Here is a 57,671-nt window from a genome sequence, read left to right on the forward strand (position 1 = left end):
TTTCTCATCCGCTTTAGGATAAGTGCGGTTCACAGCAGATATGACAGTATCCATAAGTGGAAGTTTTTTCTTATTAATCTGAATCAGTCCAGTTTCCATCTTGGATATTTCAAGAAGCGACTGCAATAATGTCTCCAGTCCATCCAGAGCACTCCGACAACGGATACAAAACTCCTCCTGTTCTGTGGCACTTAAGTCATTCTGCATCAGCACACTAAAACATGTATCCAAAGCTGCAACCGGTGTCTTTAACTGGTGAGAAATATCAGAAACCATTTCTTTCGTGTTCTCCTTTTCTGCCCTTGCTTCTTCCTTTATCAACTGAATATGATGTCCGATTGCTTCAAGCTGGTCATTCAATTTTTCCAGTTCTGCATGATTTTCCGTTTTCAGTAAATCATCAAATTTATTTTCACGGAATCTGATCAGAATTTCTCCCAACTGGTCTAAAATTTTCTGATGACACGCATCTTCTTTTTTCTTCCAATAAAGTAAAAAAGTCAAAAGAAGCACGCATATCACAGTGCTTACAGCACCGGTCACCATAACCTGATGCCGGAATTGCGAATAAAATGCATTCCCTTTATTCCCCCAGTATCCATATTGCTCCAATAATCGCCTTCCCTGTTCGTTAGTTTCAATATCCTTATCCTTAAGCAATTCCGAAACAGCATCCAGCCCGGAAAATTCTTCCTTTGCAGCAATCTCTGTCATAAGATTCATTTTATATTTATAATCTTCATAAAACACATACGTGGTAAAGCAATTTAATATTGCAAACACTAATATGACCGGCAATACCAAAGACAAGGCTGATGTGAGTTTCCTGTGATATCTCTTTGTCACTGCCTTACCTCCTGATTCCATATATACCCAAGACCTCTGATATTCTTTATATAGACCGGTGCAGCCGGATTGTCTTCGATTTTCTCACGGAGTCTTCTGATATTGACAGCGATTGTATTTTCATCCACAAAATCCCCTTCCAGATCAAACACATTTTCCAATATTTGTGTTTTTGAAAGAATCTGTTTTGGATTCTGAAGAAAAAAAGTCAACATTTTCAACTCCGTTTTTGTCAGACTGATTTCACGACTCTTTATCAGGACTTTCATTTCTCCTGCGATAAATACGATATCCCCCGAAATCATCTTTCCGGCTTCCGTTTTCTCCTGTCTGCGGCGGAAATGTGCTTCTATTTTCAAAAGAAGTACCGAAAGACTAAACGGCTTTGTAATATAATCATCTGCCCCTGCTTCATATCCCATGACCTGATCCATCTCCTGATCTAGTGCTGTAAGACAAATAATGTATGTATTATAATTGCATCTCATCCACCTTACAAATTCCAGTCCATTCCCATCCGGAAGATTCACATCACAAATGGTAACATCCACATTATTATCACTTGCAATTCTTTTCGCTTTTTTCACTGATTCTGCTGAAAAAACCTCATATCCGGATTTTTTCAGTGAAAATGTAATTCCACAATTTAAATTTTCATCATCTTCAACCACGAGTATACCTGGCATAGCATATGCACCTCTCTTTATCCAGAATATCAATTTTTCCCTTTTCTTCCAAGCCCAGTGTTTCTTTTTCTACTGCCATAATTATAGCATACCATTTTCCACTTTTATGTCGAAGCACCGCAGAATCAGGATCTTTTTTCCATAAATATTCTGGTTCCGTTCCATATTGTTCTTTTACATATTGAAAAATTTCTTCACGTTTCAACTTTAGCCCTCACTTACGATTTCTGGCTTTGATTATACGCTATCATTCTTGCATTCTCAACCACTTCTTACCGTTCTGTTTGTGTTTTATATTCTTTGCCATGATAGGCAGTTTCTTTACTCACTGCCTAAGTTTCCATTAAACCGATATCCTACGCCCCGCACCGTTTGTATATATAATGGTTTTCCAGGATCATCTTCTATCTTTTCTCTAATGTTACAGATATGTCGCATAACCACATTATAATCACCAGAATATGGTTCATTCCAAACCAGATCATAAAGCATTTCTTTTCCAAATATTCTACCCGGACTTTTTGCCAATAATAATAAAATATCTTATTCATATTTCGTAAGATGAATATCCTTATCATTTTTTCTGACAATTCGTTTTTGACAATATATTTTTAAACTACCCAAATCTATTATTTCTGGTAAAAAATAATTTTTATGATTCCAACTGGTTAATATATTTTCACTTACGCTCCCATTTGCATCTGTAATTCTCTCAATAATTTCTATTTTCTTCACATGCATTACCTTATTTTATAATCACTTCCTCTTTTATTTATATTCTCCATATCTATTCTCCGATTGCAAATATCAAGTGCAGCCCTGCGATGCGTCACAATTAAACAAGTTTTATCTTTTAAGCAATGTATATTTTTCAATAATTCTGCTTCTGTTCTTTCATCTAAAGCACTTGTACTCTCATCTAACAATAAGACAGGTGCATCGCTCAATAATGCCCTTGCAACCGCAATTCGCTGAGCCTGTCCTTCCGATAAGCCCATTCCACGCTCTCCGATTAGTGTATCCAGTCCTTCCTTCAGATTCAGAATAAACTCATCTATACAGGCAATCTGTGCAACTTTCATAATTTCTTCATCTGTTGCCTTTTCCGTAAACATACAAAAATTCTCTCGTAATGTTCCGGAAAATAAAGTATTTCCTTGCGGCACATATGCAAATAGTTTTCTCGTATTTCCTGTGGCATTTTCCGTTCTTATTTCACCACTTTTAAGAGAACACATGGAAAAAAGTATCTCTCTGCTTGACCAATTTAACCTGCTTCATATAAATGACAGCATACCTCAGATTGCCAATTATGCAATGTTCCTGACAGAACAGCAGGAACCCGAAAGAGGAATCTCCGAATTGCAAAAATTATCCGGCATCATCAAGGAATACCATTCCGATCACTGTCTGGATTATGCCAAAGTACAGGAAACCCTTGGAACCATTTATCTAATGACTGCCAATCTTCCGCAAGCCAAAACACATTTTAAAAGAGCTTTCAAAATATATGAAAAGATCTGGACTGATGAACCAGAAATGATTGAAGCAAAATATCAGGAAATCCAGGAGTTATATCCACAGGTTGGTTTCTTTCTTGGACAACAGCTATCAGACTTTTTAACAAAACAGACATAATTTTACGGCGGACATAATTGTTCGCCGTAAAATTTCTTTTTCCCACTTTTGGGAGAAAGTACTTATTTCAGTTTTCCATATATCTCATCCGTTACTATTTCACACCATTCGGATGATGTTTTTTCTCCCGGTACTTCAATTGCCAGATGTGAAAACCATTCATCTGGTGCTGCTCCATGCCAGTGTTTTACTTCTGCCAGAATATTGACACAATCTCCGGGTTTCATTTCTACTGCTTCTTTTCCTTCTTCCTGATAGTATCCACGTCCTGCAATGCAGATAAGAATCTGTCCGCCTCCGCTTTTTGCATGATGAATATGCCAGTTATTTCTGCAACCAGGTTCAAAAGTCACATTGAAAATTCCAACCTGTGACGTAGACACAGGAGCCAAAAAACTTTTCCCTGTAAAATATTGTGCAAATTTATCATTTGGCTCTCCAATCGGGAATATCATCTTTTTAGCATGAGCTCTCATTGCTTCATCTTCATATGAAAGATCACCTTCGTCTATACTCCAGACATCTTTTGCAAGATTGAATGCCGCCCATCCTTTTGGCCACCCTGCATAAAATGCTATATGGGTAATCACGGCTGCAATTTCTTTCTGAGTCACTCCATGAGCTTTTGCATTTTCAAAATGATGTACTAAAGATGTATTAATCATTCCTGAAGCGATAAGTGCTGTGACTGTTATAATACATCTTGTCTTTACATCAATATCCTGATTATTCCAGTTTTCTCCAAACAAAACATCATCATTAAAATGTGCAAACTGTGGTGCAAATTCATTCAGTGCGTTTCTTCCTGCTGTCTGTACAATTTTTTTCACTTTAATCACCTGTCCTTATTTTAACTTTGCTCCATCCTTAAAAGCATTTCCCACACGTTCTCCAAGTCTGTAATATCCGTGATGTACCGGATCATATGTAATTGGTGTAAACTTACTAAGATCAATTTCTCCGTCATCACCGAGATATTTCTCATCTGCACTTACATTTTTAATTTCCGCAAGATACTTGCTGCCATCAATGACTTTTACAAGTTCACACTCAAGAGTCAATGGAAGTTCATTGATGATTGGTGCATTTACAAATTCACCTTTCGTTGTAGTAAAGCCTGCTTTTTTCATCTTATCTGCTTCTTTATTTGCAGAAACAATTCCCACATAATCGCAGGCAACCAGATGTTCAAGATCTGCCACCCCTACTGTAAAAGCCTTATTTTTTATAATATTGTCTGTTGTCTTATGGGCAGACAAATCTACAATAATCTCATTTGCACCTACAATTCCGCCCCATGCAGCGTTCATTGCATTTGCCTTTCCATTTTCATCATAGGTTCCCAGAATCATAACCGGCTGTGGATATAAAAATGGCTTTGCTCCAAAATTTTTTCTCATTGTTTTATCTCTCCTTATGGTTATTTGTTTATATCAGTATTTATCTGCCCAATCCATTCTGTAATCACCTCTTCTGAAGTTTCCAGATGATCTTTTCCTTTGGAATCAAACTGAATCTGCATTTCATGTGCAAAGGCAGCTCCTTTGCAATTTTCCTCCATATCTTTTATAACATGCCCCGGCCATCCACCATTTGTCGTAAATGGAATCACTGTCTTTCCTGTAAAATCATTTGTTGTCAAAAATGTAAGCACTGCAGGTGCCATCGTATACCACCACGTTGGAGTTCCGATAGCAATCACATCATAATCAGCAAGATTTACAGATATCGGATTGATCTGAGGCATAAAGCCTGCCTCTACCTCTCTTTTTCCCTGTTCAACCACATCTTCATGACTGCCGCTGTATGGCTCTGTTGTTTCGATTCTCGCAATATCTGCACCTGTCCCATTAGTCAGCTGCTCTGCAATTCTTTTCGTGTTTCCATTTGACCAGGAATAATATACAATTAACATTTTCTTCATTATCTCTATTCTCCTTTACTTATTTTAACCCCTGTAAACAGATAGATATAACCCACCATGACTACCGCTAAGAAAGCCACTATTACCCCGATGGTTATCTTTTTCCTTGTTTTCATTGCTCACCTCTTTTATTTCTTCTGTATTTTTGAACCTCCAAACACCTGCGACATCGGCATATGGGCAAGCATCTCATCAATAGATTTTACTTCATCCTGAGTCAGCTTTATATCTGCTGATTCCATATTTTCTTCCAGTCTATTTACTTTTCTTGTTCCCGGAATTGGTACGATATATGGTTTCTTTGCAAGCATCCATGCAAGAGAAATCTGTGCAGGCGTGGCATTTTTTTCTTCTGCAATCACTTTCATCCAGGACATAAATTCATTATTTTCCTTTAATCCTTCTTCTGTAAACTGTGGCATTGCGCTTCGATAATCTCCCGGCTTTTCAAATTCCCCATGGGAATGATATGCTGCTGTCAGTAATCCATTTGCAAGCGGCGAAAATGCAACAAATCCTATTTTCAATTCTTCAAGCACCGGGAATAATTTCTCATAATCCCTGTACATCATGGAATATCTGTTCTGAATCGCTGTAACCGGGCATACTTTATGTGCACGTCGAATAATCTCTTCACTGGCTTCTGATAACCCCCAGTGTGTGATTTTTCCCTGCTCCATTAACTCCTTCATAGCTCCTGCCGTCTCTTCAATCGGTACAGTCATGTCAATACGATGAATATAATATAAATCAAGATGGTCTGTGTTAAGTCTCATTAAAGATCCCTCAATCGATGCTTTAATCGTCTCCGGTCGTCCATCAGGAATCAAAGGTTTATTTACAGTTGTTGCAGTTTCATCAAAACGTATCCCACACTTTGATGCAAGGACAATTTTGTTTCTATATGGCCTTAACACTTTCCCAAGCAGTTTTTCATTGTGATGAGGGTCTTCTGTTGTTCCGTATATCTCTGCCGTATCAAAAAATGTGCAGCCTTCATCGATCGCTTTTTCAATCAATTCTTCTGCTTCTTTCTGTGTTGAAACAGTTCCATATGCATGACTCATTCCCATACATCCAAATCCGATTTCTGATACTTCTAAGTCTCTTCCTAAAATTCTTATCTCCATCTTTATCTTCCTTTTCTATATTTCAAACTTTACTGTAAGTATAAGAAAAAGAGACTCCGGACAGAAGTCTCTCTTTGTTAGGCAGTTTAAACCTAAAGGTTATGTCTTACTTATAAGATTCCTGATAAATTGTAACGCAATCTTCATTCGTAAGCTTGTACATATCGTTTTCAAAATTGATACCAAGTGTAGCTCTTGCATTCTCTGCCATTTTAGGAAATTCTTCCGGTGTGATTCTGTAATCAGACATTTTCAGTTCTGCCACATTACAATCTTCCTGTAATTTTACAAGCATAGTAATAAAGTCTTCTGGCTTACTTGCATCTTCCATTCCCATCAGTTTTGCCATTTCAATGAAACGATCATCGCAGACATGTTTATTGATAAAAAAGCTATAAAATGCTTTTGAGATCATAATCAGACCGGCACCATGCGGAAGTTTCTCATGATACGCAGAAAGCGCATGCTCAAGAGGATGTTCGCTGACACATGTTCCAACTGTCATCTGAATACCTGACAGATAGCTTCCAAATGCTACATTACTCATTGCCTCAATATTTTCAGGTTCACGGATTGATGTAACAAGATTACGGCTTACATTCTTAATTGCCTCTGCTGCAACCATTTTGCTGAATTCATTTCTATTTGCGGAAATATATCCTTCTGTAGAGTGGAATAAAGCATCAAATCCCTGATAAGCCTTGAATGCTGACGGAACACTTGTCATTAATTCTGGATCAACAATTGCAAGAACCGGCATCGTACCTGTACCGAATACTCCTGTTTTCTCCTGAGTCTCCGGATTGGTAATCACACCGCCTCCATCAGTTTCTGATCCTGTTCCGGCAGTTGTAGTGATAGCAACAATCGGAAGGGATGGCATTGGCGGCCACTGTTTCTTTCCTGTTCCAAACATTACATAGTCCCACAGATCATCGCTCTCATTGGTTGCCATAATACCGATTGCTTTTGATGCATCCATAACACTTCCACCACCTAAAGCAACGATAAAATCGCACCCATTTTCTTTTGCAAATCTGCCGCCCTCTTCTACAACTGGTTTTGTCGGATTGGAGCCAACTTTATCAAAAATCACATACTCTACATTGCTTTGCTTTAATTCATTTTCAAGCCTGTCTAAATATCCATTTGTACGAGTAGATTTACCATTGGAAATAACAACTAATGCCTTTCTGCCATGTACTGCTCCCATTGGTGTATTAATCTGTGTATGTAATTCTCCAAGTTTCCCTGCTCCGAATAATGCATTTGTTGGTACTGAAAAATTAAAACTCACTACGATTCCTCCAAATATTTTTATATTCTTTTATAATCCAAGACTGTCTATCCATGAACTGATATCTGATTCAGACGCTCCACCATGGAATCGTTCCCCTTCTTTCCAGTCACCTGTTCCTGTCATCTCTTCCAGAAGATTACCGCTGTCACCGATTCCCGAGGTCGCTGCTGTACAGAATGGGATGACTGTTTTTCCTGTAAAGTCATTCTCTTTTACAAAGTTATCTACTGGCCATGCTGCAATTCCCCACCAGATAGGATAGCCAATGTATACCGTATCATATGAATCCCAGTTATCAACTGTTGTAGATACCAGTTCCACATCTCTTAAGCTCTCATCATCATGTTCTCTTGACACCCGGCTGTCATCATCTGTCCAGTCAAGGTCATCATCTGTATATGGCTCCACAGGCTCTATTTCAAACAGATCTGCCTCTGTAATTTTTGCTATCTTTTCAGCAACATCTTTTGTATTTCCTGAAGCTGAATAATATACAACCAATGTTTTTCCATTTCCTGTTGATGTATTTTCTGTTGTATCTGTAGTGTTTTCGGAATTTGTATCCGCTTCTTCATTTCCAGACTGGTTTGTACTTGTAGACTGGCTGTCATTATTAGAAACAGACTGGTTGGTATTGCTTGCTCCACATCCTGCCATCAAACCAATTGCCGCAATGCATGTTAAGAGTACTGCTGCTATTTTCTTTGTTTTCATTCTAAGGTCACCTCCTGTCGTATAAAATGTTTGTCACGCTAATTTCTATCGGATGAAATTGGTAAATACAAAATCCGGTGCCTTTGGCATTTCAATTCCCATTTTTGTCGCAACATTTTTACAGTTAATGAAATATGCCATATTGTTTCCAAGGATCTGCATAACCTGCATTCCTTCGAGATCCTGTTTTACTTCATCCGGATTCGTCCCATGTACCATATTCCAATATCTCGATGTGATAATCGGCATCTGCATCAGACCAAAATATTTATTTACCTGATCCCATGTGGCCGTTGTTCCGGCCCTTCTTGCTGAAATTACCACAGCGGCAGGTTTCAGGCGGAATCTGTCGCCGCCACCGTTTAAATCGGCATAAAAGACTCTGTCCATAAAGGATGTGATTGCACCGCCTGCACCACCCCAGTGTACCGGAGTTCCAAATACGAATCCGTCATAATCCCCTGCTATTTCCAGAAATTCATTCACGATATCATCCAGGATGCATTTATTTTTTTCCTGACATTTTCTGCAGGCAATACATCCTGAAATCGGCTTGTTTCCAATCCAAAAAATATCTGTACTTATGCCATTTTCATTTAATGCACTGGATACTTCACAAAGAGCTGTATAAGTACAGCCATTTTTGTGTGGACTGCCATTGACAAGTAATACTTTCATTGATTTTTCCTCTTATGCTTACCAGTTCTTTTTTTCTTTTGAACTGTCATTATTCTTTTTTCTTTCCTCAACCATCTTCACGAACCATTCCACCATATTCGGATCCTGATGCGAGAAGAAGGAGCTTGTCTTCTTGTCCAGTTCTGCAATAGTCTTCATATCTTCATCAGAAAGTGTGAAATCAAAAACATTAAAGTTTTCTTCCATTCTCTCAATGTGTGTTGATTTCGGAATAACCACTACCCCTCTCTGAATATGCCAGCGAAGCATAACCTGTGCCGGAGTCTTCTGATATTTTTCTGCAATCTCTGCGATGACAGGATTCTCAAAGGTGCCTCCTCTGCCCTCACCGAATGGTGCCCATGCTTCTAACCGGATATCATATTTGTCTGCCCATTCCTTCATCTCTTTCTGCTGATTGAAGATGTGGGTTTCCACCTGATTTACCATAGGTTTAATGCGGTTGAAGGATGCAAAATCAACCATTCTGTCTACATAAAAGTTGGAAATTCCGATTGCTCTGATTTTTCCCTCATCGTACAGATCTTCCAATGCATGGTAAGCACCGTAAGCATCTGAAAATGGCTGGTGAAGCAATACCAGATCCAGATAATCTGTCTTTAACTTTTTCATGGATTCAAGAACTGATTTCTTTGCTTCTTCATATCCATAATGTTCAACCCACACCTTTGTTGTAAGGAAGATTTCTTCTCTTGGAATGCCTGACTTTTGGATTGCATTCCCAACCTCTTCCTCATTAAAATAACTCTGTGCTGTATCAATCGCCCGGTATCCAACTTTTAAAGCATCAAGCACACATCTTTCACATTCCTCTTTTGTTACCTGATATACGCCATATCCCAGTATTGGCATTTTTACACCATTATTTAATGAAATATATTCCATTGTCGTATCCTCCTTGTTTTCTTTCATTCATCTTACATTCATACTATAATACTGATAGATTCCTTTGAGAAGTTTCGATAAGTTTTTCAGTCTTAACCTTTCGGTTTATTCTGGTTCTTACTGATCGAACAGCCATCCCATAATTTCTTTGTCACGACAAAACAGATAGCCACCGCCATGCTGATAAGTGACCGGTGTTCCTTCAAAGTAATCTTTATCTTTTACATCCAGTACCACCAGTTTATCAATCTCTGATTCCGATAATCCCTGTTCTTTGTAAAGCTCATGTATCTGCTGGTATGCCTCTTTAAAAGGTTCTGATCCATAGTATTCGTCGCTTTCGCCAATCACAAAATATACCGGCGTTTTCATCTCCCCAACCGGCTCATATGCACTATCCCACTGAGAGCTGCACATAAGTGCCGCTGTATATAATTCCGGCTGCTTTGCCAATACCAGTGACAGGGTTTCTCCTCCTCCGGAATAACCATTAATATATACTTTCGATGGATTAATAATATAATGCGTCAGAAAATACTGTGTCAGTTCAATTGTCAGATCTGCTGATGTCTGTCCCCAGTCATTTAACTGTGGAGCTACAATAATCATATCGGTAATATACTTCTGTGCTTCAAATCCAAAATCTTCTGTCCGGATATTTTCTCCCACGCCCTGAAAATATAATCCCTGATATCCGGGTAATGTTACATATAGTGCATATTCCTTTGTCCCGTCGTATGCATCCGGAATATATACATTGTAATGAATGTCCCCTTCATTTGGAGAATGAAGAACATTATCCAGGAGGAAGCCCCGGTATTCTTCGCTTCCCGGCGTAACATTTTCCAATTCATCTCCGGATGTATTTTTTTCTGTATTTTCTTTTTTCTCATCTGTCTTCTGCTGTACGGTCTGTACCTGGTTTATTGTTTGTTGATTCTTCTTTTCATCCCTGCCAGGTTTTGAAAAGTAGATATATACCATGATTACCATTGCTAAAATAACAACTCCAATAATTGTAAATACTAATTTTCGCTTTTCCATAAATACACCGCCTTCTTTCAGTATGAACCTTTTCGTTTTTTCTTACCTGTTTTCTTTAAAAACAATCCACCATAATATCCAATAAATGCAATCAATATCATTACTGCCAGATAATCCAGCAGAAAAGGAAAGATCCCCTTTTCATAATCATAAAATACAAAATGCATCCTCATAATCAGATAATCTCCTATCTGTCTCCTGTAAAATGCATATAAACCATAACCTGCAATTGTGGTTGCGACAGATCTTGCTGCCCATGTTCTGATGACGGATAAATGTTCCCATAATCGTCCTACCATTGCTACCGCTATATTCCAATGAAATCCGAGATGTAATGACATCACCACCAGTCCCCAGTATGCACAAAACATATGTATCTGTCTGGCTGTCACATATGTTCCAGAAATCTTTATCCATTTGAATATATAATTAGATAACAATATTCCACTTATCATAGAACCCATCATCAGAATAAACATGATGATAACCAGTACGGTCTGAATAACTCTGAATGCGTTATATTTTCCTTTTCCTATAGATAACAGCCATTTACGATTCAGCATGTGATGTGCGATAAAAAGCATAATCATCGCCATACCAATCCACTCATGTGCAGTCTCGCTGAGGAGACTATATGGCATAAGAAGAAGCAAACATATCGTCATTCCTATATCTATCAATATTTTTACTGTAAATCGTTTATTTTTCATATTCTACCTCTCATCTGAAGCGTTCATATTGTCTTCCCAGAAAGATATCGCATGATCAATCCAACCTTCTGCTACAGTCCTCTCTCCCAATCCAAATCCATGAGAAAGGCCTTTAAATACTTCTATTTTTGTATTTGGGCCATTTTGTTGTATCTGGGAAATATAATTTTCCATACTTCTGTATGATGCAATTCCGTCACTTGTTCCGACACAGGCATAGGTTGGCGTGAACATGATAACAGTCATGATGATTCCTCCAAGAGCTATCCTCTTTATCTGCATATAGTATCCTCCATTTTCACTTCAGCTAAAGTATAACAAAACGAGACTCCATTAGAAGTCTCGTTTTGTTATTCAGTATTAACCTTTAGGTTTCTACTCGCATGTATTCAATTTTTATTTTACCTTGTTAATAGCATTTATCAGCCGCTTAACCTTAATGGACGGTTTTTTCGAATGAAGAATTCCAAACGGCATAGTATAATCCCACTCTACTGGAATGATTCTGATCAGTGGATGAACACTTTCCCAGCTCTTGAATGCCAGTAATACCTCATTATTGTTTTCGCATCGGTTAAATGCTTCTACATTGTACAGATTAAAGTCTACAATATTGATTTCAGGATGATTTTTCATCATATCATCCCTTAGCATATCGCCATAATAACTCCATCCTCTTCGCATGAGCATAAGATTTTCTCCAGCCAGATCATCAAGTGTAATTTTTTCTTTTTTTGCCAGCCTGTGATGAATTGATACCGCCACACAAAATGGTTCTCTTGAAATCTCAGTACCATCACAGCCTCTGAGTTCAAGCATTGTTTCATCAAAGATTCCAGCTATCACATCAATATTCTTTCCCATATTAGCCAGTATCTCTCTTGCATTCTCTGGTGTATTTTCAAATGTAATCAATTTAAACTTCATCTCCGGATATATTTTCTGTATCTTAGGCCAAAGTTCCACAAAAACTTCCGGTGGCGTCATCGGAGATATTCCAACACGAATGATTTCTTCATTATGATTCATTGCTTCCTGCGCCCGTATCAACGATTCTTTTGAATATTGAATCAGATATTTTGCATCCTGATAGAGCGATTTACCAGCTTCCGTAATAATAATACCTCTGTGTGTTCTTTCAAATAATTGCAAATTTAAGCTGTTTTCCAAAGAATTTATCTGTTTAATAACCGCAGGTGCACTTATATATAATTCTTCTGCCGCTTTACTAAAACTTCCAGCTTCGACAACGCAGATAAATGTATCAAGTTGTGGATTATACATCATGTAATTCATTCCTTTGTTCTTATATACACGTTAGTAATAACGTTTTTTATTTCTATTGGCTTAACACTTGATATTATACTTCAACTCAAAAAATATTGCATCTTTTTCTCAATTCCAGCTCAATTTCCCCTCAATGCCTTTTTCCTCCGATTTTCGTATGCTTATCTCACAGCAAAGCAGTACCACACCGGTACGACCTGCTGAATCAATCAATACGAAAAAAGGAGGGGATAAACCATGCAGAACAATATCCGCAACACAAACCTGCGCTTTAATCTGAACAAAGAACAGCAGCGAAGAGCCTGGGAATATTTACAGACGATGGACAGGCAGGATTTTAAATCTTACAGTCAGGTAATCTCTCTTGCACTGGTGGATTATTTTGACCGCTACTACCGCACACAGACTGATCCTTATCTGGAAACAAGAGAACGGGAAGAACTTTTTGTGAAACAGATTGTAGATGCAGTGGAAAACAGTCTGAAACAGGCATTGCCACTTTTTCTTTCCGGACTGACTGCAGGCATGGTGCAAAGGGAGCCCCAAATCAGGGCGTCCTTTCCAGCACCTGAAAATTCACTGCCAGATAGTGATGTAGACTGGGATTTTCTTGGCGAATAACTGATTGGAGGTGAACACATGACGGACTTTCTGACAGCAGACACTAACCTGCCATCTTATATGATGTTTCCCCGTTTTCTTCTGGACATGGAAATAAACGGAACTGCCAAAATGCTTTATATTATCCTGCTCGACCGGGCAAGGCTTTCCCAGAAAAATGAGGGCTGGTCAGATATCAATGGTCATGTGTTCATTTACTTTACAATTGAAGCACTGGCAGAAGTTCTCCATAAAAGCCAGATGACGGTTAAAACTGCTCTGGCAGTACTGGAAAAACAGGAGCTTATCTTCCGAAAACGGCAGGGACCCGGACAGCCCAATCGGATTTATGTAAAACTCCCAAAAGAAACCATCCACTATACAGACAGATTTCTTTCCCTAAGACAGACAGAAAACTGTCCTATTGACAGACAGGATTCTTTCCCTGATACAGACAGAAAACTGTCTGGTAATAAGAAAGAGATAAAAAAGAACAATTTAGAAAAAAGAGGGAGTAAGGAGCCACTCTCACCCTATGGAAAATTTCAAAATGTTTTTCTGTCAGAAAAAGAGCTTGAAGATATCCGGCAGACAATCCCTGACTGGAAGGATTATATTGAACGCTTATCCGGTTATATGGCTTCTACCGGAAAGCAATATCAGAACCATGCAGCTACCATCATCAGTTGGGCAAGACAGGATCATCCTGCTTCCCGGCAAAGAAATTACGAAAGTGAGGAATACGAAACACTATGACAAGATTTACAGAAATTACTATAATTTTTATCAATGCTAAATATGTTGTCATTATTAAATACGCGTAAATCATCTCCAATTAAAGCTGTATACAACAGACTACAAGCATTTTCCAATGATTTTTGAAGAGCAAAAATCATCAATGTTTCAGCCAGTAATATTTCTTCTATTTTTTCAAATTTTGTTACCAAACATTTTTCTAGTGGTTTAATACTTTCTGGCACTACATCTAAAGGACACGCCACTATCTCCTTCTCGAAAACCATAAACATAGTATGTATGTCCTCAGGTTTAAGTTCTTCCACGAGAGCATTAATCGATGAATTAATCAGTTTTTTGTATAGTTTAGATTCTCGAAATGCTTCCGCAGCTTTTTCATATTCCTTTTCAGCTAAGAATGGTACTCCTGCTGGTGCAGTTATAGGTCTATATTTACTATATGGGTCCAATGCCTTCGCAATCTTAGGATTTGAAATCTCTAACTCCTTAACACATTCTTTTATAAGAGCGTAAATAGTGGCATGTGCTCTTGCAAATATCTGTATGTCCTTATCAGGTAATGGTGTAATCCCTTGTAATACCGTCTTATAATCATCCGTATGTTCATTAGCATACTTCCATGTTATTTACAGTAAGAAGAATAATCGCTACCTGACTATTTTTCCTGATTTCTCTTACAAAATTAATGCATTTTCATCCGGCAAGTCCACATTTAATAAAATCAATATGATATCTTCCCTTTTCAAGATTTCTCTAGCCTTCTGCAATGATAAAAGAAATAAGCATCTTTCTTTAAAGCCAGACATATTCCATCATTTAATTTTTGTCATCTTCAACAATCAATTCACTCTGCTTTCTTTCAAATTATATTAATTGTATCATTGCCAGTTTTATAAATCAAACCGTTAAATCACAATCTCCAACGGAAATTATCTTATAAGCAGCAAAAAGCTCCCGAAGGAGCTTTCCACGCTTTAAATATACACTAATTCTTTCAACACAATCTCTTCTGCTGCATTTCGGATATTATTCACCGCCCTGACCCATTCCATATGGTCATAGGCTTTCAATTCTTCCGTAATAGCTTGTTTTTCCATCATCTGACTCACCAGAATATCCATTCTCTCCTGTGCTTCATCGTCCACAGTATTCAGATGTTCTGTCAGTCTGTCTTCCAGCATATACAGTGAATACATTGCCGGACGATGCTCTTTCAGATATGTTTTCCGCATCATTCCATATTTCCCATAATGCGGTTCTTCATCTGTACTGACAAGATTCGGATAATAAATTCCGTCTGCGCCAAGTGTGTAGGTTCCACCCATTTTTTCAAATGTGCTTTTCATGTGTTATTCCTCCTTGAAATCAGCGATGTCCTTAGATCATCGCATAATATTTCAGGGCAGCCTTGATAGCATCTTCTTTCTCTTTCGGGCATTGTGGAACTCTTGCATTTTCTGATTTTGGAAGATTATAGTTTTCTCCCACTTCAATTCCACATTTGCGTTTTACCTGAGAAATATATAAACTTGAAACCTTCAAGCCAAATTCTTTCAGCACATAATCTTTGATTTCCTGATAGGTTGCCTTCAACTCGGCACTGGTAGCATCCAGCTCGTCCAGGTCTAAGTCGATCTCTATCGTGTCATCTGGTTTTTGTTGGGACAAAAGAACAACCGTTTCCACATCTCCGACACATAGGGGACATAGATATCCGGGGCAATAGTAAAGAGGGAAGGCGCCGCCGCTTTCCACACCCAGAGCATATCCTCCACCGGGCCTCCCGACGGATAAGAACCAGCATACCAGGGGAACTGTTTCAGCCACACATTGGCGTAGCAGGGCAGAGGATACTCTTTTTTTCCGACTGATGCAATCCTCTCCAGAGCGGAGGCAAAAAACCATGCGGAAAAAATCTCCCCTGCGTCTTCTCCGAATACGACAGTCCAGTCTGCCTTTTCAGGCCATCCTGTTTCCCTGGCACGGATTTTTCCTGATTTTACAGCTGCATCCATCAGTTTATCCGGCACATTTCCTGTAAACGCCTCCTCTGCCTGACGGCAGTAATCACGCTCTGTTCCAAGCAGTCCCACTTCATTTTCTACCTGGACCATGATGACCGATGAGTTTTTATCAACCTCCCGCAGATGTCCCATCAGACGGGAAAATGCAGCGGCATCTCTCTCCACCGCCTCCCAGCACAGAGGAGAAATCGTATTTAACCTTTCTCCACCATACATTTCCGCACGGAAAAATGTTTCACTGTCCTGCTTCATCCATGCCGGCACATAAGCCGACTCTGCATTCTTCCATAGACCGAACCAGAGCAGGATCAGCTTTTTCTTAAATCTGACAGCCTGCTCAAGAAGTGAATCCACAAGCGAAAAATCATAGCTGCCTTCTTCCGGCTCCAGCGTCTCCCAGTACACCGGTACAATCAGTGTATTCAGATGACTCTGATCCATCTTCATCCATATCTCTGCCTCCATCCTGTCCGGGGGCATAGGCGGCTGAGTTGTGCACCTCCCCTGCAAACGCCCAAAAAGGCTGCCCGTCCACATACAGAGTCGGGATTCCTCTTTCTATTTTTACTTCTGTAATTTTATTCATCTTGAATCCTTCCTTTTGAATTTTCTTCGACAATATCTTTTTTACTATCGTTTCTAAACAGCAGTCCTATAAGCGAAGATGTAAAAACTAATGTTCCATAAAATGGTATTCGCAAAAGACAATTCTGGCCAAAACTCAAGTCAGAAGATATATATGTAACCAAAAAGTTTCCAAGAATAACCACTATAACAACAAATATGACGGCAAAAATACTTACAATTAGTTTTTCCCTTTTATATTTTTTCATCTGGCAGTCCCCTTAAAAAAGCAGCTTTCTCCGAGTAATCAGAAGCCGTATCCCGCTCACCAGAGCAGACACTCCCACAGCAATCGCAAGGGCTCCGGCCACAACATTCATGACGCCTGAATTTTCAACTGTTTTGTAGATTTTTCTCCCATACTTCTATTTCTCCTTTCCATGAATCCTGCGGATCATGCACAGAAGATGTCCTGCCGCTGTTTCCATTTCTTCTCTGGTCACTCTTCCTTCTTCATATCCTTTCAGGATCTGACGAATCACCGGCGGTCCGCCCGGCATGACGATATCATTTCCCGCAGCCACGGCGTCTGCTCCGTCTACCACAATATCCATATCGCCCCAGTCTGTCACCACAGCGCCGTCAAATCCCCATTCTTCCCGAAGGATACGGGTGCACAGATCCTTACTGCCCCCGGCGAAAACGCCGTTTATCTTGTTAAAAGACGTCATAATGCAGGCAATATGTGCTTCTCTCACCAGCATTTCAAAAGGCTTCAGGTATAGTTCCCTGGCCGAGCGCTCTGTCAGTATAGAGTCAACAGCGTCTACCTTTTTCCCTGCATTTCCGCGCCGGAATGTCTCCTGCTCATTTGCCGCGAAGTGTTTCGGGCACACGATAACCGGCCGGCCATTCTGTACGCCTTTTGTGATCTCGCAGGCACAGACTCCTGTCAGGTACGGATCTTCAGAAAAATATTCAAAATTTCTGCCGCACAGCGGATTTCTGTGGAGATTCACAGCAGGAGCAAGCCAGACATTCACCTGCTGATCTTCACATTCTTTCCCTACTGCATCTCCAAACATCTGCCACAGTTTCCTGTCGAACGAGCAGGCTATGAGCATTTCCGTCGGCCAGGCAATACCGCCGATCCCGGCCGGGCCGTCTTTATAGAAAATGGACTTGATCCCTTTTTCCTCAATTGCCGGAGAAACATATCCCGGATATCCTGTCGGGTGGTTGTTTGTTGTAATCGGTTTTCCTTCACCATCGAAAATCGCAGACGGGTCACTGCGGTCCCCCACAGCCGCAAAGGGAGTGCCCGGCCCATAGCCCACACAGAGAGAAGCGAGTTCTTCGATGGAGAGCTCCGGCAGATTTTGCTGCGTTTCTTTTTCAGCCTGTCTGCTCTCCCCTCCTGCAAGAATATCCTCTTCCGTTACAGAAATTACCGCCATCCCGGTCACGCCTCCATCAGGTTTCTTCTCACATCTGTCTTCCAGATGGCACCCTGCGTAGTCTTTCTGTGTCAGGAACGAAAGCTTATCTCTGTTGCATTCTAAGATTATCATACGGTTCGCGCACTGTTCTGTAAGGACTGTATCCCCTAGGCGTACCATTCCCACCAGGGAGGTGTCTCTTGATGAATTTCCCATCTTCAGGAGATAATCGCCCGACTCTATGACCCACGCAGCTCTTCCTTCGTCATAAACCGCCAGTTCTCTCCATGGAATCCAGATCTTAACCTTCTCTTTTTCTCCCGGAGCAAGGTCCGCGGTTTTCTCAAATCCCTTCAATTCCTGATAAGGACGTTCCACACCCTCTGCCGGGTTTACCTTGGACAGATAAACCTGGATTACCTCTTTCCCTGATATTTCCCCAATATTTTTCACATTGGCTGTCACCATAATACCGCCGTTTTGCTTCTCGGCCGAGGCATCGCTGATTGCAAATTCAGTGTAAGAAAGCCCATAACCAAAGGGGTAAAGCACCGGTTTCCCGAATGTATCAAAATATCGGTAACCGGTATAGATATCCTCCCAGTACACACTCACCGGGCTTTTAGAAAAACCTGTACTTCCGTTTTCTTCTGAGGAAAGGCCGTAGCTCTCATAGTCAAGAACATTCTCCAGATGCTCCTTATCCCATGAGAAATGGTCTGCCGACGGGTAATCTTCATAATGTTCCGCTATGGTCACCGCCAGTTTCCCGGAGGGATTGGTCTCCCCCGTTAAAATGCCAGCTAGCGCAGAAGCCCCTTCTTCCCCTGGGATTCCAATAAACAGAAGGCTTTTTATATTTGCATACTTTCTCACCCAGGACAGATCGATCAGCCCGTTAACATTCAAGACTACTACTACATTTGTAAAATGACTGCAGACTTCCTTCAGCAGACTTTCTTCTGAATTAGTCAGGTAATAATCCTCTGAAAGGTGACGGTCACACTCCTCACCGCCAGAATTTCTGCCAATTACAATAAGTGCTGTGTCAGTTTTTTCTGCCGCCTGGTCAATAAGTGTGCCGGGCACTTCGTACTCATCAAGCGGAGCGCGGTATTTGCCGAATATTTCATACATAATTCCACTGTTTACCATCTCACTGACTTTAGTCCAGTCAAACTCATCCTCTTCCGTGACCCGTTCCTCATTTATCTTATATTCATAAAAGCCCTTTAAAAGTGGCTCAGGTCTGATTCCGCAATTTTCACATTCTTCCAGAATCGTGCCGCATCCGGCCACATTTGCACCGCCGGATCCGTTTCCGGAATATAAAGTGCCAATCTGCGTCCTCCCGAAAAACGCGATCTCTTTCTTTTCTTTTAAAGGAAGCATATGATCTTCGTTTTTCAACAATACAATGGATTCTTCTGCAATCCTTCTGGCAAGTAACTTCCTATCCATCTGTTTTCCTCCTGTCCTGCCGGATATCTTACCCGACCCGCTGTAAGTGTATGCCTAAGCTATACTTTGTCTTTCTGTACTTTCGCATAAAATGCTCTTTTTGCGCCGTCTATCCATCTATCCTCTGTGATCCGGTATGTTCCTTTTAACCGTATATCCTCAGAAGAACTTCCAATTTCTACATCTATCTCTCCTTTTTCCACCTTCCAGCGCATCTGCCTGTCAAGAAATGCTGACTGATCCGCCTGTACTGTAAATGTTACCCGTACTTTCTCTCCCGGTTCCATATGGATTCGCTTAAATCCGGCAAGCTCTTTCACCGGGCGTGTCATACTTGCAAATCTATCCCTGAGATAAAGTTGTACCACTTCATCCCCGGCACAGTTTCCCGCATTCTTTACCACACAGCTGATCTGTACCGATTCTTCTGCTCCAATCTCTGCCGTCGATATATGAATGTCTGAATACTCAAACTGTGTATAAGACAATCCATGTCCAAAGCAATATCTCGGTGTATGGGGAACATCCACATAATTGACGAATCCGATACTCTCCTGCTGATGCCATGCGGAACCGTTTGGGTGATTATAGTAGATTGGAATCTGTCCGGCGTGATATGCCACGGATACTGGCAGTTTGCCGCCCGGATTATATGCTCCCAGCAGGACATCTGCCACAGCCTGCGCTCCCGTTTCCGCCGGGCTCCAGGCTTCTATGACGGCATCCAGATATTGGTCTGCCGTGTCACTGGAGATCGGCCTGCCATCAAAATGGATGCCGATTAAGGGCTTTCCATACACCGATGCTGCTTTAATAAATGCGTCCTGACATTCCGGCAAATTGATGTCGGCAGCGTTCACACCTTCTCCCATGGTCGCCATAGAGCATGTACCGTGCTTTCCTCCCAGAGTGAGGATCACAACATCAGCTTCCCTGACTGCCTGCAGTGCCTCCTCAAATCTGCTCTGATCCTTTCCGGCAACCGGGTATCCATACACATACAGAATCTCCGTATCTGTCATACGCTCCTTTAGTTCTTCTAACAGGCTTCTGCATCCCGGCTTCTGTAAGCGCAGGATGTCGTTAAAGAGTTCTGCTTCATCTGACTGGATCTTTGTACCCGGGACATAATTCACCGGTTCGCCGTCTGGCAGCATTGCCCCGCCGATCTGTCCGGACTCCGGGCTGCCCTCTACCCCTGCGATAGAACTTGCGGCCGCGTAGACCGACTCCATCATGCACAGATGAGTATATCCGCCGAAGAACTTACGGGCACAGTCTGCATGAGGCCCGATCAGGGCCAGCTTCTTGATCTTGCCTGACAAAGGAAGTACCCCGTTGTTTTTCAAAAGCACCATGGATTCCCTTGCCGACCGAAGGGACAGCTCCGCCCCCTCTTTCTCTTCAAAAATCTTTTTGCAGGACTCACCGTCCATTGCGAAAGGTTGTTCAAACAGGCCCATGCGGAATTTCGCTTCCAACACCCTCAGAACTGTCCGGTTCAGCAATTCTGTATCCGCCTGTCCGCTTCGGAACATTTCTTTGAGTTTTTCGCCATAACCGATCGCTTTCGGCATCTCCATGTCCATCCCTGCTTCCATGGCAAGAAATCCTGTTTCTCCAATAGTCTCTCCGATCCGCTGGACTTCGTGGGCATTGCTGATGCCGCCGTAATCACTGATACACAGTCCGTCAAATCCCATTCTCTCCCGAAGAAGTTCTGTCAGTAATCTGTGGGAAACCGAGGCCGGTTCTCCGTCAATGGAATTATAGCATGGCATTGACTCCTTTGATGATTACATCACACAAATTGAAATACCGATTAAAACTTAATATTAGTCAGTATAATTCTGTATATGACATCCCTCAAAAATCGACAGCCTAATGGTATCAATAATTCTTATAGCAGTGTTTCTATAATATATTAAAAGCCTCTTTGTCCGCTTAAGAGTTTAATCTTACAAAGAAAATGCTAAATCATAAGCCTCCCAGATTGCTGTTTTCAAATTTCCAACCTTTTTAACATCGCCGACTATATGAATATTCGTTTTCCCCTGTTGTGTTCCACCGTCAACAAGCCTCGTGTCTGGCACATAACCACAGCTCATTATCACGTCATCGCATTCCAACTGTATTGTCTTTTCCGCTGTCTCAATAACAATTCCATTTTCAATGATTTCTAAGAGCTTTGCGTTTTTATAAATAGGAACTTCATAATACCGCAATAAGTCTCTCATACAACTGGAGTTTGCCATGCAGAGTCCCTTGGTCTTTAAAATATCGTCTGCCATTTCCACAATAACCGGTCGTTTTCCTTTCAGCACAAGGTCATAGGCAATCTCGCAGCCCGTCAAACCTCCGCCGATTACAGCGACGTCCTTTCCTACTTTTCTCCCCAGCAGATATTCCGTTGCTTCAATAGCTTTTTCCTGTCCCGGAACATCTAGCTTTCTAGGTTTTGCGCCCGTAGCAATGATAATTTCATCTTCTGTCAGCTCAGCCAGAGTTGTAATTTCACAGTTGTATTCCACTTTAATCGGCAGGCTTTCTATTTCTTGTTGAATCCATCTTATAAATTCTTTATCTTTTTCTTTGAATTCAGGTGCTGCTGCAGCATTAAACACACCACAGAGCCGGTCACTCTTTTCATAAATAGTTACCTCATGACCTCGTATTGCCGCAATTCGGGCTACAGTCATCCCAGCGATACCCCCGCCGATGACCGCAATACTTTTCGTTACAGCTGCTTTTTTCTCAAAATCATATTTCTGCTCACAGAATGTCCTAGGGTTCAACGCACAATGCCCTTGTGTTTTTCCATCCTCTTCATCGATTTCACAGCCAACGCCTTCATAATGATAAATCGGAAGACATGCATTATGACATGCAATGCAAGGAAGAATGTCACTAAATTTCTCCTGTTCCAGTTTTACAATGTATTCCGGATCCGCCAGGAACTGACGTCCGATTCCCATAGCATCCAGTTTTCCTTCTGATATAGATGCTGAAGCTTCATCCGGCTGCATTCTTCCTGCACATACCACAGGAATTTCTACCACTTCTTTTAATCGTGTCACCTCCGCCATGTTACAGTTTAAAGGCATATATACAGGCGGATGCGCCCAGTACCATGAATCGTAAGTCCCATTGTCCGCATTAAGCATATCATATCCTGCATCCTGAAGATATTTTGCGGCTTTCAGCCCTTCCTCAAGATCTCTGCCGGCTTCTGTAAATTTCTCACCATAAACTGCCCCGATACCAAAGCCGATTGTCTTACTGGTTACGGAATACCGAAGGGATACAGGGAATGTGTCACCGCACTGTCGCTTAATCTCCTCTACAACTTCTTTCGCAAACCTGTAGCGGTTATCAAAAGTCCCCCCATACTGATCTGTTCTCCGATTCGTATACTTCGTTGTAAACTGATCCAGCAGATAGCCTTCATGCACGGCATGCACTTCCACACCGTCAAACCCTGTCTCCATACAAAGTTTGGCTGTCTTACCATAGGCATCCACATACTCAAGAATTTCTCCTTCCGTCAGTGGTCTATGTATAATTTCTGGAAGCCAACGATTAGGCAGTTCACTAGGGGCTACAAGAAGATTATCCCAGTCAAACATGGACTTTTGTCCGGTTTCCTTCTCTTTTTCATAAAGTTCCTTTAATGCCAGCGGCATGGTAAATGTTCGTCCCCATCCTGCACCAATCTGCAAAAACACTTTTGCACCGTAACTATGAATTTCTGCTAAAAGCGGCTTTAGTCCTTCGAATATTTCTTTCTGCTCATAAAGCCACTGTTTCCCCACCATACTACGCAGAGTAACCATTCCGGGAATAATTAAACCTACATGATTCTTTGCACGCTCCACATAATAATCATGGATATCCTCACCAATTTTAAAAATAGGTAAGCAGTCTATCATGTTTGTACCTTCCATTGGTTCCAGAACAAAACGGTTTTTAATCATTACCGTTCCAATTTTAAATGGTTCAAATAAAATTTCGTGTTCTTTTTTCATTTTTTGAACATCCTTCCTCAATTATCCTATTGTGCAAGTAAGCAATTCAACTGACCGATCAGCTGTTCCACCTGTTCTCCCGGCATCTGTCCCAGCAGAAATTTCAGCGGCATTTCCCGGATAACTTGCTCTCCCAGCTTCTTGTATTCGTCACTCATACCTTCTGCTGATGCGGCTGCTGCTGCCAATGGAGCCAGCAGTTCCGTAATAACGGGAGCGGTTTTCGTATGATCCAATAATTCTCCGAACGTTGTTGTGAAATCTACGCAAAGGGGCAGTTCTTTCTGTGTTTCAAATATAATATCAGCATGTAATCGGACGTCATCAGAAGCATGGCCGATCAGGATCCGATATGTTCCGGATGGCGCATACCAGTCCCCGAGACGTTCTTCATAATAGGAAAGATCCCTCGCCGAAATTTCCATCGACACCGTTTTTTCCTCTCCTGGCAGGAGATGAACTTTGGCAAATCCTTTCAATTCCTTGACCGGTCTCTCCGATATGCCGCACAGGTCAGCCACGTACAGCTGTACGACTTCTTTTCCTTCTGTCTTTCCTGTATTTTTCACCTTGAAGGAGACCGTCAGGATATCCTCATCCGTCATTTGAGCCGATGACAAATTCAAGTCCCCATAAGCAAATTCCGTGTAAGACAGCCCATGTCCGAATGCATACCGCACCGGAACCTTCTTTGTATCATAATAGCGGTACCCGACAAAGATATCCTCACCATATAACACCCGCTTTCCATTTCCTGGGAAATGAAGGTAGCTCGGATTATCTTCCAGCCGGTACGGGAATGTCTCCGCCAGCCTGCCGGACGGATTCGCTTCTCCGTATAACAGCCGGTCACAGGCTTCGCCAACGCCCTGACCTCCGAGATACATTTCAAGGATCGCGCTTACTTTATCAGCCCAGGGCAGTTCTACCGGGCTTCCATTGTGGAGTACAACTACAACATTAGGCTGTACTTTCAACACTTCTTCGATCAGACGGTCCTGGCATTGGGGCAACTTCATAGATGTTCTGTCATACCCTTCCGACTCAAATATCTCAGGCAGACCGGCAAAGATCACCGCGACGTCTGCTTCTGCAGCAGTCCGAAGCGCTTTTTCTAGCTCTTGTTCCGTCATCGCGTCATTTTCCATAGAAAATCCTTTTGCATAAGTCACGCTACGCCCTTTTTCTCCGGCAGCATCTAATGCCGAAACAACCATGAACGGATTGATATGGCTGGAGCCGCCGCCCTGATACCGCGGCTTTTCGGCAAATTCCCCTATATAGGCAACCTTTCTGTCTGTATTCAACGGAAGTATACCGTTATTTTCTAGCAGGACCGCACATTCCGTCTCAATATCCGCTGCTTTTTTATGATCTGTTTCCTTATCAGATATAATTTCCGGACAATGCTGCTCTTCACCGGCAAATACAACATTCAATACCCGCTCCACCGCTTCATCCAGCACAGCTTCGTCCAGTCTTCCCTCCTGTACTGCTTTCACAATCTGTCTGTCATTGTATCCTCCGGAATAAGGCATCTCCAGATCCAGTCCGGCCTGCAGTCCTTTCACACGGTTATTTACAGCGCCCCAGTCACTGACGACGCAGCCTTTGTATCCCCATTCTTTTCTCAGGATATCTGTCAGAAGATATCTGTTTTCCGAAGCATATTCTCCATTTATTTTGTTGTAGCTACACATGACGGTTCTTGGAGCTGATTCTTTCACCGCTTCCTCAAACGCAGGCAGATAGATTTCCCTGAGCGCACGTTCTGACACCTCGGAAGATATCGTCATACGGAGTGTTTCCTGGTTATTCAGTGCGAAGTGCTTAATGCTTGTCCCCACGCCCTGACTCTGTACTCCGCGGATATATGCCGATGCCATCCTACCTGCCAGATATGGATCCTCCGACAGATACTCAAAGTTCCGCCCGCATAACGGGCTCCTTTTAATATTCACCGCCGGGCCAAGCAGCATGCTTACATTCTCGGCCTGACACTCCGCTCCCAGCGTCTCTCCCATCCGTTCCATCAGGTCAACATCGAAGCTGGAGGCTGTTGCACAGGCTGCTGGGAAACAAACGGCCTTCACACTTTCATTCAATCCCAGATGATCCGTTTCCCCTTCCTGCTTTCTCAGTCCGTGAGGGCCGTCCACCATCATAACTGACGGAATGTTCAGTCGTTTGATTTCTTTCGTATGCCAGTTATCAGCGCCCGAGCAGAGACTTGCCTTCTCTTCCAGCGTCATTTTTGAAATCAGTTCCTTTATTCTGTCCATCGCAAAAGTCCTCCATTCTTTTCTTAATACTGATTGATCATCTGTGACTCTGCCTCTTCACGGCTAATCTCACCATTGTTGCATTTTGCCATCAGCTGGACATCATGGTCATTAAGCTTGTAAAGGCGAAGCATAAGCAGAGTGCAAATACCCCCGATAATGCTGCCAAGACAGCTGAATGTCCATAATTTATCGGCAAATCCTGCCGCCTGAACAACGCCTTCTCCTTCCCGGAAGCCGATTAAAGTTAACGCAAACACACTGACTGCTGTTGCGATCGCTCCATTTAATTTTGTAAAAAATGTCTGCGCTGCAAACGTTACACCACGCATTTTTAATCCTGTCTTGTACTGTCCATACTCGTAGCAGTCCGGCGTAAACTGATACTGCAGTATAACTGCTATTCCCAGCGGAATTCCTCCTAAGGCATTTAAAGTCACATACACCGTCATATTCTCATACCCGGCCATGAATCTTACAATTCCCAGAAGTAAAGCGAAAACATATGAAATATAGAAGACTTTAAATTTGTCATATTTCTTGCATAATTCTACTGCCATAACCGCACCGATTAAGGTCGGAATAATCACCGTCATCGAAACATATGAGGCAGCTTCTTCACCGCCAAGGCAGTACCGGGCAACATATAAGCCCCAATTTGCACCAACATTAAGCAGGCTGCTGATGAGCGGAGCCGCAAAGAAAATCAATAAATATTTGTTCTTTCGCAGACATTCTGCCATATCGCGCAACGTATAACTATCTTCTGCCCCTTCGTCCAGTGCTCTTTCTTTTTCAATTACTCTCTCCTTTGCGAACAGACAGATTGGAATCATCATAACAACTGACAAAAGAGATAACACAATTACTGTTGTCGCCCAGCCGCCTAACCGCTGCCGTACCAACGGCAGGACAATTCCTGTAACAATACCTGAAAAAATAACAAACATCCTTCCTATACTGTTTAGTGAAATACGTTCCTTCTGGTCCGTTGTCATCGTGGTGACAATACCAAAAATCGGCACATCACAAAGGGTATAGGCTGTATCCCATAACATATAAGCAAGTGTTGCCCATATGATTTTAGCCATCATGGGAATCCCGGTAGGTATTGTAAAAAGAAGAATGGTCGCCACCGGAATCGCTATGACAGATATTTGAAGCCACGGCAGGAATTTCCCTTTCTTAAAATTTACCTTATCCATGATCATACCGAAGATCGGATCGTTGATGGCATCCCACACTTTCGTGATCAGCGCCACGATTGCAACCAATGCTGCCGTTATGCCGATATCTGTAAAATATGTAGTCATATATCCTATCAGTCCATAGAATACATTCTGTCCCATAAAATACAAACCATAACTGATTTTTTCTCTTTTTGTAACTGCATTTTCCATTTCGTTATCCGTCCTTTCATTGTTTGATTCAATTATAAATAATCCCAAAGGGCAAATCACCAACGATATATAAGCGGTTTACCGACGAAACTTAATATAATAATCATCTTTCTAAAAATTGATATAAGTATTCTTCCATCTTAGGCGTCCACCATTCCAGATATCCTGCCTGCGTCGGATGAACCGGATCTGCCATATAAACTTCATATTCTTTTTCAGAAACGTCATTCATCTCCTCGTCATTCCAAAGGTCGATCACGCCTATTCCATATTTATCCTGAAGCTCAAATAATACATCTACCATCTGCTGATACTGTTTACTGTCATATTTTGTTCCAGTATAAAAGATCACGGGACAATTCCATGTCTGCTTTGCATATACAGTGATATATTCCATTGCTCCTGTTATCGTCTGTGTATCAAAATCTTCCAAATTTTCTGAACGGCTGAGTTCTCCTATCGGCATTTCCTTCGACGCGTCATTCGTGGAAAGCTGGCAGACAAATGCATCGAATTTCTCATCTGTACCGATATTATTTTTCATCCTCTGGATATAAGACGTCTTTCCGTTATCTACTAAAGTAGTGCCGCTGACGGCTTCTTTTACATACTCACAGCCATTTCTGTAAGAGATATAATCTGCAAAAGAAACATCCATTGAGTACAGACCTAATGTTACAGATGATCCAAGGTAGCAGATGCGCTTCCCTCCAAGAGGGCTGTTTTCTAACGGTTCTATATTTTCCAGACTGTATTTTTCTGCGTTTCCTGGCATTTTTTTCAGTTTGTTCTTCCAAACAAAATCAAACGGTCCACCACCGCCTGCCGCCCCTACTAAATATGCCAGACCTAGACCCACAGCCAGAATCAAAATTAAAACGACACTTAAGGTAATCTTCAATATTTTCTTTTTCATAATCCTAAACTCCTCGTATTATTTTCAACTTTCGTATTAAGAAAAACTGACCGTCTGCTTTTGCCGGTCAGTTCTCACAAATACTGTCATTTTATTTTCTTTGATACTTTTATTCAAACTGATATATTCCGCTCCCCACCTCATACAATCTGCCATCCGGCAGTTTTACAGTGGCAGTTGTGTTACAGGGAATCTCCACTTTCAATTTAAATTTCCCCTCTTCCATACTCCACTCTGCCCCTACTTTACCGTACTCACTCATATAGGTCCGTTTTGCACTTGTAAACGCATTATTCGTCTCCGGCGCAATCACAATCTTCTTAAATCCGGAAGCAGCCATATCAATGCCGCTTATCTTCCGGAACATCCAGTCGTCCACGCATCCAAAGGCATAATGGTTCAGGCTTGTCATAACCGGAGACCCGTCCTCCTTGTAAGAAATGTAATTTTCCCAGATTGTTGTCGCTCCCTGCTTCACCTCATAAAGCCATGACGGGCACTTTGTCTGGAGCAGGATTTTATATGCCTTGTCCATCCTGCCGATCTTACAGAGTGCATCCAGCAGATACGGTGTCGTCAGGAATCCTGTATCCAGACAATCCCCGTTTTCTTCTATCTTGCGGATCAAATGTCCAGCGATACTTTTTTTCTTCCTTTCAGGAGCAAGATCAAATGCGATTGCCAGCACATAACTGCCCATAAAATCAAGAGGCATCTTCCCATCATCATCGATCAGTCCTTTTTGAATGGCAGATTTCATTCTGGACGCAATGTCATCATAGTATAATTCGTCTGATGTATGCCCGAGGAGTGCTGCTGTATCTGCCATGATCCGACAGGAATTCCATCCAAAGATTGGCGCGCAGTATACAGAAGTATTGATAGGTTTTGCAGCGCTTTGGTCTGCTCCGTCTACTGTCTGGCTCGGTATGAGCCACTCCCCGTACTGATGTCCTGTATTCCACAGATACTGGTCAATTTCTTTTGGATGTTTCATCTTGCCTCTACGCTTCTTTGCAGTGTTGATGATATAGTCGCACCACTTTTTCATTGTGTCATACTGCTCTCTCAGTATCCTGATATTTCCTGTAAGCTGATACATGCTCCACGGTACGATACAAGCGGCATCTCCCCATCCCGCTTCTCCCACCGGTTCAAAATTGCGGTATACGATCCGATTCAGTTTCTCCAGTAATTCATAGATTCCGGTAAGGGGGATCACATTGGGAATCGCTCCGTTTTTCTGCTGGCTGCAGGTCATATTACGCAGCCATCTTGTCAGAAAAGGGGTTACATTTTCGTTGAGCATGGCTGTTCTTGCATAAATCTGGATATCTCCGGTCCATCCGCCTTTTTCTCTCTGCGGACAGTCCGTGGGGATTGAGAACAGATTCGACCGCTGAGACCATCTTGTATTTTCGTAAAGCCGGTTTATATCTTCGTTGGACGTCTCAAAAGTTCCCAGATCCTCATTGTCAGAAGACAGGACAATCGCTGTGAAATCCTCCGGACTCACCGGCTGATCGCATGTCACTCTCACATAGCGGAAACCGTGATATGTAAAATGCGGTATATATTCTGTAAATTTCCCGTTTGAAATATAAATATCGCTTTGTTTGTGTCCTGTTTTCTCTGACATGAAAATATTATTGAAATAGTTTCCATATTGATCCAGAGTTTCAAAATGATCTAATACCATTTTTGTTCCGGCAGGCAGTTTCGCTTTTACGCGCAGAACCCCCGCCAGATTCTGCCCGAAGTCAATGATCGTCTCGTCTTTCGGGCTGACTGTCATTCCGACTGCCGGTACTTCCTTTACCGGGCGCACCGGTTCCCCGTACTGAGCTACCAGGTTCGCGTAAGATTTTCCGCATGGGATACCTGCTTTCCAGCTGCTGTCATCGAATCCGCAGCAGTTCCAGTTTTCCTGTTCCATCCGTGCGTCATAGAGTTCGCCTGCAAACAAATCGGAAGACCGGACCGGACTTTCCGAAACCTTCACAGCATCATCGGACAGAACAATTTCACTCGTTCCGTCTTCATAATCAATCTTTATCTGAAATAACACAGAATGTTCGGCTTTAAACTTCCTGCTTCTCGGTTTAAAGTTCGCACTGTCATACCAGCCGTCCCCCACTAACATTCCTATGACATTTCTTCCCTCTCTCAAGAATGGAGTCACATCATAAGTCTGGTAACACAGATATTTAGAATAGACGGTAAATTCCGGAGCAAACTCTCTGTCGTCCGGACGTATTCCGTTCACGCTGAGCTGATATGCTCCGTGGCATGTGGCATAGACGCGTGCCCGTTTTATACCGTCTCGTGCGTCAAATTCTTTGCGGAAATATTCTGCCGGATTCTGCCCGCCGGTTCCAGGTTTTACCTTTTTCATCGGGAACGGAGATTTCACCCACTCGGCCGTCCATTCTTTCTTCATAAATCCCGTCTCAAAGGATGAGGATGCCGCCGCCTTTTCTCCGTTATTAACCGTCACTTTCACTGTCCAGCTATAGTCACTGAGACTTTTCAATGGTTTCCCGTTGTACTCTACAAAAGTGCTTTTATCACTTTCTATCACCCCGGAATCCCACACTACTTCTCCCAGACTTGTCACTGTAATATGATAGGATGTCTGCATCACATTCTTTTTGTCACTGATGATCACCCATGAAAAATAAGGTACTTCGTCCACGCATGGTCTGTATTGACTGTTTACCTTAAGTCTTGTAAGCTCCATAGCAACCTCCCTGCCGGATTAGTTATTCCTGTTGATTTTAGCGTCCATCTCTATTACTGCTTTCTGATCCAGCGTATACTGTGTGCCAAAGATAAGCAACCCTAATATTCCAAATATCAGCGGCAGGATCAATGCGCACAGGATAATGCCTGTATTGATACTCTCAGGTTGGACAGATGCGCCGGTAACAAATCCATATGCTGCGATCACATACCCTGGAATTGCTCCTCCCAGCCCCTGCGCGACCTTACTGACAAAGGATGTGAGTGAAGCGATGGCTGCTTCCGCCCGTTTACCCGTTTTATACTGTACATAAGTGGTATTGTCCGCCTGTATGCTGGTATTGACCGGAACCATCCATCCTCCTGCCACGCCTCCGATAAGAGCGCTGATATATATTAAAATCATAGACGTCACACCCAGCAGTCGAAGCAGGTTAAGCGCTGTCGATATTATGACCGCGGTCAGGTAAACTTTCTTTTTCCCAAACCGATTGGCAAGATATGGTCCCATCACAATTCCAACCAGTGATGCAATTAAGCCAATAACAGAAACTCCCGACATCAGTTTCATATCCCCTAAAACATATGTATAAAAATATGCTCCTGCTCCGCCAGCTATTGAACTTCCTGTCCCTACTATTAAAGTAGCTGCAAACGCTGCCCATATAGGCTTGTATCTCGAAATTGAAGCATCTCTTTTAAACTGTACTTTTCCTCATTATTTTCCCTGAACTCCACACGTTCTTTAACACTGAGTGCACCTGAGATGGAAAGAACGAGCGTCAGAGCCATAGATCCGAAGATTAATACATAATAACTTTCCAGTTTTCCATCTGCTACTATAACAGGTCCTAATACTCCAATCACCGCTCCTCCAATCATCGATCCTAATGCGTTGAAAAGAGACAGGCTGTTTCTTTCTTTATCATCTGTAGTCATAACCGGAAGAAGACTGTTTTTGGAGATGTCCATGATATCAAAGGTCCATCCCAACAGCAAATAGGTAACATAAACGATCACATATTTTCCTACAGGACTCCAGACAGCGCCAAACCACAGCAGAATATAGTTTATGACACAGATAATGGTTCCCAGAATCAGCATAGGGCGAAATTTTCCCATTTTTGTTACGGGAAATCTATCCAGAATAAAGCCCATGACAGGATCGCTGATTCCATCCATTACCTTAGAGATTAAAAACAAGGTCGCAAGCGCCTTGGGATCCAGTCCCACCACAGTTGTGTAATAGATCATAAAATATACGGATAAAAGGTGTCATAAGCGGTATGTTTCCTGCACATACCATCAACATCCCTATTTTTTCAGATAATTTTACTTTCTGATTTTCTTTCTTCATCTCTCTGCTCCTTATTAGAAGTTTGCCAGTGCAATATCCAGCATCTGTGCTTCCTCTGGTTTGATTTCTCCTGCGAATGTTTTCGCGACATCTCTAAGCGAAAGTCCATATGCAATATCCGGAATCATATCCACTTCCATCATTTGAGAAAGAAACGCGCGAATATCCGGATGGTTCAGCAGTTCTTCCATTGTCGAATCTATGCTGTATTTCCTCTTCAAAGGCTGTGACGCCTCATAAGCGACTTCATATTCTCCGGCTTTCACACGGCAAATTCCGTTTTCTACATCTTCAAACAGTGGGTTTTCTTTATCTTCATATACAGATTCCGGCGCAAGTGGAAGAACCACTTCTGCCCTTCCGCCAAACGGAACTGTAACAGTGACAGTGATTTTATTATCCCCTAATATCTCCCAACCGCACTGATAGCATCCGCATGCTGAATCATAAACCGCTTTTACATATCCCAGTCCGCGATTCACTTTCGGGCTGATCCGCATCACCCGGCCTCCCGGACTCTGTTCCGTCACATCAATCCCGGCCGCATGGCAGAAGATCCATTCCAGTACGGCGCCATATGAATAATGATTCAGGCTGTTCATTCCCGTGCTGGAGACATGGCCGTTCTCATCCAGTGAATTCCAACGCTCCCACACGGTCGTTGCCCCCAGCTTCACTTCATAAAGCCAACCCGGATATTCTTCGTTCAAAAGCAGCCGGTACGCCGCATCCGTCATCCCGTGGTCTGTCAGCACGTTGCACAGAAGCGGCGTACCCACAAACCCGGTATTCAGTTTATTTTTGTTGTCCCGGAGGAGTTTTTTCATCATCTGCTTTGTCAGTTCTTCATTTTCAGACAGATGATACTTCAGCGCAAGGATAAGCCCTGTCTGCGTCTTCACCGCACATCTTCCTGTGGAAGTAAAATATTCTTCTTTCACTGCCCGCCACTGACGGTCTGCGATTTCCTGATATTCCTGTCTCGTTTCTTCCAGTCCAAGCACGTCCGCCGCCTTTGCGACTGTCTGGGCGCTTGCCGCATAGTAGATATCCGCGATATATGCTTCATCGGTCGCCCCGTACACACTGTTCGCGGCAGCGCCTGTACGGTCGAGAGCCAGCCAGTCTCCATAATGGAAGATCTGTCTCCATCCGTGCTGATCTCCGTCAATCCTGCGAATATAATCAACCCATGCCTTCATGCTCTCAATCTGGCTTTCCAGGATTGTTTTGTCCCCGCTGAACAGATATACGTTCCACGGAATGATACACGCAGCGTCTCCCCATGCGCAGGAACATTTTGTCGGTCCGAATGTGGGGACAATCTCCGGAACCATTCCGTCCGCCAGAAGCTGTTCCTGATACATGTCATATAAATATTTCCGGTAAAACGCGTAGGTATCAGCCAGATAGCTTGCAGTCGCAGAAAATACCTGTGTATCCCCTGTCCAGCCCATTCTCTCATCTCTTTGCGGGCAGTCTGTAGGCACATCCAGGAAGTTTCCTTTCATCCCCCATTCGATATTGGAGATCAATTTGTTCACAAGATCATTCCCTGTCTCGATTGCCCCGATGCTCTCATAATCGCTGTAAAGAACAAGCGCCGTGAAATCCTCACATGAAAGATCCCTAATCCCGGTCACTTTCACATATCGATAGCCATAGTATGTAAAATGAGGCGTAATCACCTTTTCTGTACCATCAGAAACATAAATGTACTCCGAAAGTGCAGTTCTTAAATTCTCGTTATAGAAACATCCGTCCTGAAGCACCTCTCCCGTCTGAATCCTGATAGTTGTCCCCGCCGGCTCATGTACACGCAGTCGGAAGATCCCTGCGATCTCCTGCCCCAGATCAAATACATCTTCTCCAGCAGGCGTATGGATCAGTTCTGCCGGCTTCATCTCCTCCTGTACCTTAACCGGAAGAGATAACCGTTCCATAAGCCGGCCTTTCGGAACCTTTGCGATCCGCGCAGGAGACTCCTCTACCGGTGGCAGCGTATCATCTCTTCTCTCACCGTCATAGATATTGGAAAACCACAAATTGCTTCTTGTAACTGACCAGGTTTCATCAGAACTGATTACATCTTTCGTTCCGTCTTTGTACTCTATGTGAATCTCCGCAATCAGCTTCCACTCGTCACCGTAATATGCTTCCCGCTCCGGATCATTGAAACCGAACCTGCCTTTATACCAGCCGTTTCCGAGAAGAACAGACAGCACACCGCCTTGTTCTGCCTGTTTCGTGATGTCATACGTCTGATACTGGATCCACTGGTCATAATTATTGCAGTACGGAGTCAGATACTCATCACCGATTTTCTCCGGATTTTCTTTATTTTCCCCGAGAAAATATGCCTCATACAATCCCAGGCCGCAAATGTACAGTCTTGCGCTTTTCACTTCTTTTGCCGGACGAATTCTCTTTGAGAAAATCGGATGCCGTTCCTGACTGCTGTCACAGGTAATCCATCTTCCAGTCCATGGTTCATCCATTTTGGCAGTCTCAAAAAACTGTACATCTGATTCGATTACTTCCTCTACATCTGTTGTCACAATGACCTTCCAGTAATATCTTGTATACGGCTGTATTTCAAATTCTACTCTTGTAGAGAGGCTGTCCAACTCTGTTTCACCTGTATCGTAACAGATATCTGTAAAGGTTTTGTTCTTGCTGATTACAATCCTTGCATATTTCTGTTCCTGTCCTCTGCATCCTTTCACTTTCCATGAAAATACCAACGGTTTCAGATAAAACCCTAAAGGGTTTGTGATATGATTTGTTTTTGCTGCATAAATCTTTCCCATGCTGATACTCCTTCTCTATCATTCTTATTCACTTATACCCGCTTTTGACCGTTTCTCCCTCATCAGACATATCTGCTCATTCAATTTTTCCTTGGTAATAGGATAACCTTTTGAGAAGATCACAATGGCCACCACATTTACGATTGCCGGCAATATTAGCACACAGAGGACGATCATATTAATCACATCGTCATTCTGTACTGCCGCCTTACTGTCAAATCCTGCTAACTGCAGCAGATACCCCGGAATCGCACCACCGATTCCCATTGCACACTTGGAGACAAAGCTGGAAAGAGATGCGACAGCACCTTCTGCCCTAATTCCCATAGACACTTCGATATAATCTGTATTATCTGCCTGTATTCCATAATTAAGAGGTGCTGCAAAGCCGGCTCCTATTCCTGCAATCAATACAGAGACAATAAGAAGGGGAATGCTCCTCACATCCAACAGACGGATGATTGGTGTCAGTCCTGCAAGTGCAAGTCCAATCGCATACATTTTCTTCTTTCCAAACCTTCCAATCAGATTACCAATGACCATTGTAGCCGGAAAAACAGTAACACATGTAATAAGCGTAATAATAGACGCCAACGTCAGATCTTCAAAAATATATGTATAAAAGTATGTATTTGCTGCATTCACGATATTGCTTCCAATCGAATATAACAGTACAGCAAGGAATGTAATGTACACCGGCTTCTGACTGAGAATCTTGAATAATTCTTTTACAGAATAGCTGTTCTCCATCTGTGGTTTTACACGTTCTTTTACTCCCATGGTTCCTATAATAGAGAAGAAAAAAATCACTGCTGTCATGATCAGAACAAGATTAATATATCCCTGTTTGTTAGAAGTATCTCCAAGAATAAGTGGAGCTGCCACACCGATTACAAGCGCCCCGATCACGTATGCAAGCCCTTTGATTGAACTTAAGCTGTTCCTTTCTTTCATATCTTCTGTCATAACCGGCAGAAGACTGTTCAGCGAAATATCCATGACTGGGAACAACACACCAAGCAGAATATACGATACATATGCGATTGCCAGTTTCCCCGATGTTGATAACATAGGTCCAAACCAAAGTAGAAGGAAATTGGCGCTACACAGAATTGTTCCCAGAATCAATGTTGGTCGGAAATGTCCCATCTTTCTGGTCGGAAGATGGTCGATCATAAATCCAACTAACGGATCGTTAATGGCATCTAGAAAGCGTGCGATCAGGAACAGTGTCGCACATGCAGCAGGACTCAAGCCGCATATATTGGTATAAAAAATTAGTAAATATCCGTTGATCAGTGTCATAACCGGAATGTTTCCAAAGTTTGCCATTGCAAATGACAGCTTTTCTCTCATTTTTATCTTATCTTGATTCATATTTTATTCTCACTTTCTCTCATTTTTATCTTATCTTGATTCATATTTTATTCTCACTTTCCCTCTTCTGCACACAGAGCATTTAACTCCACGATCATCTGCTCGATCGCTTCGCCCGGAATAACGCTTAAAAATGATTTCAGCGGCATCTGCGCAATAATTTCCGGAGTCACAAGCTGTACCTCCCCATCTTCTTTCTTAGGTTCTTCTCCCTGTGATATTCCCTCAAGATACTCCATCATTTTCCCTGCTGTCTTCGGGTGGTTCATCAATTCCCCCATTGTAGTGGTCATATCCACAGTGAACGGCAGCAGCACATCAGTGGTAAATGTAAGTTCTGCAGCCTCTCTGATCTCATCGCTGGCATGCCCGATCTGGATCTCATATGTACCTGACGGAGTATACCAGTCGTGAATCTTTGTCTCGTAGTAAGCAAAATCTCTCGCGCAAAGCTCCATTGTAACAGTCTTCTTCTCACCCGGATTCAGAAATACTTTCGCAAACCCTTTTAGTTCTTTCACTGCTCTTGGCACTGTACTGTTTTTGCCGCTGACATAGAGCTGAACCACTTCACTTCCTGGTCTCTTTCCTATATTCTCCACATCAATGCTCACCTTCAGAATATCTCCATCTTTCATTTCCGCAGAAGAGAGTTTCATATTGCTGTAGCTGAATTCCGTATATGACAGTCCATGGCCGAATGCCCAGCGCACCGGTACTTTCTTCGCATCATAGTAACGGTATCCGACAAAGATATCTTCTCCATAGAGAACAGTCCTGCCGTCTCCAGGGAAATTCAGGTAACTCGGATTGTCTTCCAGACGATATGGGAACGACTCCGCCAGACGTCCTCCCGGATTTGCCTCCCCAAATAACAACCGGTCGCTGGCCTCCCCAATGCCTTCTCCTCCCAGATACATCTCCAGAATGGCATTTACAGACTCCGCCCATGGAGTTTCTACGGGGCTTCCATTATGAAGAAACACAACCACATTCTTCTGTATCTCTGCCACAGCCTCTATGAGACGGTTCTGGCACTTTGGTAGTTCCATGGAATTTCTGTCATATCCTTCCGACTCAAAACTGTCTGGAAGTCCGGCAAAAATTACAACCGCATCTGCACCTGCTGCTGCTTCACACGCCTGTTTCAGCTCCTCTTCTGTCATCTCGTCACGCTCTGACGAGAAGCCTTTCACGTACTCCACTGCCCTGCCTTTTCTCACCGCAGTTTCCAGAGCCGACACTACGCTGTCCGTATTGATGTGACTCGATCCCCCGCCCTGGTATCGCGGTTTCTTTGCAAATTCCCCGATATAGACTACTTTCTGTTCTTTTTTCAGCGGCAGCACTCCCCTGTTTTCCAGAAGTACGGCACACTCTGTTTCGATATCTGCCGCTGCTTTGTGATCCTTTTCCCTGTCAAATACAGTCTCCGCTTTCCTGTTATCTGTGTAGGAGAAGACTACTTTCAGTATGCGTTCCACCGTTCTGTCAAGAATTTCTTCCTCCAGTTCTCCATTCTCCACTGCCTGAATAATCTTTCTTGTATTATATCCTCCTGATCCCGGCATCTCCAAGTCAAGACCGGCTTTCAGTCCTTTCACCCGGTCATTTACAGCTCCCCAGTCACTGACCACATATCCTTCAAATCCCCACTCATCCCGCAGGATATCTGTCAGAAGTTTCTTATTCTCTGAAGAAAATACTCCGTTGATCTTATTGTAGCTGCACATCACAGTCTTTGGCTGCGCTTTCTTCACCGCCTCCTCAAAAGCCGGCAGATAAATTTCCCGGAAAGCCCGTTCCGATACTTCCGACGATATCTGCATACGGTCTGTTTCCTGATTATTCGCGGCGAAGTGTTTCATACTGGTTCCGATGCCTTTCGACTGTACGCCCCGGATATATGCAGACGCCATCTTTCCTGTCAGATATGGATCTTCGGACATATATTCAAAATTCCTTCCGCAGAGAGGACTGCGTTTGATATTAACTGCAGGGCCGAGGAGCATGCTCACGTTCTCAGCCTGACACTCGTCCCCAAGGATCTGTCCCATACGTTCCATCAGTTCCACGTCAAAGCTGGATGCCGTGGCGCAGGCTGCCGGAAAGCAGACTGCATTCACACTTTTATTCAGGCCGAGATGATCTGCCGTTCCTTCCTGTTTGCGCAGACCGTGCGGGCCGTCTGTCATCATAACGGAAGGAATCCCTAACCTTTCGATCCCCATTGTGTTCCAGAAATCCGCTCCCGAACAAAGTCCTGCCTTTTCCTCCAGTGTCATCTGTCTGATCAATTCTTTCAAGTTTCTGCTCATTATGAAATCCTCCTTAAATAAATTCTTATCTGTTCCTATCTGTGGGCTTCCCAGAAGATGACTGCTTCCTGAAGCCAGTTTTTCACTTTTGTTTCATTTCCTATTCCAAATCCATGTCCCAGTCCGTCAACGATTCTGACCGACACATTTTCTTTGCCCAGTACCTTCTCTAATTCCGGCAGTTTATCTTCCACATTTGCAAAACCGAACTCATCATCCCGCCCTACGATAGAAAATACCGCCAGTCCCTTGTCCTCCGGCAAAGCTTTGATATCCCAGTCCAGACCATACATAGGGAAGATCACCTTCGGTCTTGGCAGATGATTCTTGTGGCAGCAGTCCTCATAATTGGCAAATGAATACGCCGTGGTCATAAGTCCTCCTGCTGAAAAACCAAAGATGGCATAATCATCCATGTTTACAGAAAACTGTTTTTGATGCTCCGTCAGATATCGGATCACTTGTGTCAGTTCCCTCGCGGCAGCCTGTCCCTGCTTTACCTGTTCTGTCTCACCCAGCTGTCTGCCGACCGGATAACTTACGACGAAAACAGAATATCCCATTTTATGCAGCTTCATCGCCACAGGATACCCCTCGCAATCAGTTACATTACTGATAAATCCGCCTCCCGGAACTACAATGGCAAGTGGTTTTCCCTGTTGTCCCTGATAAAACATTCCCGTCAGATGTGACCTGTACGGATGACTATTCACTGCTTCCGCAGGATACAGATCCGGCACCAGCCTTGCCTGACCTTTCTCAACAAGTCCGGTTAGATAATTGAAAGATTCCAAGGCTGCATCCAATTGTTCCTCACGACCCTGCGCCTTTAAAAAATCCTTATACTTTACAGGCGCAATAGCTTTCAGCACGTTGTCCTCCACATTGAAAAACATATGTTTAAAACCGCCGAATACCGGATGCTGCATGAAAAATCCAACTTTGTCCTCCCCCGTTCCCGGACGGAAATGTCCGTTTTCATCGTAATAGCTGCTTTCCTTTATTTTTGGAAATCCGCAGATGCCAAGAAGTGCCGGTAAAAACATGGCACTTTTTTTGTAGACATATAATGTCGCACCGATTACAAATAATAAAACAATCACCACTACTGCAAAAAATATCTTCATCCTAACCTATGCCTCCTTTTCTTACTGATATCTTACATTATACAGACTAAAATTACATCAACGAAACATAAGTGATTTACCGACCAAACTTAATAAATATCCGAGATTACTCTGTACACCTTTGCCCCCAATATGGTATATTTTAGACAGGTTAAATAAACTGCTGATGACTATAATCACAGTTCATTCATATCTTGAAAAGGAGAGAATATATATGATGACATTATCTGCATTGAATCAATTTCTGAAGCAGCACACTCCCGAAGAAACCCAGCGTCTGAACGGTGTAAAGAAAGATTATTCAAAATTTCATGTTGCCAGAGGTAAGTTTGATACACCCTGTTACCGTTTTGATACGAACCTTGAAGATCTGCGTTCTTTATTTCTTTCAAAGAAAGTTCTTCCGAGTTATTACAACTTCGCTGTTGTAAAACAAGATCGTTTTGAAAACGTACCTCTGCATATCCATGAGTGGCTGGAATTGAGTTATATTTATTCTGGCGCCTGCACAATGACGATAAATAAGACTACATTCAGGCTAAAATCCGGGCAGATGGTTCTGATCAGCCAGAATGCACCTCATTCTGTCAAAAGATGTTCAGAAAATGATATTATCATCAATTTTCTGCTGACGCGCGAATATCTGAACGGTACTTTTTTTGAACGCCTGTCTCAGGATAATTACCTTACACACTTTTTCATTGAGGCTCTGAACACCACGATGCAGGAAAGCAAGTATATTGTCTTTTCCCCGGAACAAAAACAAAACCGGCTGGCAGATCTTACCAACCAGTTTCTCTGTGAATTTTATTCTCCGTCCGTAACATCCGGGCCTTTTTTAGACAGTCTTTTTACACTGATCACCTGTGAGATGATCAATCTGTTCCAGCACGGTATGGTTCTGGATCACTCCTCAGTGGATCAGATTTATACCATACTCCGATATATCGAAACAAACTTTGCGGACTGTACCCTTTCTTCTACAGCTGAGTTTTTTAATATGCACCCAAACTATCTCTCTGCCTATATCCGCCAGCATACCGGAATCACTTACAAAGAGCTGGTCCAGACACAGCGGCTTTCTCAGGCGGCAAAACTGTTAAGGAGCACCGCACTTTCCACAAATGATATCAGCCTTGCCGTCGGATATCAGAATACCAGCTTTTTCTTTCAGCTGTTCCGCAAGAAATACGGATGTACGCCTATGGAATATCGAAACATGCTTCATGCTTCTGATACGCCAAATATGTGATATGTACATTATTTGTCATATAGAAACTTTTCCGGTAAAGTTACTTTAAAATCTTTCGCCAAATCTCTGAAATTCTGAGGTGAGATTGTCTGTCTTTTATCCGGTCTCATGGACAGCATCTTTACAAGGATTTCCGCGGATTTCTCTACGGTGTGCATTAATCCGAATGTAAGATCAAAGTCTTCCCCTGAGCAGAACATGCCGTGATGCGCCCAGATTGCCACATCATATTCTTTCATCAGGGCACTTGTCGCCACTGCGATCTCACGGCCGCCCGGCACCATCCATCCTACTACACCGATTCCGGAAGGAAATACAACCGGGCACTCGGTCGCCATCTCCCAGAGTTCTCTAGTAAATACTTTATCCTCCAACGGCAGTACAAATGTCAGTGCGATCACATTCGTGGTATGTGCATGATAAATCACCCGGTGCGCTCCATTGGTAACGCCTTTTTTCACTTCATGGTTCATCAGGTGGCTCGGTAGCTCACTGGTCGGTCTGCCTCCGTTTACCAGGCCCCAAAGGATGCGGTAATTCTCTCCTTTTTCATCCAGTTCGATGATGCAGATACTATCCTCCGGATCAATGATGACATTGCGGAAATATTTCCCGCTGCCTGTTACGAGGAAATATTCGCTCGCAAGTCCGGGGACTTTGGTGGCAATCGGTTTCCATTCATTGTCATAATGAAGGAACTCTTTTACCTCCGCCACTTCCTCGTCTTTGATGCGGTAAGACAGGTTGCCGCCGTTTCTCTCGTGCCATCCCTGCTCCCATCCATCGTTACACATACGGATAAATCCCTGTACAAATTTTGTATCCAATACACTCACGGCTTTTCCCTCCTACACTCTTTTTGTCAATACCGTCTCTTCGTATTTCTCAATTTCCCCGAACCACGTACCGTCTTTTGGCGCTCCGCATTCTTCACAATACTCGGCCCACACATCACCAAAGGGCAGTGTTTTTATCTCTTCCTGCTTTACCATCAGCTCTGTCATACGTCCTTCGTCCTGCAGTTGTTTCAGTGTTTCATTTGGTGTCAGCAGTGCATTTAAAAGTGCTTTCTGGAAATTACGGAATCCTACAACCCATGCGGAGATTCTGTTGATGCTCGCGTCAAAATAATCCAAGGCAACTTTATCTACAGAAGACATTCTCCATACAGTAGGCTACGAAAACAGCAGCTTTTTTCACAACAAATTTAAAGAACTGTATGGGAAAACTCCAAAAGAATATCGTAGAGAAAAAGCTGCCGCCTCTTTAGGAGATAGCAACAGCTTTTCAAATGACGTCTAAAATTATTTAACAACATTAAGATAACATACCGTAACCAAGAATACGTCCACTCCCAATCGGATACTGATGCTACCACACTCCCCTGACGCTATTGCCATTCACTGTCGTACTCGTATTCCCTTCTACGGTATACACAATATCTCCCTCACACTTCTTCACAATCGCCACATAGTCTGTCATGCCGGCGTCTCTCCAGTCGAAGAACATAAGAAGAGCATAAGAGCAAGTTTCGCCTGAGTAACTCAAAACTCACTTTCGTGGTTTCCGTTCCCCCGCAAACTTGATGAGGATTTCGCTCCCCATACCCTCGAATAACGCATATTTCCATATATGCTGTTTTGGCTCCTTATCAGTCGCAGCGTAATTTTTTAAATTACGGATTGCTCTTCCCACAAAGATATTCCAATAGGCTTATTCCTATAAGGTTATTTTCAAAGGAGGAAACAGCAAGTGGCACGTCCCAAAAAACATAAAGAGTTGAAACGAAATCACCAGATCATGCTGCGCCTGACAGATACAGAATATGAGATTATCTCTTCCAATGCAAAAAATGCTTCTCTTCCGTTGGCCGAGTACGCAAGGAAACTCATCACCGGGAAGACTCCAAAGATCACTTATGAGATTGTGGCAGATCTTCCTGAGCTGAAAAAGCTGATCGGAGAGTTTGGAAAAATCGGCAGCAATTTGAACCAGATCGCACGCTACTTTAACAGCGGCGGTATCCATTCTCAGGAAATGCGAAAGTATATTCAACAGGGAATTGCAGATATTTTTGAAATGAAACATGAAGTTTTAAAAATGGCGGGAGATCTCCACTCCCTCTCTGCGGAACTTTCTTCCATACAGAAAGGAGCTGCCGCTCATGGCCATCCTGAAACATATCACCAGTAAAAATGCGGATTATGGAGAGGCTCAGCGCTATCTCATGTTCCAATATGATGAAGCCGCCATGAAACCTGTCCTTGATGAGAGCGGCAGGATGATCCCACGTGAGGAATATTATCTGGACGGCATGAACTGTGATCCTTTCACTTTTGATATGGAATGTAAGGAACTGAACGCTCAGTATCGTAAAAATCAGACATTTGATGAAATAAAATCTCATCATTATATTCTTAGTTTCGATCCGAAAGATGTGACAGAAAATGGATTGACTGGAGAACGGGCACAGCAGCTTGGTATAGAATATACCCGCAAAAATTTTCCCGGACACCAGGCTTTAGTCTGCACCCACACAGACGGAAATAACGAAAGCGGCAATATCCATGTGCATATTGTGATTAACAGTCTGCGAAAATATGATGTGGAACATCGTGGCTTTATGGAGCGTTCCTGCGATTCCCGTGCCGGATATAAACATCATCTCACAAAAAATTATCTTGCTTATCTAAAACAGGATGTAATGGATCTGTGCCATCGGGAAGGTCTGCACCAAGTAGATTTGCTCTCTCCTGCAGAAAAGAAAGTCACTGACCGTGAATACCGGGTACAACGCAGAGGGCAGAAGAAAATGGATGAACGAAATCGGAAGATGCTTGCAGACGGTATTACTCCACGTAAAACAAAGTTTGAGACACAAAAACAATTTCTCCGTAATGCCATTAGTGAAGTTGCCGCTTCCGCCTGCAGTCTGGATGAATTTCAGAAAATACTTATGAAAAGATTTAATATTTCACTTAAAATCAGTCGTGGACGATTCAGTTATCTCCATCCGGAACGTGGGAAATATATTACAGGACGAAATCTGGGGACACATTTTGAGGAATCATATCTTCAGGCCATATTTGAAGAAAATACCCGACATTCATCTATTCTATCCGATCCAATTTTCCCTGCTGATAAATCAGCTTCTGAAAATCAGCAAGAGCTTTCCGCTTCTGTATTCATTAAATCTGACTTACGGCTTGTAGTCGATCTGCAGAACTGTTATAAAGCACAGCAAAGTGCTGCTTATGCCAGAAAAGTAAAGCTCTCTAATTTACAACAGCTGGCAAAAACTGTCGCCTACATTCAGGAAAATGGATATGACACGGAAAAGGATCTGCTACACGCTTACCACGAAGCACAGACACAGACATCTGACATGAGAAAGGCTCTTCGTTCCACCGAACAATCATTAAAACAGATTAACGAGCAGATCCATTACACTGGACAATATCTGGCAAATAAATCTGTATACCGCCAATTTCTAAGCAGCAAGAATAAGGGGAAATTCCGGGAAGAACATAAGGCAGAACTTACTCTATACGAAACTGCGAGAAAAATTTTAAAAGAACACTCTGTTAACGGAAAGCTGCCGTCAATGAAATTGCTGAAAGAAGAAAAAGAAAAACTGACCGTGCTAAAAAGCAGCCAAAAAGAAGCCTATCAAAATCTCCGAAAATTTGAAAAAGAGCTGAACACGGTATGCTCCAATGTAGAAATATTCCTGGAGAAATCCCGTTTCCGGCAGAATGGCCAAGAAAAAGATATGGTCCGCTCGTAGCTGGTATTTCATACTCTAACATGCTCATGGATGATTGCCATACCATGAGCATGTCCTGCTACTGCTGATGGGGAATAGTATAAGCATTTACAGTTATTTCATTCCCTACCGGCTCAATCTCCACCCAATAATTTCTAATCAGGCATCCACGCTGCCAATCCTGGAGAGAATAGATCTCCAGCGTCTGAAAATCAACCAGGCAAAGCGGAATCGCTTCTTTCCGCTCATTTTTCCATTTAAAAAATACCAGGGATTCCATTATCTTATCTAGACATTCCTGGCAGAGATGTTTCCGTAATTCTTTGATTTCCACACCATAATCCTCTGGCAGGGTAACTTCTATTGATGCCATAGCTCCATCGAAATTGCTGTCAGAAGAATAACGGATTTCTCCTGTATTTCCAAAAGTGGACGTCGTATAATTCTCTTCTCCTCGATTATGCCTATCATCACCACTATTTTTCAAACGAAACTCCAAAACATACCAGTCATTTAGTGAAATCAATCCTATCGTATCCAGATTCCTATAATATCCCATTAAACTCCGGACGTTGTTTCCACACAGATAACATTCTTCTTCATTCCCCAGTTTAGTAGAAATTTTCTCAAAGACAACTTCTTCCTGGCCACCAATCCGAAGCCATTTTTCATATAATTCATTCCTAAAAAACGCCCCCAGAAACAACAGTATAAAACTTACAATCATCAGCCAAAATACATTTGACCGGATATGATAATATTTTTCATTCCTCTTTTTTCTCATTGTTCTTCCCTTTGCAAAATATAGTGTACTTAAAATAAGTTCATTTATCACATCATACCACTATTTGTACTTAAAATGTACTTGCTTTAGCGAACTTATTTTGTACTTTTCAATAACAGGGAGGTATTATGGAAAAAGATAAGCATTTAGGCTTACGCATTGATTCAGAAACGCATAAGAAGCTGAAAAGCCTTGCAGAGTTTGAAGGGCGTTCCATTAACGGTGAGGTACTCTACCTGATCCGTCAGGCCATTGCACACCATGAAGAAAAACACGGTGAATTGAAATAACTATGCTGACAATCCCGTATCTTCTACGTCAGAATGGCATATAATAAAAAGAACTGGATTTGCAGGATTGACTTTTCAGGCCAATTTTGCTATATTTAGTTCAGTGATCGTTCTGTGGAAACTTGCGAAGCCCACAGGCGGGGGAGAGCTTTCGAGTCTCTCCCTCTTTTACATTTCAGGAGATTTTATCATGGCAGTTTCAAAACAGTTTTTAACTTTTACCCAACAAATTGATTATCTGAGAAACGAAAAAGGAATCACCATCGCTAATAAGCAATCCGCAGAGGATGTTCTGCAGCGTATTGGTTACTTTGCCCTGATGGGTGGATATAAAGAATTGTTCCGAATCCCTTTCTCAAAGAAATATAAACCGGGGACTTCTTTTGATGAAATTGTCGCCCTCTATCAATTTGATGCCGAACTAAGAGAGTTATTTTTGAAATACTTGCTCCAAATAGAACGTCATATCGGAAATCTGATTGCGTATCATTTTGTAGAAGCACATGGGATTTCTCAAACAGAGTATATGAACCCCTGTAATTACAATAATACTTCACGCAATAAGAAAATCATTGCCGGATTAATCCGCAAACTGCATGGAGCAATCACCACCACGGATTATACCCATGTTAATTACTACCGGACAAAATATGGGAATATTCCTCTCTGGATTACAACAAGCGTTCTAACTTTTGGCAGCCTTTCCAAAATGTACAATGTTCTGGAACAATCACTCCGTTCTAAAATCTGTCGTCATTTTTCCAATATAAACCAGCGACAGCTTGAACGCTTTTTATCTGTCCTGACAAAATACCGCAATGTATGCGCCCACGGTGATCGTCTTTTTTCATATCGTACAGTAGACCAGATTTTAGATACACCGCTGCACGCAAAACTAAATATACCCCAACAAGGAAATCAATATATTTGCGGAAAACAAGATCTTTTCGCTGTTGTAATTGCTTTCCGCTATCTCCTGCCCAAAGAAGATTTTCTGAAATTTAAAAGAAAACTAACCATCGAAATATCCAGGGTGAACAAAAAGCTGATACATATTACAGAGAATGAACTGTTGGAACACATGGGCTTTCCAAAAAATTGGATGAATATCACCCGCTATACATTGACACCATAAAAGAAAGAGGAAGATGCCTGCCATACATAAGCAAACATCTTCCTCTTCTTTATTTTCTTCTCCGCTCCATTTCTTCTGCCGCAATCTGCGGCACAGACTTCCCGCTCCTTCTGGCAATCTCAGCCTGCTTCAGATGAAGCCGATCCAGCACAGAAATCCTTCCTCCAATCTTCCGGGGCTTCTGATGCAGTTTTGTTAATCTGATGATTTCCTTTTCCAATTTCATTTTTCTTTGCTCTTTACGCTGTGTTGTTCCCATTTGTTTTTCCTCCTGAATTTTAAAATTTTGTATAAAAAATAGGGACACTCTGCTGCAAGTATCCCTATCTTCTATCAATGTATTGATAGCGCTATATTCACTTTCATAATCCAGGATTTTTTGTGTTCCCCGTACCGAGGTCTAAGGCAACCACAACGGTTACTTTGTTTACAAGTACCTTTTCCTTGTGATTTTCCTCTAATCTGTTGAAACTGAAAAAGTCAACAAAGTGCGTAAATTCAAGGATTTCTAGGTATGTTTCCTTTGTAGTCTTACCACAGTCTCTATATGCGTACTCTGCGGAAACATATCAGTAGTAGAAACCCGCACCAGTTCATAATCCTCCGCACAAAGCACTTTCAGATCCCTGGCCAACGTAGCACTATCACAGCTCACATACACAACCCTCTCCGGCTTCATTTTAAGGATCGTATTCAGAAGTACCTCATCACAGCCCTTCCGTGGCGGGTCTACCACGATAACGTCTGCATAAACGCCATTCTTCTCATACTCTCTCGGCAGCACTTCCTCTGCTTTTCCAACAAAAAACTCCACGTTCTCGATTCCATTAAGCTTAGCATTCTCTCTTGCATTGTCAATGGCCTGTGGTACGATCTCCACGCCGCGGACAAATTTTGCTTTCTGAGCCAGGAACAGGGAGATGGTTCCGATTCCACAGTACAGGTCCCAGACTGTTTCATTTCCGGTGAGACCTGCGTACTCCAGGGCCTTTCCGTACAGTTTTTCGGTCTGGATGGGATTGACCTGGAAAAAGGACAGCGGCGAGATCTGATAGGAGATATTTCCGATACTGTCCGTTATATAGGACTGTCCCCAGAGGAGACGAAGCTTATCTCCCAGGATCACATTGTTCCGTTTTTTATTGACATTGATGGTGATGCTGGTCATTTCCGGAATTTCACACAAAGAGTCCACCAGAGCTTTTTCTGCCGGGATCTTATCTCCGTTTAAGATCAGACAGACCATCATCTCATCTGTATGGAAACCATAGCGGATCATAATATGGCGTACAAGGCCTTTGCCTGTCGTCTCATCGTAAGGCTGGACATGATATTTTTCCATGTGGCCGATCACACGGTCCAAAACATCCTTATTCTGTTTCACTCCCAGAATACAGTCCCGGTTGTCAATAATAGAGTGGGTCCTTCCTGCATAAAAACCGGTGATGATCTTTCCGTCTTTATTTTTTCCTACCGGGAACTGTGCCTTGTTGCGGTAATGGTAAGGCTCGTCCATTCCCATGATCGTCTCCATCGGGAAATCCTTAAAACCGCCGATCCGCTCCAGATGGCCACGGACTTTTTTCTCCTTGAATTTCAGCTGCTGCTCATAGGATAATGCCTGAAGCTGGCATCCTCCGCACTGGCGGGCAATGGAGCAGGCCGGTTTCACACGATACGGGGACGGTGTGATCACCTCCATCAGACGGCCATAGCCGTAGTTCTTTTTTGCCTTGATGATCTTGGCGCTGATCCGGTCTCCGATCACGGCGTCCTTCACAAAAACGGTGAAGCCATCGGCTTTCCCGATACCTTCACCGTCAACTCCGCAATCCTCTATATCCAAAGTCAGTATATCGTTTTTACGGAATTCCATCTATTAAATATCTCCTGTTCTTCTTAAATTGGACTCAAAAAGGCGGTTATAACCGAGCCATTCTTTTTTGCCCTTGTCTGCGTGGAAAATCTCTGTCAGTGTCTCCATTCTTGCATCGGTATTGTCTGCCAGATTCAGAGCTACTGCCTCTGCAAGTGCCGGTTTCTTGGGAGAGCCGTACTCCAGCTCACCGTGATGGGCAAGGATGCAATGGATTACCTGATTCTCAAGTTTCTCAGGAAAATCCGGGATCTCTTTTACCAGGTCGTGTACCATCTGTGCCCCGATCACAATGTGTCCCAGAAGCTGTCCCTCGTCTGTATAATCATTCATCGGAAAAGCTGAAAGCTCCTTGGTCTTGCCCACATCATGAAGAAGAGCGGTTGTGATCAGAAGATCACGGTTCAAAAGCGGATAGGCATTTGCCATGTAATCACAGAGACGTGTCACTCCAAGGGTGTGCTCCATCAGTCCGCCGATAAATCCATGATGCACGGTCTTGGCTGCGGAATGACCTTCAAACACCTTCATAAATTCCTGATCTTCCATAAAAAGCTTCTTCAGAAGCTGGGAAAGATACGGATTCTTCACACTGTTGATCAGGTCGCGCAGCTGGCTCTGCATATCGTCCACACTGTTCTCACTGGTAGGAAGATAATCTGCCGGATCATACTCCCCTTCTCCTGCCTTGCGTGCTCTCTTAATGTTCAGCTGCATGGCACCTGCAAAACTTGTCACATCTCCCATGATCTCAATGTAATCCAGGGCATCAAAATCATCGATCCCCAGAGAATTTGGGTCCCAGATCTTACCATCGATCACACCTGTTTTATCCTGAAGGATCAGATTTTCATAGGGCTTTCCGTTCTTTGTTGTAGCTGCCTGTTTCTGTTTGCAGAGATAGATTCCGTTTACTCTGTCTCCCTCATGTAATTCATTTAAAAAACGCATAAAATTCTTGCCTTTCTGTTCTTTTTTACTTTTAAAGCGGACATACTCACTTCCCCGTCCACTTCACACTTTGCATTCACCGCCAGCCTTTTTCTACGGTCTCTGGCTGCATCCCGGTCCGGGCTTTCCCTGCATTTTCGCACAGTCTCCCCTTACATCCGGGCTTTATTCAGTATCATAACACATTTTACTTTCCTTTGCTATGGAAATCATGTAAAATAGGAAACGAAGTGTTTTTTTGCATATCCTGTGTTACGCAGAAAAACACGAGATCAACAGAAGTAACAAAAAGGAGTAACTACAGCAACAATGAACAAAAAAGCATACAAAGCACTTGAATACTATAAAATCATAGATCTGCTGACAGACAAGGCTTCCTCCCCCATGGGAAAAGATCTCTGCCGGAAGCTTACCCCTTCCACAGATATCGAGGAAATCCGGTCCATGCAGCTGCAGACCCACGATGCCCTTGCACGCCTGTTCAAAAAAGGCGGCATTTCCTTTGGAAGTGTCAAGGATATCCGGGGCACACTGAAACGTCTTACTGTAGGCAGCGCCCTGAACGCGCCGGAGCTGCTTTCCGTCTGCAGTCTTCTGGAAAATACCGGCCGTGTCAAAGCCTATTCCAGAAATGACCGTGACGATGGAATGACCGATTCACTTGACGGAATGTTTGCGGCACTGGAACCTCTCACACCTCTGAGCACAGAGATCCGCCGCTGTATCCTTTCCGAGGATGAGATCAGTGACGATGCCAGCAGCACCCTTCGTCAGATCCGCCGCAGCATCAAGGCCACCAACGACCGGATCCACACCCAGCTTTCTTCTCTGGTTGCAGGAAGCGCCCGGAATTATCTTCAGGATTCTGTCATCACCATGCGTGACGGCCGCTACTGTATCCCGGTAAAAGCCGAGTACAAAGGCCAGGTAGCCGGTATGATCCACGACCAGTCCGCCACAGGTTCCACTCTTTTCATTGAGCCTATGGCTGTTGTCAAACTGAACAACGACATCCGCGAGCTGGAGCTGAAAGAACAGAAAGAGATCGAAGTGATCCTTGCGTCTTTAAGCCAGCAGGTAGCCGCAGAGCTGGAAGCCATCCACGCAGATCTTTCCATCATGGTACAGCTGGACTTTATCTTTGCCCGCGCCGCTCTTGCCATGGACATGAATGCCAGCGAACCGATCTTCAATACTGAAGGACGGATTCGCCTGCGCCAGGCCCGTCACCCGCTGATTGACAAGAAAAAAGCCGTTCCTATTGACATCCGCCTTGGAGATGATTTTGACCTCCTGGTTGTCACAGGACCAAACACCGGTGGTAAAACTGTCTCCCTGAAAACCGTGGGACTTCTTACCCTTATGGGCCAGGCAGGCCTTCATATCCCGGCACTGGACCGTTCTGAACTTGCACTTTTCCGCGAAGTCTATGCAGATATCGGAGATGAGCAGAGCATTGAGCAGTCCTTAAGTACCTTCTCCTCTCATATGACAAACGTGGTTTCCTTCCTGAAATCCGCAGATCAGGATTCCCTGGTTCTCTTCGATGAGCTTGGTGCAGGTACTGACCCTACCGAGGGTGCTGCTCTTGCCATTGCGATCCTGTCCCATCTTCACGAACAGGGCATCCGCACCATGGCAACCACTCATTACAGTGAGCTGAAAATCTATGCCCTCTCTACCCCGGGTGTGGAAAATGCCTGCTGTGAATTCGATGTGGAAACTTTACGCCCCACCTACCGTCTTCTGATCGGTGTTCCCGGAAAAAGTAACGCATTTGCCATTTCCTCCAAACTGGGACTTCCGGATTTCATCATCGACAAGGCAAAAGAGCAGATCAGTGAACAGGATGAATCTTTTGAAGATGTTCTGACATCCCTGGAGCAGAGCCGAGTCACCATCGAAAACGAACGTGCAGAAATTGCCCGTTACAAAGAGCAGGTAGAAGAACTGAAAAAATCCCTCCAGGAAAAAGAAGAAAAACTGGACGAACGAAAAGAACGCATCTTAAGAGAAGCCAATGAACAGGCACATGCGATTCTCCGTGATACCAAGGAATACGCAGACCAGACCATGAAACTTTTCCATAAATTCCAGAAGGATCACGTAGATACCGCTTCTGTGGAAAAAGAGCGGCAGAATCTGAAGAAACGTATGTCAAAGGCTGAAAAAGGCATGTCTTCCAAACAGCAGAAGCAAAAACCAAAGAAGCAGCTGAAACCATCCGATCTTTCTCTTGGCGATACTGTAAAAGTTCTCAGCCTGAATCTGAAAGGAACCGTTTCCAGCCATCCGGATTCCAAGGGATATCTCTTTGTGCAGATGGGAATCATCCGTTCCAAAGTACATATCTCCGATCTGGAGCTTGTGGACGAGCCGGTGATCACCACCCCGTCCATGCAGCGTACCGGTGCCGGAAAGATCCGCATGTCAAAAGCGGCCAGCATTTCCACAGAGATCAATCTTCTGGGAAAAACCGTGGACGAAGCAGTTGCAGAGCTGGACAAATATCTGGATGACGCCTACATCGCACACATGAAATCCGTCCGCATTGTTCACGGAAAAGGTACCGGCGCCCTCAGAAAAGGTGTCCACAATTACCTGAAACGCCAGAAACATGTAGCTTCCTTCCGTCTCGGAGAATTCGGAGAAGGCGATGCCGGCGTAACCATCGTAGAATTCAAGAAATAAAAAAGGAGCGGAAACCATGGCTACAAAACAGAAAATCCTCATTGTTGACGATGACAACAACATCGCAGAGCTGGTAGCTCTCTACCTCACAAAAGAATGCTTTGAGACCAAGATCGTAAATGACGGCGAGGAAGCCCTGAAGCAGTTCCATATTTTTCACCCGGATCTGATCCTTCTGGATCTGATGCTTCCGGGCATTGACGGATACCAGGTATGTCGTGAGATCCGTCATACTTCCGATGTACCGATTATCATGCTTTCCGCCAAAGGAGAAACCTTTGACAAAGTCCTGGGACTGGAACTTGGAGCAGACGATTACATCATCAAACCTTTCGACTCCAAAGAACTGGTTGCCCGTGTCCGTGCAGTGCTTCGCAGATTCCATGTAAAATCACCGTCTGCCGCACCAAAGGAAAAATGTGTATCCTACCCGGATCTGGTGATCAACCTGACCAACTATTCTGTGACATATATGGGACATCAGATCGATATGCCGCCAAAGGAACTGGAGCTTCTCTATTTTCTGGCAGCTTCTCCCAATCAGGTTTTCACAAGGGAGCAGCTTCTGGATCATATCTGGGGCTATGAATACATCGGAGATACCAGGACTGTAGACGTTCACATCAAACGTCTCCGTGAGAAGATCAAGGATAATCCAAACTGGGCGCTTTCCACAGTCTGGGGCATCGGTTACAAATTTGAGGTAAAAGATTCATGAAACAGCATCTTTATACCAAACTGCTGATCCTGTATTTTGTGCTGGGCGGAATCTGCTTTCTGCTCCTTTCCTCCGGAGGCTCCTATCTGGTAGAAAAAAGGCTTGAACGCTCCACCGGAGAGTCCCTTTACCGCGCAGCCAGCCAGATGGTTTCCGGAAATGAACTCCGTCAGTCTGTAAAAGACCCGGAAAATGCCTCCCTCTCCCTGGCTCTTTCCTCTGCTGCCGCATTTCAAAATGCAGATTTCTGGGTCATGGACACGGACGGAACCGTTCTGATAAACACAGATGAACAGTCTTCCGGCTCCGGTGAGATCACTGTCAAAAATTTCCGGCCTGCAGATTACGAAAATATCTGTTATTCTTCCGGTACGTTTTATGGGACATTCAAAACCACGCAGTTAAGCACCGTCGTTCCCATAAAAGATACAGACCAGGTGATTGGTTATCTGGCAATCCACTACCCTATGAAAAACCTCTACGAAAGCCGCAGCAATATCGTAGAGGTTATGATCCTGATCTTTATTGTGATCTATGCACTGCTTTTCAGTTTTCTTCTGATCTACTTTTACCGGGTCCATAAACCTCTGAAAAAAATTTTAAAAGGCGCTCTGGAATTTGCCAACGGAAATCTTTCCTATACGATTCCAGTGGATTCTGAAGATGAGATGGGATATCTTTCCCACTCCCTGAATTACATGGCAGACAAGCTGAACAAAAACGGAGAATATCAGCGACAGTTTATCTCCAACGTATCCCATGATTTCCGCTCACCTCTGACCTCCATCAAAGGATATGTGGAAGCCATGCTGGATGGTACCATCCCACCGGAAATGCAGGAACGCTATCTGAAAGTCATTGCCTTTGAATCCACACGTCTGGAGAAATTGACCCGAAGCCTCCTTACCTTAAACGAACTGGATGTCAAAAAACGGATGATGCACATGCGGCGTTTTGATATCAACGAAACCATCCGTACTACAGCGGCCTCCTTCGAGGGGACCTGTTCGGAGCGGAATATCCGGCTGGAACTCCTTCTGGCAGGCAAAGAGCTGTTCGTCCGCGCGGATATGGAGCAGATCCAACAGGTACTGTACAATTTATTGGACAATGCAGTAAAATTCAGCAGCGACAATTCTTCCATTACACTGGAAACAACCGTCAACCATGGCAAAGTTTTTGTCTCTGTCAAAGACCGGGGAACCGGAATTCCAAAAGAAAGTCTTTCCAAAATCTGGGACCGTTTCTACAAGATTGATGCCTCCCGTGGAAAAGACCGTAAGGGAACCGGCCTTGGACTTGCTATTGTGAAAGAGATCATCAACGCCCACAAGCAGAATATTAATGTAATCAGCACTGTTGGTGTGGGAACGGAATTTATTTTTACTCTTGAAAAAGCAAAATAAAACATCAAAAAACCTCTGATCCGGAAAGCTGTAAAAGAAATATTCCTTAATATTTCCTGCAATCTTTCCGAATCAGAGGTTCTTTTATTTACTCTATAAATCTTCTTCAGCTTGCTATTCAGTATGTAAATCAGACATTTACTTTCAATTTTTCAATCCGTTCACAATCTTATTTCCAGTCGTAATTTCTCAGGTGCCCTTCCAGATTCATATGTGCAAAATTATGCTGGCGCAGTGCCTCATAAAGAACAATGGCAACAGAATTGCTCAGATTCAGGGAACGGATATCCCCGATCATAGGTATCCTCACGCAGGTTTCCTGATTTTTCACCAGAATATCCTCCGGAATTCCCGCACTTTCCTTGCCAAACATAATAAAACAGTCATCCTCATACTTTACATCTGTATAAGTCTGAGGCGCCTTGGTGGTTGCGTAATAGATCTTCGCTCCCGGATTCTTCTTGAGAAAATCCTCATAGTCCAGATATCTGGTCACATCCAGATGTTCCCAGTAATCCATGCCTGCACGCTTGATTGCCTTCTCATTGAGACGGAAACCAAGCGGCTCGATCAGATGTAACCTGGTTCCTGTTGCCACGCAGGTTCTTCCAATATTTCCTGTATTTGCCGGAATCTCCGGCTCATGGAGTACAATGTTTAAAACTCCCATTATTTATCCTCTTTTCAGTATTTTAATCTCGTCTTCCGCCGGACGCTCCAGATATCTGGCATTTCCGCCGCTGTAAAGAAGCCTGTCATTTCCGGAATTGGTCTGCCCGATCACTGCTGCCATGATCCCTTCTCTTCGTAACTCCTGCACAAACGCATCGCCACCCTGGATTCCCAGAAGAATACTTCCACCGGAAAGTAGTTTATAGGGATTCACATCAAAGATCTCACAGATCTCTATGGTTTCCTGTCGGATGGGTACGCTTCGAAGGTCTGCGCTAAGTCCCACTCCGGATGCTTCCGCCATTTTCCAGAGCGCAGACAGAAAGCCGCCTTCCCCCATCAGATACCTGGCACTGGCTCCGGACGCTTCCGCCATCTTCCAGACCTTATTGTTCTCTTTTTTCATTCCTGTTCCGTAAACTTCCGGAAGTTTTCCGGCATCTTCAAGGAACCGTTCCGAAAAAACTTCCCGCAGTCTGTCATGGTAGTTCTCTGCAATCCATGCCGTACCTTCTGCTGCCACAGGGCCTGCCACGATCAGTTCATCTCCGGGTTTCAGCTGTCCGTCAATTTCCGCCTGAAGTGCCTCCAGTGCTTTTTTCCCAAGTTTCATACCTGCCGCCTTAGTAAATGATCAGCGAAAGCACAGTCGGAACTACCATTGCCAGAACCAGAATAACTGCGATGATCGCTGTGATCACTTTTCTTTTTTTCGGATCAAACATTCCCATAATTTTTATTCACCTCATCTGTAATATCCGTTAATCGCGCATTGTTGGTCAAAGGATCCCTGTCTGTATAATCGAAAAGAATCGTCTTTCCATCCCGGAACACCTCGATATGGGCGGTCTTCGGGATTTTTTCCGCTTTCCGGTAATCCCAGATCAGCCGCTCGTATGGCTTCTGATCGGATGCAAAAGATGGTCTGCTCTTTAAATTCTCCCGAAGATAAAGATCCAGAAGCATCACATCGGAAAGGACTTCCAGCGGGATCTCTTTCTGTTCTCCGGCAAATTCCATCAGGATCTCATAGCGTCTCATCCTGGAATGAGAAATCTCCGAGTATCCTTTTTTCTCATAAAATCTGCCAAGTGCCTCATACATCCGGAAAGGATCTTCAAAATACTGTTCCAGAAATACAAGGGTGTGTTTGAACTGACCACTATTATAATACACTTCCACCATACTTTCCACCATTTTCAGCCCCAAAATCTCCCCGTAGGTCAGCCAGGCTGTGGAAAGCACTTCATAAGGTTCCCGGTCTTTGTAAAGGATCTGATATTCTCCGGTCATCTCCATCATATGGGAACCCTTCAGCACTTTCAGAAAACCAAGCTGAAACTGCTCCGGCCGCAGTGCATAGACATCGCAGAAAGACTTGTGGAAGCTTTCATATCCCTCATAGGGAAGTCCTGCGATCAGATCCAGATGCTGGTGGATATTTCCAAAGCCGTGGATCTGCTCTACGATTCCTTTCAGTTTTTCAAAATCCATGGTTCTCCGAATAGCTTTGATGGTCTGCGGATTGGTGGACTGTACCCCGATTTCCAGCTGGATCAGGCCCGGGCGCATGGTTTTCATCAGAGCCAGTTCCTCCTCACGGAGAAGGTCCGCGGAAATTTCAAAATGGAAGTTCGTGATCCCGTTGTCATGCTCTGTAATATACCGCCAGATTGCCATGGCGTGGTCATGTTTACAGTTGAAGGTACGGTCCACAAATTTGACCTGTGGAACTTTATTATCAATAAAAAACTGCAGTTCTTTTTTTACAAGTTCAATATCCCGGAACCGGAGCTTCTTATCTATGGAAGAAAGACAGTAACTGCAGGAAAATGGACATCCCCTGCTGCTCTCATAATAAATAATGCGGTTTTTAAACTCCGTAAGGTTGCTGTATGCAAACGGAACTTTACTTAAGTCCATCAGTTCCCGCCAGCCTGTGTGTACAATATCCGGGACTTTGGTTTCGTCATGAAATGCCACACCTCGGATTTCTTTCAGGTTTTCCGGTTTTCTTTCTATATAATAGCCTGCCAGTTCATGGAAAGTTTCTTCTCCCTCTCCTACCA

At 43.2% G+C, this 57,671-nt stretch carries 53 protein-coding genes and 4 pseudogenes (2 of these 57 running past the window's edge); 12 read left to right on the forward strand and 45 right to left on the reverse strand.

Annotation, left to right across the window (positions count from 1 at the left end; translation table 11 throughout):
* The 6 genes and pseudogenes from GPK81_RS05045 to GPK81_RS05065 all read right to left on the reverse strand — a co-directional run.
* Positions 1–867: the 5' portion of a sensor histidine kinase gene (locus GPK81_RS05045; RefSeq protein ID WP_215706639.1), read on the reverse strand. Its footprint begins 399 nt before the window's first position; the window shows 867 of its 1,266 coding nt (coding positions 1–867); its start codon is at positions 865–867; the stop codon falls past the left edge of the window.
* Positions 843–1,532 (reverse strand): response regulator transcription factor, encoded by a 690-nt coding sequence (locus tag GPK81_RS05050; protein ID WP_215706640.1) that lies wholly within the window; start codon positions 1,530–1,532, stop codon positions 843–845. Before GPK81_RS05050 ends, GPK81_RS05045 begins: the two co-directional genes overlap by 25 nt.
* Positions 1,533–1,551: 19 nt before the next feature.
* Positions 1,552–1,737, reverse strand: a pseudogene (locus tag GPK81_RS05055) (MmcQ/YjbR family DNA-binding protein); the annotation flags it as partial.
* A gap of 116 nt (positions 1,738–1,853) precedes the next feature.
* Positions 1,854–2,072: a winged helix-turn-helix domain-containing protein gene (locus GPK81_RS18660; protein ID WP_294408985.1), complete on the reverse strand. Its 219-nt coding sequence runs from the start codon at positions 2,070–2,072 to the stop codon at positions 1,854–1,856.
* A gap of 3 nt (positions 2,073–2,075) precedes the next feature.
* Positions 2,076–2,267 (reverse strand): hypothetical protein, encoded by a 192-nt coding sequence (locus GPK81_RS18665; RefSeq protein ID WP_243006149.1) that lies wholly within the window; start codon positions 2,265–2,267, stop codon positions 2,076–2,078.
* 5 nt (positions 2,268–2,272) lie between these two features.
* Positions 2,273–2,770 (reverse strand): ATP-binding cassette domain-containing protein, encoded by a 498-nt coding sequence (locus GPK81_RS05065; RefSeq protein ID WP_118170669.1) that lies wholly within the window; start codon positions 2,768–2,770, stop codon positions 2,273–2,275.
* Here GPK81_RS05065 and GPK81_RS05070 point away from each other — a divergent pair.
* Positions 2,754–3,170, forward strand: a pseudogene (locus GPK81_RS05070) (tetratricopeptide repeat protein); the annotation flags it as partial. The gene GPK81_RS05065 and the pseudogene GPK81_RS05070 overlap by 17 nt on opposite strands.
* 62 nt (positions 3,171–3,232) lie before the next feature.
* On the opposite strand, the gene GPK81_RS05075 reads toward GPK81_RS05070, so the two are convergent.
* From GPK81_RS05075 to GPK81_RS05130, 12 genes are all read right to left on the reverse strand, one after another.
* A complete protein-coding gene (locus tag GPK81_RS05075) occupies positions 3,233–4,000 on the reverse strand; it encodes a carboxymuconolactone decarboxylase family protein (RefSeq protein ID WP_118170666.1) in 768 nt (255 codons plus the stop codon).
* A gap of 15 nt (positions 4,001–4,015) precedes the next feature.
* Entirely contained in the window at positions 4,016–4,570 is a 555-nt protein-coding gene (locus tag GPK81_RS05080) for a flavin reductase family protein (RefSeq protein WP_006426948.1), read from the reverse strand.
* 20 nt (positions 4,571–4,590) lie between these two features.
* Positions 4,591–5,094 carry a flavodoxin gene (locus GPK81_RS05085; protein ID WP_215706641.1) on the reverse strand — a complete coding sequence of 168 codons (504 nt, stop codon included), beginning with the start codon at positions 5,092–5,094 and terminating at the stop codon, positions 4,591–4,593.
* 128 nt (positions 5,095–5,222) lie between these two features.
* Positions 5,223–6,224 (reverse strand): aldo/keto reductase, encoded by a 1,002-nt coding sequence (locus GPK81_RS05090; RefSeq protein ID WP_015528537.1) that lies wholly within the window; start codon positions 6,222–6,224, stop codon positions 5,223–5,225.
* A 106-nt stretch (positions 6,225–6,330) separates the two neighbouring features.
* The gene (locus GPK81_RS05095) at positions 6,331–7,521 is read right to left on the reverse strand and encodes an iron-containing alcohol dehydrogenase (protein WP_118170658.1); all 1,191 of its coding nucleotides are present in this window, start codon (positions 7,519–7,521) and stop codon (positions 6,331–6,333) included.
* A gap of 30 nt (positions 7,522–7,551) precedes the next feature.
* Positions 7,552–8,238 carry a flavodoxin gene (locus GPK81_RS05100; protein WP_215706642.1) on the reverse strand — a complete coding sequence of 229 codons (687 nt, stop codon included), beginning with the start codon at positions 8,236–8,238 and terminating at the stop codon, positions 7,552–7,554.
* A gap of 45 nt (positions 8,239–8,283) precedes the next feature.
* Positions 8,284–8,916 (reverse strand): flavodoxin family protein, encoded by a 633-nt coding sequence (locus tag GPK81_RS05105; RefSeq protein WP_006427000.1) that lies wholly within the window; start codon positions 8,914–8,916, stop codon positions 8,284–8,286.
* Positions 8,917–8,934: 18 nt separating this feature from the next.
* Positions 8,935–9,822: an aldo/keto reductase gene (locus GPK81_RS05110; RefSeq protein ID WP_015528535.1), complete on the reverse strand. Its 888-nt coding sequence runs from the start codon at positions 9,820–9,822 to the stop codon at positions 8,935–8,937.
* 117 nt (positions 9,823–9,939) lie between these two features.
* The gene (locus GPK81_RS05115; RefSeq protein ID WP_215706643.1) at positions 9,940–10,866 is read right to left on the reverse strand and encodes a prolyl oligopeptidase family serine peptidase; all 927 of its coding nucleotides are present in this window, start codon (positions 10,864–10,866) and stop codon (positions 9,940–9,942) included.
* A gap of 17 nt (positions 10,867–10,883) precedes the next feature.
* Entirely contained in the window at positions 10,884–11,576 is a 693-nt protein-coding gene (locus GPK81_RS05120) for a DUF4405 domain-containing protein (RefSeq protein ID WP_215706644.1), read from the reverse strand.
* A gap of 3 nt (positions 11,577–11,579) precedes the next feature.
* Complete coding sequence (locus GPK81_RS05125) at positions 11,580–11,858, reverse strand: hypothetical protein (RefSeq protein ID WP_215706645.1); 279 nt, start codon at positions 11,856–11,858, stop codon at positions 11,580–11,582.
* A gap of 114 nt (positions 11,859–11,972) precedes the next feature.
* Positions 11,973–12,872: a LysR family transcriptional regulator gene (locus tag GPK81_RS05130; RefSeq protein WP_330627564.1), complete on the reverse strand. Its 900-nt coding sequence runs from the start codon at positions 12,870–12,872 to the stop codon at positions 11,973–11,975.
* A 228-nt stretch (positions 12,873–13,100) separates the two neighbouring features.
* Between GPK81_RS05130 and GPK81_RS05135 the strand changes: the two genes are divergently transcribed.
* Together GPK81_RS05135 and GPK81_RS05140 are read left to right on the forward strand one after the other, a co-directional pair.
* Positions 13,101–13,484: an adenylate cyclase gene (locus GPK81_RS05135; protein ID WP_215706646.1), complete on the forward strand. Its 384-nt coding sequence runs from the start codon at positions 13,101–13,103 to the stop codon at positions 13,482–13,484.
* 18 nt (positions 13,485–13,502) lie between these two features.
* The gene (locus GPK81_RS05140; RefSeq protein ID WP_215706647.1) at positions 13,503–14,219 is read left to right on the forward strand and encodes a replication initiator protein A; all 717 of its coding nucleotides are present in this window, start codon (positions 13,503–13,505) and stop codon (positions 14,217–14,219) included.
* On the opposite strand, the gene GPK81_RS05145 is transcribed toward GPK81_RS05140, so the two are convergent.
* The 18 genes and pseudogenes from GPK81_RS05145 to GPK81_RS05230 all read right to left on the reverse strand — a co-directional run bounded on the left by GPK81_RS05145 (position 14,189) and on the right by GPK81_RS05230 (position 40,061).
* The gene (locus GPK81_RS05145; RefSeq protein ID WP_215706648.1) at positions 14,189–14,668 is read right to left on the reverse strand and encodes a hypothetical protein; all 480 of its coding nucleotides are present in this window, start codon (positions 14,666–14,668) and stop codon (positions 14,189–14,191) included. The genes GPK81_RS05140 and GPK81_RS05145 overlap by 31 nt on opposite strands.
* A 525-nt stretch (positions 14,669–15,193) precedes the next feature.
* Entirely contained in the window at positions 15,194–15,565 is a 372-nt protein-coding gene (locus GPK81_RS05150) for a TnpV protein (RefSeq protein ID WP_009265801.1), read from the reverse strand.
* Positions 15,566–15,596: 31 nt separating this feature from the next.
* A pseudogene (locus GPK81_RS05155) lies at positions 15,597–15,905 on the reverse strand (hypothetical protein); the annotation flags it as partial.
* Positions 15,857–16,780: a beta-galactosidase gene (locus GPK81_RS05160; RefSeq protein ID WP_330627567.1), complete on the reverse strand. Its 924-nt coding sequence runs from the start codon at positions 16,778–16,780 to the stop codon at positions 15,857–15,859. The pseudogene GPK81_RS05155 and the gene GPK81_RS05160, both read right to left, overlap by 49 nt.
* Before the next feature lie 41 nt (positions 16,781–16,821).
* Positions 16,822–17,076 (reverse strand): hypothetical protein, encoded by a 255-nt coding sequence (locus GPK81_RS05165; protein WP_015522081.1) that lies wholly within the window; start codon positions 17,074–17,076, stop codon positions 16,822–16,824.
* A gap of 156 nt (positions 17,077–17,232) precedes the next feature.
* Positions 17,233–19,707 (reverse strand): beta-glucosidase, encoded by a 2,475-nt coding sequence (locus GPK81_RS05170; protein ID WP_015522080.1) that lies wholly within the window; start codon positions 19,705–19,707, stop codon positions 17,233–17,235.
* Between the two features lie 59 nt (positions 19,708–19,766).
* Positions 19,767–21,488, reverse strand: coding sequence for a glycoside hydrolase family 3 C-terminal domain-containing protein (locus GPK81_RS05175; RefSeq protein ID WP_015522079.1), 1,722 nt, complete (start codon positions 21,486–21,488; stop codon positions 19,767–19,769).
* A gap of 177 nt (positions 21,489–21,665) precedes the next feature.
* Positions 21,666–23,732 (reverse strand): oxidoreductase, encoded by a 2,067-nt coding sequence (locus tag GPK81_RS05180; protein ID WP_157350119.1) that lies wholly within the window; start codon positions 23,730–23,732, stop codon positions 21,666–21,668.
* 26 nt (positions 23,733–23,758) lie between these two features.
* A complete protein-coding gene (locus GPK81_RS05185; RefSeq protein ID WP_119208810.1) occupies positions 23,759–26,014 on the reverse strand; it encodes a beta-glucosidase in 2,256 nt (751 codons plus the stop codon).
* Positions 26,015–26,037: 23 nt separating this feature from the next.
* Positions 26,038–27,414 (reverse strand): MFS transporter, encoded by a 1,377-nt coding sequence (locus tag GPK81_RS05190; protein WP_055267533.1) that lies wholly within the window; start codon positions 27,412–27,414, stop codon positions 26,038–26,040.
* Between the two features lie 103 nt (positions 27,415–27,517).
* On the reverse strand, positions 27,518–28,330 hold the full coding sequence (locus GPK81_RS05195; RefSeq protein WP_082426248.1) for an SGNH/GDSL hydrolase family protein: 813 nt from the start codon (positions 28,328–28,330) through the stop codon (positions 27,518–27,520).
* A 109-nt stretch (positions 28,331–28,439) separates the two neighbouring features.
* On the reverse strand, positions 28,440–31,070 hold the full coding sequence (locus GPK81_RS05200) for an alpha-L-rhamnosidase (RefSeq protein ID WP_215706649.1): 2,631 nt from the start codon (positions 31,068–31,070) through the stop codon (positions 28,440–28,442).
* An 18-nt stretch (positions 31,071–31,088) separates the two neighbouring features.
* On the reverse strand, positions 31,089–31,757 hold the full coding sequence (locus GPK81_RS05205; RefSeq protein ID WP_215706678.1) for an MFS transporter: 669 nt from the start codon (positions 31,755–31,757) through the stop codon (positions 31,089–31,091).
* A pseudogene (locus GPK81_RS05210) lies at positions 31,712–32,332 on the reverse strand (MFS transporter); the annotation flags it as partial. The gene GPK81_RS05205 and the pseudogene GPK81_RS05210, both read right to left, overlap by 46 nt.
* Positions 32,333–32,443: 111 nt before the next feature.
* Complete coding sequence (locus tag GPK81_RS05215; protein WP_215706651.1) at positions 32,444–35,239, reverse strand: alpha-L-rhamnosidase; 2,796 nt, start codon at positions 35,237–35,239, stop codon at positions 32,444–32,446.
* A 24-nt stretch (positions 35,240–35,263) separates the two neighbouring features.
* Complete coding sequence (locus GPK81_RS05220) at positions 35,264–36,616, reverse strand: MFS transporter (protein WP_173717353.1); 1,353 nt, start codon at positions 36,614–36,616, stop codon at positions 35,264–35,266.
* A 53-nt stretch (positions 36,617–36,669) separates the two neighbouring features.
* Positions 36,670–38,934 carry a glycoside hydrolase family 3 C-terminal domain-containing protein gene (locus GPK81_RS05225; RefSeq protein ID WP_215706652.1) on the reverse strand — a complete coding sequence of 755 codons (2,265 nt, stop codon included), beginning with the start codon at positions 38,932–38,934 and terminating at the stop codon, positions 36,670–36,672.
* Between the two features lie 35 nt (positions 38,935–38,969).
* Positions 38,970–40,061, reverse strand: a complete 1,092-nt coding sequence (locus tag GPK81_RS05230; protein WP_015522070.1) for an alpha/beta hydrolase — start codon at positions 40,059–40,061, stop codon at positions 38,970–38,972.
* A 214-nt stretch (positions 40,062–40,275) separates the two neighbouring features.
* Between GPK81_RS05230 and GPK81_RS05235 the strand changes: the two genes are divergently transcribed.
* Entirely contained in the window at positions 40,276–41,313 is a 1,038-nt protein-coding gene (locus tag GPK81_RS05235) for an AraC family transcriptional regulator (protein WP_215706653.1), read from the forward strand.
* A gap of 8 nt (positions 41,314–41,321) precedes the next feature.
* Here GPK81_RS05235 and rhaD read toward each other — a convergent pair whose 3' ends face one another.
* A complete protein-coding gene (gene rhaD / locus GPK81_RS05240; RefSeq protein WP_117993833.1) occupies positions 41,322–42,149 on the reverse strand; it encodes a rhamnulose-1-phosphate aldolase in 828 nt (275 codons plus the stop codon).
* 12 nt (positions 42,150–42,161) lie between these two features.
* A complete protein-coding gene (locus GPK81_RS05245; RefSeq protein ID WP_015522068.1) occupies positions 42,162–42,473 on the reverse strand; it encodes an L-rhamnose isomerase in 312 nt (103 codons plus the stop codon).
* Between GPK81_RS05245 and GPK81_RS18505 the strand changes: the two genes are divergently transcribed.
* From GPK81_RS18505 to GPK81_RS05260, 3 genes are all read left to right on the forward strand, one after another.
* On the forward strand, positions 42,472–42,615 hold the full coding sequence (locus GPK81_RS18505) for an AraC family transcriptional regulator (protein ID WP_117636789.1): 144 nt from the start codon (positions 42,472–42,474) through the stop codon (positions 42,613–42,615). The genes GPK81_RS05245 and GPK81_RS18505 overlap by 2 nt on opposite strands.
* Positions 42,616–43,065: 450 nt before the next feature.
* Entirely contained in the window at positions 43,066–43,506 is a 441-nt protein-coding gene (locus GPK81_RS05255; protein WP_118590429.1) for a plasmid mobilization protein, read from the forward strand.
* Positions 43,478–45,100 carry a relaxase/mobilization nuclease domain-containing protein gene (locus tag GPK81_RS05260; RefSeq protein ID WP_215706654.1) on the forward strand — a complete coding sequence of 541 codons (1,623 nt, stop codon included), beginning with the start codon at positions 43,478–43,480 and terminating at the stop codon, positions 45,098–45,100. The genes GPK81_RS05255 and GPK81_RS05260 overlap by 29 nt, the downstream gene beginning before the upstream one ends.
* A 58-nt stretch (positions 45,101–45,158) precedes the next feature.
* Here GPK81_RS05260 and GPK81_RS05265 read toward each other — a convergent pair whose 3' ends face one another.
* Positions 45,159–45,863 (reverse strand): hypothetical protein, encoded by a 705-nt coding sequence (locus GPK81_RS05265; RefSeq protein WP_215706655.1) that lies wholly within the window; start codon positions 45,861–45,863, stop codon positions 45,159–45,161.
* Between the two features lie 128 nt (positions 45,864–45,991).
* On the opposite strand from GPK81_RS05265, the gene GPK81_RS05270 reads away from it, so the two are divergent.
* The gene (locus GPK81_RS05270) at positions 45,992–46,153 is read left to right on the forward strand and encodes an Arc family DNA-binding protein (RefSeq protein ID WP_215706656.1); all 162 of its coding nucleotides are present in this window, start codon (positions 45,992–45,994) and stop codon (positions 46,151–46,153) included.
* Between the two features lie 190 nt (positions 46,154–46,343).
* Positions 46,344–47,288, forward strand: a complete 945-nt coding sequence (locus GPK81_RS05275) for an Abi family protein (protein WP_215706657.1) — start codon at positions 46,344–46,346, stop codon at positions 47,286–47,288.
* 49 nt (positions 47,289–47,337) lie between these two features.
* Here the strand turns inward: GPK81_RS05275 and GPK81_RS05280 are convergent, their stop codons facing one another.
* From GPK81_RS05280 to GPK81_RS05290, 3 genes are all read right to left on the reverse strand, one after another.
* Positions 47,338–47,547, reverse strand: coding sequence for a hypothetical protein (locus tag GPK81_RS05280; protein WP_215706658.1), 210 nt, complete (start codon positions 47,545–47,547; stop codon positions 47,338–47,340).
* Positions 47,548–47,796: 249 nt separating this feature from the next.
* Positions 47,797–49,164: a 23S rRNA (uracil(1939)-C(5))-methyltransferase RlmD gene (rlmD, locus tag GPK81_RS05285; RefSeq protein ID WP_215706659.1), complete on the reverse strand. Its 1,368-nt coding sequence runs from the start codon at positions 49,162–49,164 to the stop codon at positions 47,797–47,799.
* Between the two features lie 3 nt (positions 49,165–49,167).
* Positions 49,168–50,115, reverse strand: coding sequence for a 3'-5' exoribonuclease YhaM family protein (locus GPK81_RS05290; RefSeq protein ID WP_215706660.1), 948 nt, complete (start codon positions 50,113–50,115; stop codon positions 49,168–49,170).
* A gap of 309 nt (positions 50,116–50,424) precedes the next feature.
* Between GPK81_RS05290 and GPK81_RS05295 the strand changes: the two genes are divergently transcribed.
* The 3 genes from GPK81_RS05295 to GPK81_RS05305 are packed head-to-tail and all read left to right on the forward strand — an operon-like array spanning position 50,425 to position 54,930.
* Positions 50,425–52,806, forward strand: coding sequence for an endonuclease MutS2 (locus GPK81_RS05295; RefSeq protein ID WP_118063217.1), 2,382 nt, complete (start codon positions 50,425–50,427; stop codon positions 52,804–52,806).
* Positions 52,807–52,822: 16 nt separating this feature from the next.
* Positions 52,823–53,524, forward strand: coding sequence for a response regulator transcription factor (locus tag GPK81_RS05300; protein ID WP_015524367.1), 702 nt, complete (start codon positions 52,823–52,825; stop codon positions 53,522–53,524).
* Positions 53,521–54,930, forward strand: coding sequence for a sensor histidine kinase (locus GPK81_RS05305; protein WP_215706661.1), 1,410 nt, complete (start codon positions 53,521–53,523; stop codon positions 54,928–54,930). Before GPK81_RS05300 ends, GPK81_RS05305 begins: the two co-directional genes overlap by 4 nt.
* A 169-nt stretch (positions 54,931–55,099) precedes the next feature.
* Here GPK81_RS05305 and GPK81_RS05310 read toward each other — a convergent pair whose 3' ends face one another.
* The 3 genes from GPK81_RS05310 to GPK81_RS05320 form a co-directional block, all read right to left on the reverse strand.
* Complete coding sequence (locus GPK81_RS05310; protein ID WP_021975912.1) at positions 55,100–55,600, reverse strand: tRNA (cytidine(34)-2'-O)-methyltransferase; 501 nt, start codon at positions 55,598–55,600, stop codon at positions 55,100–55,102.
* Positions 55,601–55,603: 3 nt separating this feature from the next.
* Positions 55,604–56,215 carry an AIR synthase-related protein gene (locus GPK81_RS05315; protein WP_215706662.1) on the reverse strand — a complete coding sequence of 204 codons (612 nt, stop codon included), beginning with the start codon at positions 56,213–56,215 and terminating at the stop codon, positions 55,604–55,606.
* Between the two features lie 104 nt (positions 56,216–56,319).
* Positions 56,320–57,671, reverse strand: partial view of a B12-binding domain-containing radical SAM protein gene (locus GPK81_RS05320; RefSeq protein WP_215706663.1) — the 3' portion only. 334 nt of this gene lie beyond the right edge of the window; only the last 1,352 of its 1,686 coding nucleotides appear in the window; its start codon lies beyond the right edge, outside the window; it ends in the stop codon at positions 56,320–56,322.

The sequence above is a fragment of the Blautia sp. MCC283 genome, assembly GCF_018785565.1.
Classification (GTDB): Bacteria; Bacillota; Clostridia; order Lachnospirales; family Lachnospiraceae; genus Blautia_A.

Bases quoted from the DNA above. Each gene is read 5' to 3' on its own strand.
- GPK81_RS05190 (WP_055267533.1), bottom strand. From the start codon at position 27,414: ATGGAAAATGCAGTTACAAAAAGAGAAAAAATCAGTTATGGTTTGTAT.
- GPK81_RS05130 (WP_330627564.1), bottom strand. From the start codon at position 12,872: ATGAATTACATGATGTATAATCCACAACTTGATACATTTATCTGCGTT.
- GPK81_RS05120 (WP_215706644.1), bottom strand. From the start codon at position 11,576: ATGAAAAATAAACGATTTACAGTAAAAATATTGATAGATATAGGAATG.
- GPK81_RS05235 (WP_215706653.1), top strand. From the start codon at position 40,276: ATGATGACATTATCTGCATTGAATCAATTTCTGAAGCAGCACACTCCC.
- GPK81_RS05260 (WP_215706654.1), top strand. From the start codon at position 43,478: ATGGCCATCCTGAAACATATCACCAGTAAAAATGCGGATTATGGAGAG.
- GPK81_RS05125 (WP_215706645.1), bottom strand. From the start codon at position 11,858: ATGCAGATAAAGAGGATAGCTCTTGGAGGAATCATCATGACTGTTATC.
- rlmD (WP_215706659.1), bottom strand. From the start codon at position 49,164: ATGGAATTCCGTAAAAACGATATACTGACTTTGGATATAGAGGATTGC.
- GPK81_RS05180 (WP_157350119.1), bottom strand. From the start codon at position 23,732: ATGAAAAAAGAACACGAAATTTTATTTGAACCATTTAAAATTGGAACG.
- GPK81_RS05110 (WP_015528535.1), bottom strand. From the start codon at position 9,822: ATGGAATATATTTCATTAAATAATGGTGTAAAAATGCCAATACTGGGA.
- GPK81_RS05160 (WP_330627567.1), bottom strand. From the start codon at position 16,780: ATGTGGACGGGCAGCCTTTTTGGGCGTTTGCAGGGGAGGTGCACAACT.
- GPK81_RS05310 (WP_021975912.1), bottom strand. From the start codon at position 55,600: ATGGGAGTTTTAAACATTGTACTCCATGAGCCGGAGATTCCGGCAAAT.
- GPK81_RS05085 (WP_215706641.1), bottom strand. From the start codon at position 5,094: ATGAAGAAAATGTTAATTGTATATTATTCCTGGTCAAATGGAAACACG.
- GPK81_RS05150 (WP_009265801.1), bottom strand. From the start codon at position 15,565: ATGAAAAGCACATTTGAAAAAATGGGTGGAACCTACACACTTGGCGCA.
- GPK81_RS05165 (WP_015522081.1), bottom strand. From the start codon at position 17,076: ATGAAAAAATATAAAAGGGAAAAACTAATTGTAAGTATTTTTGCCGTC.
- GPK81_RS05220 (WP_173717353.1), bottom strand. From the start codon at position 36,616: ATGAATCAAGATAAGATAAAAATGAGAGAAAAGCTGTCATTTGCAATG.
- GPK81_RS05295 (WP_118063217.1), top strand. From the start codon at position 50,425: ATGAACAAAAAAGCATACAAAGCACTTGAATACTATAAAATCATAGAT.
- GPK81_RS05175 (WP_015522079.1), bottom strand. From the start codon at position 21,488: ATGCCATGCTATAATTCCATTGACGGAGAACCGGCCTCGGTTTCCCAC.
- GPK81_RS05050 (WP_215706640.1), bottom strand. From the start codon at position 1,532: ATGCCAGGTATACTCGTGGTTGAAGATGATGAAAATTTAAATTGTGGA.
- GPK81_RS05115 (WP_215706643.1), bottom strand. From the start codon at position 10,866: ATGGAAAAGCGAAAATTAGTATTTACAATTATTGGAGTTGTTATTTTA.
- GPK81_RS05215 (WP_215706651.1), bottom strand. From the start codon at position 35,239: ATGGGAAAGATTTATGCAGCAAAAACAAATCATATCACAAACCCTTTA.
- GPK81_RS05265 (WP_215706655.1), bottom strand. From the start codon at position 45,863: ATGAGAAAAAAGAGGAATGAAAAATATTATCATATCCGGTCAAATGTA.
- GPK81_RS05200 (WP_215706649.1), bottom strand. From the start codon at position 31,070: ATGGAGCTTACAAGACTTAAGGTAAACAGTCAATACAGACCATGCGTG.
- GPK81_RS05275 (WP_215706657.1), top strand. From the start codon at position 46,344: ATGGCAGTTTCAAAACAGTTTTTAACTTTTACCCAACAAATTGATTAT.
- GPK81_RS05280 (WP_215706658.1), bottom strand. From the start codon at position 47,547: ATGGGAACAACACAGCGTAAAGAGCAAAGAAAAATGAAATTGGAAAAG.
- GPK81_RS05225 (WP_215706652.1), bottom strand. From the start codon at position 38,934: ATGAGCAGAAACTTGAAAGAATTGATCAGACAGATGACACTGGAGGAA.
- GPK81_RS05195 (WP_082426248.1), bottom strand. From the start codon at position 28,330: ATGAAAAAGAAAATATTGAAGATTACCTTAAGTGTCGTTTTAATTTTG.
- GPK81_RS05135 (WP_215706646.1), top strand. From the start codon at position 13,101: ATGCAGAACAATATCCGCAACACAAACCTGCGCTTTAATCTGAACAAA.
- GPK81_RS05185 (WP_119208810.1), bottom strand. From the start codon at position 26,014: ATGGACAGAATAAAGGAACTGATTTCAAAAATGACGCTGGAAGAGAAG.
- GPK81_RS05105 (WP_006427000.1), bottom strand. From the start codon at position 8,916: ATGAAAGTATTACTTGTCAATGGCAGTCCACACAAAAATGGCTGTACT.
- GPK81_RS05140 (WP_215706647.1), top strand. From the start codon at position 13,503: ATGACGGACTTTCTGACAGCAGACACTAACCTGCCATCTTATATGATG.
- GPK81_RS05230 (WP_015522070.1), bottom strand. From the start codon at position 40,061: ATGAAGATATTTTTTGCAGTAGTGGTGATTGTTTTATTATTTGTAATC.
- GPK81_RS05170 (WP_015522080.1), bottom strand. From the start codon at position 19,707: ATGGATAGGAAGTTACTTGCCAGAAGGATTGCAGAAGAATCCATTGTA.
- GPK81_RS05300 (WP_015524367.1), top strand. From the start codon at position 52,823: ATGGCTACAAAACAGAAAATCCTCATTGTTGACGATGACAACAACATC.
- GPK81_RS05090 (WP_015528537.1), bottom strand. From the start codon at position 6,224: ATGGAGATAAGAATTTTAGGAAGAGACTTAGAAGTATCAGAAATCGGA.
- GPK81_RS05290 (WP_215706660.1), bottom strand. From the start codon at position 50,115: ATGCGTTTTTTAAATGAATTACATGAGGGAGACAGAGTAAACGGAATC.
- GPK81_RS05245 (WP_015522068.1), bottom strand. From the start codon at position 42,473: ATGTCTTCTGTAGATAAAGTTGCCTTGGATTATTTTGACGCGAGCATC.
- GPK81_RS05100 (WP_215706642.1), bottom strand. From the start codon at position 8,238: ATGAAAACAAAGAAAATAGCAGCAGTACTCTTAACATGCATTGCGGCA.
- GPK81_RS05315 (WP_215706662.1), bottom strand. From the start codon at position 56,215: ATGAAACTTGGGAAAAAAGCACTGGAGGCACTTCAGGCGGAAATTGAC.
- GPK81_RS05305 (WP_215706661.1), top strand. From the start codon at position 53,521: ATGAAACAGCATCTTTATACCAAACTGCTGATCCTGTATTTTGTGCTG.
- GPK81_RS05080 (WP_006426948.1), bottom strand. From the start codon at position 4,570: ATGAGAAAAAATTTTGGAGCAAAGCCATTTTTATATCCACAGCCGGTT.
- GPK81_RS05270 (WP_215706656.1), top strand. From the start codon at position 45,992: ATGGAAAAAGATAAGCATTTAGGCTTACGCATTGATTCAGAAACGCAT.
- GPK81_RS05065 (WP_118170669.1), bottom strand. From the start codon at position 2,770: ATGTGTTCTCTTAAAAGTGGTGAAATAAGAACGGAAAATGCCACAGGA.